This is a genomic window from Rhodococcus sp. H29-C3 (assembly GCF_030063405.1).
Classification (GTDB): domain Bacteria; phylum Actinomycetota; class Actinomycetes; order Mycobacteriales; family Mycobacteriaceae; genus Rhodococcoides.
In genome coordinates this window covers 1-57,671 of the sequence record NZ_JASITC010000003.1, presented here as the reverse complement: position 1 = coordinate 57,671, position 57,671 = coordinate 1, and the positions used below count along the sequence as shown (strand labels likewise).

General features: G+C 63.1%; 46 protein-coding genes (1 of these 46 running past the window's edge). 16 read left to right on the top strand and 30 right to left on the bottom strand.

Annotation, left to right across the window (positions count from 1 at the left end; all coding sequences use genetic code 11):
* Positions 1–71, top strand: the 3' portion of a protein-coding gene (locus QMK32_RS07530) for a hypothetical protein (protein WP_283474108.1). Its footprint begins 580 nt before the window's first position; the window shows 71 of its 651 coding nt (coding positions 581–651); its start codon lies beyond the left edge, outside the window; the stop codon is at positions 69–71.
* Between the two features lie 61 nt (positions 72–132).
* Here the strand turns inward: QMK32_RS07530 and QMK32_RS07525 are convergent, their stop codons facing one another.
* Positions 133–1,881: an ABC transporter ATP-binding protein gene (locus QMK32_RS07525; RefSeq protein WP_283474107.1), complete on the bottom strand. Its 1,749-nt coding sequence runs from the start codon at positions 1,879–1,881 to the stop codon at positions 133–135.
* Positions 1,878–3,599: an ABC transporter transmembrane domain-containing protein gene (locus QMK32_RS07520; protein WP_349307557.1), complete on the bottom strand. Its 1,722-nt coding sequence runs from the start codon at positions 3,597–3,599 to the stop codon at positions 1,878–1,880. Before QMK32_RS07520 ends, QMK32_RS07525 begins: the two co-directional genes overlap by 4 nt.
* A gap of 198 nt (positions 3,600–3,797) precedes the next feature.
* On the opposite strand from QMK32_RS07520, the gene QMK32_RS07515 reads away from it, so the two are divergent.
* Both QMK32_RS07515 and QMK32_RS07510 read left to right on the top strand, forming a co-directional pair.
* Complete coding sequence (locus QMK32_RS07515) at positions 3,798–3,971, top strand: hypothetical protein (protein WP_269301362.1); 174 nt, start codon at positions 3,798–3,800, stop codon at positions 3,969–3,971.
* A 51-nt stretch (positions 3,972–4,022) separates the two neighbouring features.
* Positions 4,023–5,477, top strand: coding sequence for an alpha,alpha-trehalose-phosphate synthase (UDP-forming) (locus QMK32_RS07510; protein ID WP_269301363.1), 1,455 nt, complete (start codon positions 4,023–4,025; stop codon positions 5,475–5,477).
* Positions 5,478–5,526: 49 nt separating this feature from the next.
* On the opposite strand, the gene QMK32_RS07505 is transcribed toward QMK32_RS07510, so the two are convergent.
* Together QMK32_RS07505 and QMK32_RS07500 are read right to left on the bottom strand one after the other, a co-directional pair.
* Complete coding sequence (locus tag QMK32_RS07505) at positions 5,527–6,009, bottom strand: Rv1363c family protein (RefSeq protein ID WP_283474104.1); 483 nt, start codon at positions 6,007–6,009, stop codon at positions 5,527–5,529.
* Complete coding sequence (locus tag QMK32_RS07500) at positions 6,009–6,776, bottom strand: Rv1363c family protein (protein WP_283474103.1); 768 nt, start codon at positions 6,774–6,776, stop codon at positions 6,009–6,011. The genes QMK32_RS07505 and QMK32_RS07500 overlap by 1 nt, the downstream gene beginning before the upstream one ends.
* A gap of 166 nt (positions 6,777–6,942) precedes the next feature.
* Between QMK32_RS07500 and QMK32_RS07495 the strand changes: the two genes are divergently transcribed.
* Entirely contained in the window at positions 6,943–7,884 is a 942-nt protein-coding gene (locus tag QMK32_RS07495) for an alpha/beta hydrolase (RefSeq protein WP_283474102.1), read from the top strand.
* Positions 7,885–7,949: 65 nt separating this feature from the next.
* Here QMK32_RS07495 and QMK32_RS07490 read toward each other — a convergent pair whose 3' ends face one another.
* From QMK32_RS07490 to QMK32_RS07445, 10 genes are all read right to left on the bottom strand, one after another.
* The gene (locus QMK32_RS07490) at positions 7,950–9,353 is read right to left on the bottom strand and encodes an MCE family protein (protein WP_283474101.1); all 1,404 of its coding nucleotides are present in this window, start codon (positions 9,351–9,353) and stop codon (positions 7,950–7,952) included.
* Complete coding sequence (locus QMK32_RS07485; RefSeq protein ID WP_283474094.1) at positions 9,350–10,537, bottom strand: MCE family protein; 1,188 nt, start codon at positions 10,535–10,537, stop codon at positions 9,350–9,352. Before QMK32_RS07485 ends, QMK32_RS07490 begins: the two co-directional genes overlap by 4 nt.
* Positions 10,534–11,775, bottom strand: a complete 1,242-nt coding sequence (locus QMK32_RS07480) for an MCE family protein (RefSeq protein ID WP_269301369.1) — start codon at positions 11,773–11,775, stop codon at positions 10,534–10,536. Before QMK32_RS07480 ends, QMK32_RS07485 begins: the two co-directional genes overlap by 4 nt.
* A gap of 1 nt (position 11,776) precedes the next feature.
* The gene (locus QMK32_RS07475) at positions 11,777–12,847 is read right to left on the bottom strand and encodes an MCE family protein (protein WP_269301370.1); all 1,071 of its coding nucleotides are present in this window, start codon (positions 12,845–12,847) and stop codon (positions 11,777–11,779) included.
* Positions 12,834–13,865: an MCE family protein gene (locus QMK32_RS07470; RefSeq protein WP_283474092.1), complete on the bottom strand. Its 1,032-nt coding sequence runs from the start codon at positions 13,863–13,865 to the stop codon at positions 12,834–12,836. Before QMK32_RS07470 ends, QMK32_RS07475 begins: the two co-directional genes overlap by 14 nt.
* A complete protein-coding gene (locus QMK32_RS07465) occupies positions 13,862–15,025 on the bottom strand; it encodes an MCE family protein (RefSeq protein WP_283474089.1) in 1,164 nt (387 codons plus the stop codon). Before QMK32_RS07465 ends, QMK32_RS07470 begins: the two co-directional genes overlap by 4 nt.
* Before the next feature lie 7 nt (positions 15,026–15,032).
* A complete protein-coding gene (locus QMK32_RS07460; protein WP_283474087.1) occupies positions 15,033–15,884 on the bottom strand; it encodes an MlaE family ABC transporter permease in 852 nt (283 codons plus the stop codon).
* Positions 15,885–15,897: 13 nt separating this feature from the next.
* Positions 15,898–16,662, bottom strand: coding sequence for an MlaE family ABC transporter permease (locus tag QMK32_RS07455; protein ID WP_283474085.1), 765 nt, complete (start codon positions 16,660–16,662; stop codon positions 15,898–15,900).
* 371 nt (positions 16,663–17,033) lie between these two features.
* Positions 17,034–17,963, bottom strand: a complete 930-nt coding sequence (locus QMK32_RS07450; protein WP_283474083.1) for a 3-oxoacyl-ACP reductase — start codon at positions 17,961–17,963, stop codon at positions 17,034–17,036.
* A 42-nt stretch (positions 17,964–18,005) separates the two neighbouring features.
* The gene (locus tag QMK32_RS07445; RefSeq protein WP_136170066.1) at positions 18,006–18,194 is read right to left on the bottom strand and encodes a ferredoxin; all 189 of its coding nucleotides are present in this window, start codon (positions 18,192–18,194) and stop codon (positions 18,006–18,008) included.
* A gap of 227 nt (positions 18,195–18,421) precedes the next feature.
* Here QMK32_RS07445 and QMK32_RS07440 point away from each other — a divergent pair, with 227 nt between their 5' ends.
* Both QMK32_RS07440 and QMK32_RS07435 read left to right on the top strand, forming a co-directional pair.
* A complete protein-coding gene (locus QMK32_RS07440; protein ID WP_283474081.1) occupies positions 18,422–19,600 on the top strand; it encodes an acyl-CoA dehydrogenase family protein in 1,179 nt (392 codons plus the stop codon).
* Between the two features lie 19 nt (positions 19,601–19,619).
* Positions 19,620–20,711, top strand: coding sequence for an acyl-CoA dehydrogenase family protein (locus QMK32_RS07435; RefSeq protein ID WP_283474079.1), 1,092 nt, complete (start codon positions 19,620–19,622; stop codon positions 20,709–20,711).
* Between the two features lie 138 nt (positions 20,712–20,849).
* On the opposite strand, the gene QMK32_RS07430 is transcribed toward QMK32_RS07435, so the two are convergent.
* The 3 genes from QMK32_RS07430 to QMK32_RS07420 form a co-directional block, all read right to left on the bottom strand.
* The gene (locus QMK32_RS07430) at positions 20,850–21,089 is read right to left on the bottom strand and encodes a hypothetical protein (RefSeq protein WP_283474077.1); all 240 of its coding nucleotides are present in this window, start codon (positions 21,087–21,089) and stop codon (positions 20,850–20,852) included.
* Between the two features lie 178 nt (positions 21,090–21,267).
* The gene (locus tag QMK32_RS07425; RefSeq protein WP_283474076.1) at positions 21,268–22,383 is read right to left on the bottom strand and encodes an NAD(P)H-dependent flavin oxidoreductase; all 1,116 of its coding nucleotides are present in this window, start codon (positions 22,381–22,383) and stop codon (positions 21,268–21,270) included.
* 6 nt (positions 22,384–22,389) lie between these two features.
* Positions 22,390–24,024 (bottom strand): acyl-CoA synthetase, encoded by a 1,635-nt coding sequence (locus tag QMK32_RS07420; RefSeq protein WP_283474075.1) that lies wholly within the window; start codon positions 24,022–24,024, stop codon positions 22,390–22,392.
* Positions 24,025–24,101: 77 nt separating this feature from the next.
* On the opposite strand from QMK32_RS07420, the gene QMK32_RS07415 reads away from it, so the two are divergent.
* Positions 24,102–24,917, top strand: a complete 816-nt coding sequence (locus tag QMK32_RS07415; protein WP_283474074.1) for a crotonase/enoyl-CoA hydratase family protein — start codon at positions 24,102–24,104, stop codon at positions 24,915–24,917.
* Between the two features lie 50 nt (positions 24,918–24,967).
* On the opposite strand, the gene QMK32_RS07410 is transcribed toward QMK32_RS07415, so the two are convergent.
* The 6 genes from QMK32_RS07410 to QMK32_RS07385 form a co-directional block, all read right to left on the bottom strand.
* On the bottom strand, positions 24,968–25,714 hold the full coding sequence (locus QMK32_RS07410) for an FAD-binding oxidoreductase (RefSeq protein WP_283474073.1): 747 nt from the start codon (positions 25,712–25,714) through the stop codon (positions 24,968–24,970).
* Positions 25,715–25,784: 70 nt separating this feature from the next.
* Positions 25,785–26,135: a heat shock protein transcriptional repressor HspR gene (locus tag QMK32_RS07405; protein WP_269301773.1), complete on the bottom strand. Its 351-nt coding sequence runs from the start codon at positions 26,133–26,135 to the stop codon at positions 25,785–25,787.
* A 92-nt stretch (positions 26,136–26,227) separates the two neighbouring features.
* Positions 26,228–27,412, bottom strand: coding sequence for a molecular chaperone DnaJ (dnaJ, locus tag QMK32_RS07400; protein WP_283474072.1), 1,185 nt, complete (start codon positions 27,410–27,412; stop codon positions 26,228–26,230).
* Positions 27,413–27,443: 31 nt separating this feature from the next.
* Positions 27,444–28,097: a nucleotide exchange factor GrpE gene (gene grpE, locus QMK32_RS07395; protein ID WP_283474070.1), complete on the bottom strand. Its 654-nt coding sequence runs from the start codon at positions 28,095–28,097 to the stop codon at positions 27,444–27,446.
* On the bottom strand, positions 28,094–29,938 hold the full coding sequence (dnaK, locus tag QMK32_RS07390; protein ID WP_283474069.1) for a molecular chaperone DnaK: 1,845 nt from the start codon (positions 29,936–29,938) through the stop codon (positions 28,094–28,096). Before dnaK ends, grpE begins: the two co-directional genes overlap by 4 nt.
* A 230-nt stretch (positions 29,939–30,168) precedes the next feature.
* Positions 30,169–30,666 (bottom strand): Pro-kumamolisin, activation domain family protein, encoded by a 498-nt coding sequence (locus QMK32_RS07385; RefSeq protein WP_283474068.1) that lies wholly within the window; start codon positions 30,664–30,666, stop codon positions 30,169–30,171.
* A 278-nt stretch (positions 30,667–30,944) separates the two neighbouring features.
* Here QMK32_RS07385 and treS point away from each other — a divergent pair, with 278 nt between their 5' ends.
* Positions 30,945–33,125, top strand: a complete 2,181-nt coding sequence (gene treS, locus QMK32_RS07380) for a maltose alpha-D-glucosyltransferase (protein ID WP_283474066.1) — start codon at positions 30,945–30,947, stop codon at positions 33,123–33,125.
* Between the two features lie 8 nt (positions 33,126–33,133).
* Here treS and QMK32_RS07375 read toward each other — a convergent pair whose 3' ends face one another.
* The 3 genes from QMK32_RS07375 to QMK32_RS07365 all read right to left on the bottom strand — a co-directional run bounded on the left by QMK32_RS07375 (position 33,134) and on the right by QMK32_RS07365 (position 38,505).
* Positions 33,134–34,591 (bottom strand): dynamin family protein, encoded by a 1,458-nt coding sequence (locus QMK32_RS07375; RefSeq protein ID WP_283474064.1) that lies wholly within the window; start codon positions 34,589–34,591, stop codon positions 33,134–33,136.
* The gene (locus tag QMK32_RS07370; RefSeq protein WP_283474062.1) at positions 34,588–36,399 is read right to left on the bottom strand and encodes a dynamin family protein; all 1,812 of its coding nucleotides are present in this window, start codon (positions 36,397–36,399) and stop codon (positions 34,588–34,590) included. Before QMK32_RS07370 ends, QMK32_RS07375 begins: the two co-directional genes overlap by 4 nt.
* A 105-nt stretch (positions 36,400–36,504) precedes the next feature.
* Positions 36,505–38,505 (bottom strand): IniB N-terminal domain-containing protein, encoded by a 2,001-nt coding sequence (locus tag QMK32_RS07365; RefSeq protein ID WP_283474059.1) that lies wholly within the window; start codon positions 38,503–38,505, stop codon positions 36,505–36,507.
* A gap of 249 nt (positions 38,506–38,754) precedes the next feature.
* On the opposite strand from QMK32_RS07365, the gene QMK32_RS07360 reads away from it, so the two are divergent.
* The 5 genes from QMK32_RS07360 to QMK32_RS07340 all read left to right on the top strand — a co-directional run bounded on the left by QMK32_RS07360 (position 38,755) and on the right by QMK32_RS07340 (position 46,281).
* Positions 38,755–40,530 carry an Hsp70 family protein gene (locus tag QMK32_RS07360; protein ID WP_283474057.1) on the top strand — a complete coding sequence of 592 codons (1,776 nt, stop codon included), beginning with the start codon at positions 38,755–38,757 and terminating at the stop codon, positions 40,528–40,530.
* Positions 40,531–40,538: 8 nt separating this feature from the next.
* Entirely contained in the window at positions 40,539–42,614 is a 2,076-nt protein-coding gene (locus QMK32_RS07355; RefSeq protein ID WP_283474055.1) for a helix-turn-helix transcriptional regulator, read from the top strand.
* Positions 42,615–42,711: 97 nt separating this feature from the next.
* Positions 42,712–43,833 carry a hypothetical protein gene (locus QMK32_RS07350; protein ID WP_283474054.1) on the top strand — a complete coding sequence of 374 codons (1,122 nt, stop codon included), beginning with the start codon at positions 42,712–42,714 and terminating at the stop codon, positions 43,831–43,833.
* Entirely contained in the window at positions 43,830–44,888 is a 1,059-nt protein-coding gene (locus tag QMK32_RS07345) for a hypothetical protein (RefSeq protein WP_283474052.1), read from the top strand. Before QMK32_RS07350 ends, QMK32_RS07345 begins: the two co-directional genes overlap by 4 nt.
* Before the next feature lie 76 nt (positions 44,889–44,964).
* Entirely contained in the window at positions 44,965–46,281 is a 1,317-nt protein-coding gene (locus QMK32_RS07340) for a S1 family peptidase (protein ID WP_283474050.1), read from the top strand.
* Positions 46,282–46,309: 28 nt separating this feature from the next.
* On the opposite strand, the gene QMK32_RS07335 is transcribed toward QMK32_RS07340, so the two are convergent.
* Positions 46,310–47,353: a GNAT family N-acetyltransferase gene (locus QMK32_RS07335; RefSeq protein WP_283474048.1), complete on the bottom strand. Its 1,044-nt coding sequence runs from the start codon at positions 47,351–47,353 to the stop codon at positions 46,310–46,312.
* Positions 47,354–47,767: 414 nt separating this feature from the next.
* On the bottom strand, positions 47,768–48,442 hold the full coding sequence (locus QMK32_RS07330) for a DUF8020 domain-containing protein (protein ID WP_283474046.1): 675 nt from the start codon (positions 48,440–48,442) through the stop codon (positions 47,768–47,770).
* Between the two features lie 552 nt (positions 48,443–48,994).
* On the opposite strand from QMK32_RS07330, the gene QMK32_RS07325 reads away from it, so the two are divergent.
* Both QMK32_RS07325 and QMK32_RS07320 read left to right on the top strand, forming a co-directional pair.
* The gene (locus QMK32_RS07325) at positions 48,995–52,162 is read left to right on the top strand and encodes a (Fe-S)-binding protein (RefSeq protein ID WP_283474043.1); all 3,168 of its coding nucleotides are present in this window, start codon (positions 48,995–48,997) and stop codon (positions 52,160–52,162) included.
* Between the two features lie 144 nt (positions 52,163–52,306).
* Entirely contained in the window at positions 52,307–53,245 is a 939-nt protein-coding gene (locus QMK32_RS07320) for a type IV toxin-antitoxin system AbiEi family antitoxin domain-containing protein (RefSeq protein WP_283474041.1), read from the top strand.
* Between the two features lie 237 nt (positions 53,246–53,482).
* Here the strand turns inward: QMK32_RS07320 and QMK32_RS07315 are convergent, their stop codons facing one another.
* Both QMK32_RS07315 and QMK32_RS07310 read right to left on the bottom strand, forming a co-directional pair.
* Positions 53,483–55,393 carry a dipeptidyl-peptidase 5 gene (locus tag QMK32_RS07315; protein WP_283474038.1) on the bottom strand — a complete coding sequence of 637 codons (1,911 nt, stop codon included), beginning with the start codon at positions 55,391–55,393 and terminating at the stop codon, positions 53,483–53,485.
* Positions 55,394–55,457: 64 nt separating this feature from the next.
* Positions 55,458–56,165, bottom strand: a complete 708-nt coding sequence (locus QMK32_RS07310) for an SOS response-associated peptidase (protein WP_283474036.1) — start codon at positions 56,163–56,165, stop codon at positions 55,458–55,460.
* 88 nt (positions 56,166–56,253) lie between these two features.
* Here QMK32_RS07310 and QMK32_RS07305 point away from each other — a divergent pair, with 88 nt between their 5' ends.
* Positions 56,254–57,507 (top strand): pyridoxal phosphate-dependent aminotransferase, encoded by a 1,254-nt coding sequence (locus QMK32_RS07305; RefSeq protein ID WP_283474034.1) that lies wholly within the window; start codon positions 56,254–56,256, stop codon positions 57,505–57,507.
* Positions 57,508–57,671 lie beyond the last annotated feature (164 nt).

Here is a 57,671-nt window from a genome sequence, read left to right as displayed (position 1 = left end):
AAGAGGCCGAGGACAAGAAAGCCGAAGCAGCGCGTATCGAAAAGCTGTTCCTGGCAGAGAAGAACAGCTGAGCAAGCCGATCGAAAGACCGAAAGCGTCCCTCCGGGGGCGCTTTCGGCGTTTCGGAGCTGACTATCGCCCCTGCCAGGCCGACCACAGTTCGGCGTAACGCCCGCCCGCCGCGACGAGTTCGGCGTGTGGCCCCTGCTCCAGGATTTTGCCGTGTTCGAGGACCACGACACGATCGGCGGCGGCGGCCTGGGTAAGCCTGTGTGCCACAACGAGTGTGCTGCGTCCGCGGGTTGCTGCTGCCGCTGCTGCTTCCAGGTCTCGGGCGCCGGCGCTTCCGGCCTCGGCGGTCGCTTCGTCGAGCACGGCGACGGCGGGGTCGGCGAGGACGAGCCGCGCAAGTGCGAGCTGTTGCGACTGGGCGGAGGTCAACTCGTGTCCGCCTTCTCCGACAACGGTATCCACGCCGTCGTCGAGGGTGTCGACCCATCGGGTGGCGCCGACGGTGTCGAGTGCTGCGTGGACGTCCGCTCGGCTCGCGTCCGGTGCCGCGAGTAGTAGATCCTCGATCAGCGGGCCCGCGAACACGTGTACTTCCTGGCTGACGATCGCGATATGCCTGCGCAGCCCTTTCTCGCCCAGTTCAGCGAGCGTCGCGCCGCCGATCCGTACCGTGCCGGAGGTCGAATCGATGGAGCCCGCTGCGATTGCTGCGATCGTCGACTTGCCCGCACCGGTGGATCCGACGAGTGCGACGGTCTCCCCCGCACCGACGGTCAGGTCGATTCCGTGCAGAACTTCGTGGCCGGTGTCGTACGAGTGTCGCAGATCGGTGATCTGCAGCGTTCCGTCGACCGGGACCGCACCTGTCCCAGGGGATCGCTCATCGGGTACGTCGATGACGCCGACCAGTCGCGCGAGGCTGGCGCCCGCCGATTGCACGTCGTCGAAGGAGAACATGAGCATGCCGATCGGGTTGAACAGCCGGTGAAACAGCAGCGCAGCTGCGGTTACTTGGCCGACGGTCACGTGATCATCCTGAACCAGCAGGAATCCGGCGGCCAGAATTACTGACAGTCCGACGCATTCGGCACGGTTGCTGCGCGCACCGAAGCGTGTGAAGAGTCGGAACACGTCGATGCCGATGTCTCGAGCCTTGCCCGACGCCTTGTCGATTTCGGCCAGGTGTGTGTCTTCGAGTCCGTAGGCGCGAACGGTGCGTGCGCCCTGCATGCTGCTGATGAGTGCCTGGGATCGCTCGCCCATGGCGACGCGCTCGGCGGCGTAGAGGGGTGCCGATTTCGGTAGGTACCAGCGCAGGGCCAGCACGTACATCGGGATGGCGACCATGCCTGCGAGCCCGAGACGCCAGTCCAGGCTCAGCATCGCGACCACGCTCAGCGATACGAGGAGAATCGCGGAGACGATGTTGGGGATGACCTCACCGATCGACTTCGCCATGACTGCGACGTCGTCGCCGACGCGGGAAAGCAAGTCTCCCTTGCCGACTCGTTCGAGTGTGCCGATCGGCAGATGCAGTGCGCGCCGAAGTACCCGTTCGCGCAGCGTCGCGAGAGTCCGCTCGCCGAGTGTGCTGATCATGTAGGTGCTCAGCGCAGTGAAGATACCTCCGATCACAGCGGCCGTGGTGATGACGACCACCACGCTCACGATCGTCGACGTCGGGGCACCTTCGGTTACGCGGTCGACGAGGACGCCGAAGACGTAGACGGGGATGAGTGACATGGCCGCCGAGACGGCACTGATCGCGAGGGTGAGGAGAGCAAGTCCCCGTTGGGCGCGTATTTCGCCCGACAGGTAGGCCCACGACCGCTTACCCGTCGCGATGGGGAGAAGTTCCGGTGTGGTCATCGCAGGACCGCCCCCTTGTAGCGTTCGTCGGCGGTTGCGAGGTGGTGATGCGTTCCCTCGGCGACGACGCGTCCGTCGTCGACGAGTACGACTCGATCCGTCACTGCGAGGAGGGCGGGACTGGTGGTGATGAGGATGGTGGTCTGGGCACGATCGCCGCAATGGCGCAGTTCCTTGATCCCGGCGGCAATGGAGTGTTCGGTGACGGCGTCCACCGCCGTTGTCGGGTCGTGCAGGACGAGCACCGGAGCCGACACCGACAATGCCCGGGCCAAGGCGACGCGTTGACGCTGACCGCCCGACAAGCTGGCCCCGCGATCGGTGACTGCGTGGTCGAGGCCACGCTCGTGCATCGCGACGACGTCGGTAGCGGCAGACGCGGCGAGTATTCGGTCGAGTTCGTGATCCTCGCGGGCGCGCCCGGCGGAGACGTTCGTTCGCACAGTGCCCGCGAACAGGTCGGTGTTGTGCGGTTCCACCAGAACTGTTCGACGCGCGTCGGCCAGCCCGAGTTCACCGAATCCGAGGCCACCGATGGTCACTGTGCCGAGATAGTCGTCCTCGCAGATCTGCCCGGACATCACCGCGGCCAATGCCTCGCCGTCCTGAGGCCGCAATGCCACCACACCGAGGAGTTCCCCAGGAGCGGCCGTAAGGTCGAAGCCGTCGAGAGACCGGTATGCGATGCCCGTGGCGGCGATATCGGTGGCCGGCGTTGCCACCGAACCACCTTCTGCCAGAACGTGATCCGCGCCGAGCACCAAGGCCAGGCGATCGGCCGAACCTCGCACGACTGCAGCGACACCCGGTAGGCGCGACATCGTGGTCAGCGGTTCGATGATGAACTGCGACAGTCCGACCACCGTGATGAGCTCACCTACCGAGATTCGCCCCTGTAGGGCGAACAGTCCTGCTGCACCGGCAATTCCGACCGACAGCAGCGCACTGACCGTCGTCGAGAATCCGAGGTAGATACTGTTGGCTTTGGCCATCTTCATCGTCGCGCTCAATGCGGTGCGGCTCGAGGCGAAGAATCGGGCCGACGCTGCGTCCTCGGCACCGATACCGCGTAGTGGACGCACCCCACCGACCAGGTCGGTCGCCATGCCGGACACTCGCGCAATCTCTGCTTGTTGCGCCTTCGCGGCCTTGGTCAGCAGCGGAGCCGCACGCTGCAGCCCGAACATGATGACCGGGGTGGCGATGACGACCGCCAACCCCAACGGAATGTCGATGATCAGCAACGCAACTGCGCTGACGAGGGTGGCTGTGATCGCCGCGGCCGTACGCGCGATGACATCGAGAATCCACGACGTCTTCTCGGCGTCGGAGGTGGAAACGGACAGCAGTTCGCCAGATACGAGGTCGGTGCGCACGCCTCGGGGATGGAGCACCCGGCCTGCGATCTCGACGCGCATCATGTGCGCCTCACGTTCGATCGCCACCACGATGATGCGCGCGCCGAAACGAAACGCATACGACAGAACCACGAACAGCCCAGCGAGAGCCAGCAGCGAGATGATCATCGCGGTTCCGTCACCGGTGTCGATGGCTCGGCCGACGATCAGACCGATCGCGACCGGAACCATCGTCTCGCAAAATTGATGCAAGCAGAGGAACACGGTGGAGATGATCATCCGGGTGCGCTGGCGTCGCACACTCCGGCGAAGAATCGCTGTACCGGTCAAAGGGGGGGTCGTGGTCGTCGACGCAGCCATCACGTCACCGAGGAACAAAAGTGCATTGATCGACCCTAATCCATGCCCCGATAGGGCCCAGGTCACTTCGGCGAGCATTGCGCTCGTTCAGGGGAAGTGGCGAGAGGGCGACCAGTTCTCATAGAGTTGGTGCCGACGCGAAAGAAACTCTCGCGAGCACCACCTATCGAGTACGCCAGCAACCAAACGGAGACGATCATGGCCGCCAATACGACCACGGACAAAGACATCGCCGACGACGAGATCGTCGCATTGGCCGACGAGACCGCCAGCCAGGCGCAGCGCGTCGTCGCTGCATACGCGATCGACGCAGAAGAGTGCCGCATGCTGTTTGCGATGCTGGGCATCGAACCGGCGGCACGACCAGAGTGACCCCACGCACCAGCAATTGCACTTTCTGAACGATGAGCCGATAGGACAGTAGTGGCTGACGCCTCGCAGGGTTCCAATTTCGTCGTCGTGGCCAACAGGTTGCCCGTGGACTTGGAGACGCTTCCCGACGGGAGTACGCGATGGAAGCGAAGCCCCGGCGGGCTGGTGACGGCACTCGAACCGATCCTTCGAGCCAACAACGGCGCCTGGGTGGGCTGGCCAGGGGTCCCCGATGTAGAGGTCGAGCCGTTCGTCGAGGACGAGCTCGAACTGTGTCCCGTCACGTTGAGCGAGCGTGAGGTAGCGGACTACTACGAGGGCTTCTCCAACGGCACCCTGTGGCCGCTCTATCACGACGTCATCGTCAAACCGATCTACGACCGTTCCTGGTGGAATGCCTACGTAGAGGTCAACCGTCGGTTCGCCGAGACGACCTCTGCTGCGGCAGCCCAGGGCGCGACGGTGTGGATTCAGGACTACCAGCTCCAGCTGGTCCCGAAGATGCTGCGGATGCTGCGCCCGGATCTGACCATCGGGTTCTTTCTGCACATACCTTTCCCGCCGGTCGAGTTGTTCATGCAGATGCCGTGGCGGACCGAAATCGTCGAAGGCCTACTCGGCGCCGACCTCATCGGATTCCATCTCGCGGGCGGCGCCCAGAACTTCCTGTACCTCGCCCGCAGACTCGCCGGTCAGGTCACCTCCCGCGGATCCGTCGGGGTGCGGTCCAAGCTCGGATCCGTCCAGGTCGGCTTCCGGACGGTACGCGTCGGCGCGTTCCCGATCTCCATCGATTCGGGGGATCTCGACGAGAAGTCACGCCGCAAGGCGGTCCGCGATCGCGCCAAGCAGATCCGTAAGGATTTGGGTAACCCGAAGCGCATCATGCTCGGGGTCGACCGTCTGGACTACACCAAAGGAATAGACGTCCGGCTCAACGCATTCCGCGAGCTTCTCGAAGAGGACCGTGTCGATCCGGCCGAGAACATCATCGTCCAGCTCGCCACACCGAGTCGCGAACGCGTCGAAAGTTACAAGGCGATGCGCGGTGAGATCGAACAGCAGGTCGGCCGCATCAACGGCGAGTACGGCCAGGTCGGCCACCCCGTCGTGCACTATCTGCATCGGCCGATCCCGCGCGACGATCTCATCGCTTACTTCGTCGCAGCAGACGTCATGCTGGTCACTCCCCTGCGCGACGGGATGAATCTCGTCGCCAAGGAGTACGTCGCGTGCCGCAGCGATCTCGGTGGTTCGCTCGTGTTGAGCGAGTTCACCGGTGCCGCTGCCGAACTCCGTCAGGCATACCTGTGCAACCCGCACGATCTCGACAGCGTCAAGGACGCCATCATCCACGCGCTCGAGCAGTCGCCCGAGGACGGCCGACGGCATATGCGCGCCATGCGTAGGCAGGTTCTCGCACACGACGTCGACCGATGGGCAAGGTCATTTCTCGACGCGCTGTCGAATCCGCCGCAGGACGGCCCAGCGATAACTCAGCGCTGATTCGACTCCGATGGCCCACTGGAGGCACCTGGCCTCCAGTGGACTGTGCTCAGATCGGAGCCAACTCGCTTGCGAGCCAACGCCCGTCGACTTTTTCCATCTGCATCCGTACCCGACTTCCGCTACTGGCAGCGTCAGGAGCCTCGGTGCTGGTGGTGATCTGATTGAGGAACAGCAATATCGTTGCATCGTCCGGATCGGCCGAAACGACGGCGGTGCCCTGCACGGTGACCTGAACGGTGAGCGACTTTTCCTTGGCACTGGGAGCGATCACATCGGTCACCAACTTGGTGTATTCGTCTTTGAAGTCTCCGGTCAGACCGTCTGCAGCAGAGCCCAATTGCTGATCCACATTGTCGAAGTCGTAGGCCAGCATCGAGGTAGCCTGCGTCGAAGCTGCTGCTACGGCGTCGGTACGTGCCTGCTCGGTCTGCTCGTTCTGCCGATACTGATAGAACAGCACCCCGACACCGGCGGCAAGCGCCAACACGATGACGACAGCCAAGCTGCGCACAAGAATTCCAGATTTCATCACGGCACGAACTCCACTCTCGACGCGGTCATCACGTCACCGTCGTCAGCGACTGTTACGCGCAACCGGAAGTCGCGCGGCTGGGGTTCTTCGGCATCGGAGTTCTTCACCATTGCACGTGCAGCCACCAGGACATCCGCTGCATCGTCGCTGATGTTCTCGATTCCAGCTTCGATGATCTCACCGTTCGAGTCGACACGAGCCTGCTTGACGACGTCGACGAACGGCCCTTCACGGCCCTCGAACTCGGCCTTGAAATCACCACTGGCGCCGGCCAGCAACCGATCCACGTCCTCTTGCGCCGAATCGGGATGAATCGTCGTCAGATTCAACACGGTCTGTCGGGCGGTCTGTACGAATCGCTCGGCTTGCGCGTCTTCGGCGTTCGTCGCTCGATTGGCCAGGAAAAGGTAGACGCCTCCAGCGAGCAACGCGAGAACCACGACGACGAACAACGACGTCAGCACTACGCCGCGCCGGTTCGTTGTCGACTGCGGGGCATTCTCGTCCTGCTCGGGCTTTTCTTCTTCCAGCCGAGCATCTTCCGTCGTCGGCGTCGGCGTTGTCGGCTTCTTCTCGGCGTCAGCCTCGGCGAGGGAGGATTTCGGTTCCTCTTTCTTCAGGTCCGGAGTGTCGACGGGGGGGTCCTGTGCGGTCGCCGGTGCCTCGAAAGTGTTCTTCGAAGCCGATTCGCCCGCGATAGGCCCTGCCGGTCGTACTGCCCGACGGCGTGGGCGCCTCGGCGCCGTGCCCTCGTCGTCTGCCATAAAAACCTTCCTCGTTGCGTCCAGTGGTCGTGCCGACTAGAACCGGTGTCGACCTACATCTCATTCACATTGTGCACGCTGTGGGTAACAGAACGGTCGATAACTAGAACTGGTTCACCAGGCTGATACTCTCACTCGTCGGGTCGACTCGAGAGGACCACTCCCTATGGCTCACACGCTCACATGGCACGACGACATCAGCCACCAGGCACGAGTACTGTCCTACGCCATGCGGATGACGCTGAAACCGGCGTTCAGTCTCTGGCCACTCACCGACAACGGTATCCGAGCGATCGGTCACCTCGACCGTGCCGTCGACCGACTCCCGAAACCCAAGCGCGTCACGATCGAGCAGGTTTCCCTCGGCGGGGTGCCATGCGAGAAGACGACACACCCGCGGGTCGCGACGGGATCTCTTGCCGATGCAACCATCCTCTACTTCCACGGCGGAGGTTTCGTATTCTGCGGTTTGGCCACCCACCGGAGCGCCTGCGCCACAATGTCCGCTCGCGCAGGTGTGCCCGTGTACTCCGTCGAGTACCGACAGATCCCCGACGGCGGAATCGGTACGTCCATCGCCGACGCGATGCGCTCCTACCGCGCTGCGTTGCACACCGTTGCCGATCCGTCCAAGATCATCGTCGCGGGTGATTCTGCCGGTGGATATCTCGCGATGAAGGTCGCCGAACTTGCTGTGCTGGAGGGACTCACTCCGCCCGCCGCGGTGTTGGGGTTCTCCCCTTTGCTCAATCTGGATTTGAAGAGTCATCCGCGGAAGTTCATGAAGAAGGATGCGTACCTTCCGATGAAGCAGGTTCTTGCACTCGAAGATCGCTGGCTCGCCGGACCAGACACCATTCCCGGTGCTTCTTCGCCCGTCAATGCCGACCCGTCGATCTTTCCACCGGTATTCCTCTCGACTGCGGAGAACGAAATCATGCGACCCGACGTCGAATCGATGACCAGGAAGCTCGGCGTCGCAGGCCGAACCGTCGAAACGCATGTGTGGAGAGGGCAGGTGCACGCGTTCCCCGTGATGGCCACCGCACTGCCGGAAGGCAAGGCGGTCCTGGACCTCGCTGTGGCCTTCGCTGCCCGCAACCTCTGAAGCCGACTCCCTACAGAGTCCACTCCACCGCATCTGCGGTGGAGTGGACTCTGTAGGGAAATCTGTTAACCAGTGCCCTGCTGGACCGACATGAGGCCCTGCAGATCGTTGACGCCGCCATTGAGTCCGGGTTGGGCGTAGGCGACGCCACCGGGTGCGACATACATTCCGGTCTGCGGATCGTACGGGCGTGCTGCAACTGCCGGAGTGAGACTGCTTTCGCCACTGGGAATCTCGGTGTACGACGGCTCGCCCTGCTCGACGGGGCCCCACGGCGGGTTGTTTCCCAGCGGCACATAGCCCGCCTCGCTGCGACAAACTTCCGGAGTAGGTCCGCGCCGACCAGGAAACTCCATGCACGGCAGGTTCCGCGAGCCACGGACTGCTGCGCTGTCGGACTGATCGGTCTTGCAGAACAGGTCGGCAGGTGTGTCCGGAACGGACATTTCGCTGGGGTCACGTCGCTGATCGGCAGGAAGGAATCCCGTAGTACACGCAGGCGGGTCGTTGACTTCGAGTTGAAAGTCGACGATGGCACCTTCGTCGGCCGGCCCGGAGCCTGCCGCAGTCATCAAGGCTGCTGTGATCGGCGGGTACAACACCAGGATCTGCTCGATGCCTGCGTTGTAGATGACACCGACTTCACCGATGCTGACCAGATTGGCGAGCAGAATCGGCAGCGTCGGTTGCAGATCCTGGAACAGCTTGTTTGCTGTTGCTGCCGCGTTCGGGCCCTTCTCGAGGATGGCACGAAGATCCGGATCGCTGGTACGAAGCTGATCGGTAAAGGTCGCTAAATTGCTTGTCCAGGAACGAATCGCATCGCTACTGACGACCTGCCCATCCAGCAGTGGCCCGAGCTGATCCAACAATTGGATGGTTTCCCCGGAGTTGTCACTCGCTTCCTGCACGAAAAGTCGAGTCGAGTCGATGAGCTTCTGCAAGTCCGGTCCGGCACCGTTGAACGCCTTGAAGGACTCGTCGACCACGGTCCGCAGCCGAGTATCGGAAATACTCCTCAGGAGCGTGTCCGCCTGGTCCAACATCGGTCCGACATCCTGCGGCACCGACGAGCGGTCCACCGGAATGACATCGCCGTTCGACAGGGCGGGGCCGTCCGAGCTGCGCGGGATCAGATCGACGTACTGCTCTCCGACGGCAGATACACTTTTCACCTCGGCATCGACATCCTCGGGAATCGAATAGTCGCTGTCGATCGACATCTTGGCGTCCACGCCATCCGGTGTGAGTTCGACAGTCTGTACCTCACCGACCGTGGTGCCCCGATACGTCACGTTCGCGTAGGGGTACAGGCCTCCGGTCGTCGGCAGTTGAACCGTGACGGTGTAGCGACCGATCCCGACAAGCGCTGGCGCCCCGACGTATTGAGTCGCCATGGCAACGAGTCCGATGACGGTGAGGATCGAGAAGATGATCAGCTGCACGCGGACGAATCTGGTGAGCATCATGGCGCAGGCACCCCGAGTCCAGGAATGGTGGGCAATGGAATTGCAGGCAGCCCTGGAATTTGCAGGGTCGGTGCGCTGATGGGTCCACGCAGCGGGTCGCCCGCCGATGCTGCCGTCGGTGCAGCCTGCTGCCCGAGAGCGCCTTCGAGGCCAGCGATGCGGCCTGCGAGAGGAGTGCCGGTAAGGAAGTTGGCGTCGAGCCGTGGAAGTGACAGGTCGATCGTCATCCCCAGGTTTGCGTAGTCTCCGCGGATCACGTTGTCGATGCCCTCCTGTGGGAACGGGTAGGTCAGCAGGACCGACAACACTTCGGTCAACGCGCTTCCGGAATCAGCCAACGCGTTGAGAACTGGCGTGATGCTCTCGATATTGGTCTGCAGGTCTGCGCCACTGGTTTCGACCAACTGCGACACGACGTTGCTGAGCTTGCCCAGCGACACGAAGGCTCCGGTGATGTTCGGCCGTTGCTGGATCAATACGTCGAGCGCCGGTGGCAGTTGGTTCAATGCCTTTGTCAGCGTGGCGCTCTGATTCTCGACGTTGACGGCGAGACGATCGACCCCATCCAATGCCGCAATGATGTCACCCCGCTGATTGTCGAGACTGCCGACCAATTCGTCCAGCCGCGGCAACAGGTCTCGGACCGAATCTTCGCGGCCACCGATGGCATTGTTCAGTTCGGTGGTGATGTCCTGAATTTGAGCCAGGCCACCACCGTTGAGCACGACGGACAGCGAAGACAGGGTCTGCTCGGTCGTCGGGTATGCCCCGGCTCGATCCTTAGGGATAAGGTCGCCGTTCTGCAGCCTTCCCTCGGGGTCGGGCGGTGGCACCAACGCGAGGTGCTGTGACCCGAGGAGCGAAGTCTGACCGATCTTGGCCGTCACGTTCTCCGGCAGCTCGACGCCCTCGTTCAGGGACACGGTGACCAGGGCGTGCCAGTTCTGAACCTCGATACCCTCGACGGCGCCGATAGTGACGTCGTCGACGGTCACCGGTGAGTTCTGCGACAGCGTAGTCACGTTGGGCATTTCGATCTGCACCTGATAGGCCCCGTCGCCTCGCCCCTGAGTGCCGGGCAATGGCAGGGAGTTCAAACCGCCCCATTCACAGCCGGCCAGCGTCACCGACATGGCGCAGGCGAGAATGCCCACCTTTACAACGGAACGTGTGCGAGTTTTCATCGTCCGCCTCCCAGCAGGTCACCGAGGCTCGGAATCTGGACGGTCGGCATGCCGGCAAGCGGCTCGGATACAGGGGCAGGCGTCGGTGCCTGTTCGAGGCCAGGCTCGGTATAGATGATCTGATCCGGATTCGCCGCCGCCCCCTTGATCGGATTGGTAAGAAATGCAGGGTAATTGAAGACCAGCGAACTGAGAACGGGACCGAGGTATTGCTTGCACAGATCGGCGCTGCGTTCGGACGTGGAGTTCCCCACACCCGCCACCGCACCGCAAATGAAGTTGATCGGGTTGCCGAAGTTGTTCAGCGCGATGGCACCGGTCAGCGAACCCTGCGCCGGTTGGTAGATGTTGTTGAAGTTGGCGAGTGCATTCGGTCCGGAATGCAGGATGCGCTCGATTTCGGGGCGCTTGTCGGTCAGGACGCGGGTTGCATCAGCCAACCGGCCGACTCCCTCGACCAATCCGGCCTGATTATCGGCGATGAACCGCTGGACTTCACCGAGAGCGACATTGAGATCGGTCATGGCAGTACCGAATTCGTCTGAACTCTGTGCGAGCATCTCCGACACCGACGCCAGTCGGCCGCCGAACTGCACGATTTGATCGTTGCTGTTGGACAGTGCGCCGACGAACACCTGCAGATTGCGGATGGTCGAAAAGAGATCAGTTCGACCATCGGATAGAACTCGCATTGTGTCGGACAGTTCACGCAGGGTCGAGCGCAACGCGTCACCGTTCCCGTCGAGATTGTCGGCGGCGGTGTCGATGAACCGGCCTACCGGTCCTTGCTCGTCGACTCCCTCCGGCCCCAAAGACGTCGACAGTTTGGTCAGTTCGGTCTTGATCTGGTCCCACTCGACTGGTACCGCGGTGCGGTCGAGGGGAATTGTTTCCCCGTCGGCCAATTCGGGTCCGCCGGCGAACACGGGAGTGAGTTGCACGAACCGCGCGGACACCAGGCTCTGCGCGATGATGACGGCCTTGGCATCAGCAGGGATAGCGACGTTCGATGAAACCTGCATGCTTACGCGGGCGTCGTCACCTTGGGGTTCGATCTTCTTGACCTTGCCCACGGTCACGCCGAGTACCCGCACATCGTCGCCTTCGTACAGCCCTGTCGTAGAGGAGAACTGAGCGACCACGGATTTTTGGGTGAGGCCGATGATCACCTTGTAACCGACCACGACCAACACGATCGCCAGCACGGCGGCACCGAGATACAGCAGTTTCTTCTTCATGTCATTGCCCCGGAGGTTTCAGGATGGGTGGCGAATTCTTTGGGAGCAGATCCTGCAAAGTGCCAGGCAACTGTTCCGGAGCGACGACGCTGTCCACGACCGTCTTCCACCACGAGCTCGGGAGGATGTTCTGGATGTAGGCGTTGAAGAACGGCCCGCTCGCCACCGCTTCACCGAGGGCGCTGATATACGGCCCGAGGCCATCGAGCGCGCCGGCAATGTTGTCGTTGTTCTTCTGTAGTACCGCCACCACCGAATTGAGCTTCTCGAGTGTTGGACCCATCTGAGCCGAATTCTCCTGGACCAAACCAGTGAGCTGGCGAGACACCGAGGAAATATTGGTGATCAACTGGCTGATCGCGGTGCGCCTGCGATCGAGTTCGCCGAACAGGTCGTTGCCGTCGAGAATCAACTGGTTGATCTGATCGCTGCGGGTAGCGAGGATTCCGGTCACGCTCTCGGCACGCTCGAGCAACTGCTGCAAGCTCTCGTCACGGGAGTTGATGCTCTCCGAAAGCCTGGTGACGCCGTCGAGCGCGGTCCGCAATTCCGGCGGCGTATTCGAAAACGTATCCGAGAAGACGTTCATGGCATCGCCGAGTTGCTGGGTGTCTAGGTCGGAGACGGTCGTGCTCAGGTCTCCCAATGCATCGGTCAACGAGTACGGGGAGTTGGTGCGAGAGGACGGAATGGTGTCGTGGACATCGATGGAACCGGGCCCATCGGGTGAGACCTTCAAGGACTTGCGGCCCAGGATGGTGTTGGTCTTGATGGCCGCAGCAGTGGCCTCGCCGAGTTCGATGTTCTCGCGCACCGTGAACTCGACGCGAACTTCCTGGTCGGAGAGGGCGATCTGCTCCACTCTGCCGACGTTGACTCCGGAGACCGTGACGTCGTCGCCGACCATCAGGCCGCCCGCATCGGTGAAGTTGGCCGAATAGTTGATGCCGCCGTTCAGGAACGGCAGGCGGTCGTACTGCAACGAAGCAACCACGATGCAGACGGACAATACGACGCCGATGACCCCGACGTGAATGAAGTTGGGTGATTTATCCGCTTTAGTTGACGTCATTGATGTTTGCGCACCTCCCCGTATCCTGAACCGCCGTCGGGACGAGCAGCGTCGGAGACCCCTCGGGGCCTGAGATCTTGAACGTGTTGGAGCAGAGGTAGAACTGGAAGAAGCTACCGTACGATCCGGTTCTGATCAGCTTCTTGTAGTCGCTCGGCAGCCGAGTGAGCACCTGATCGATGTTGTCTTTTCCAAGGTCCAGCTGGGTTGCGGTCCGGTTCGCGGCAGCGATCATCGACTGCAGATCGGGACGCGTCGCCTCGAGAAGCCCGGCCAGATCACCTGTCGCCCCGGCGATGCGCGGGATGGCGTCACCGATCGGGTCTCGATCCTGAGCAAGGCCACTGACGAGTTGCTGCAATGAGTCGATGGTGGTCTCGAACTGAGTCCCCTGACGGTCGATCGTGCCGAGAGTAGCGTTGAGGTTGGTGATGACATCGCCTATCAACTGGTCGCGGTCCGCGAGAGTGTTGGTGAACGAGCTCGTGTTGCCGAGAAGCGAGACGAGAGTTCCACCCTGACCTTGCAAGACCGCGAGCAACGCCGCGGACAAATCGTTGGTCTGTTGAGGATCCAAGCCTCGCAGCAACGGCTTGAAGCCACCGAGCAGCAGGTCGAGATCGAGCGCGGGTGAAGACTGATTCACCGGGATCGTGCCGCCACTGTCGAGTTCCTCGATCCCTCCGGGACCTTCGAGGAGCTCCAGGTACCGGTCGCCGACGAGGTTCTCGTATCGGACGGTGGCTGCGGTGCTCGTCAGTAGGCGGTGCTTCGAGTCGACGTCGAACTCGACCTCGGCGAGGTTCCCATCGCCGACGTCCACACCCTTGACCGCTCCGACGGGAACTCCTGCGATACGAACCTTGTCACCCGACTGGAGTCCTGAGGCATCGCTGAACACGACATGGTAGGAGTCGGTGCTACCGAACCGATATTGGCTGAACACCAAAGCCAAAGCACCGAAGATCACCACCATGACCAGCGCGAAGATCGAAAGCTTTATCGTATTACTTCTCATGGCCACGCCCCCGCAAACAGGAATTGGAAGATGGTGGGCACGTTGACGGAAGGCTGAGTCTCGGGCACATAGGGCACGTCGGCGGTGTCCGCGACGACGAACGGTGCATGGGCCTTCTTCGGGTCGAAGTCGGGCAACCCGTAACAGTTGGGGCCACCACTGGCCGCGATCTTGGGTAGATCCTTCTCGACCGTGTACGCCGGATCACCTAGCACGAAGCTCGCGCTGAGCATGAGCGAGGCGCTGTCTCCTGCACCGGCCAGAGGCCCGAATTGCTTCCGTCCCTTGTTGAGCCCGACCAGGAAGCAAGAGATTGCGGGTGAGTATTCATCGAGAAGCGTCGTGGTGTCGGTCAGTGTCGACAGCGCGGTCTCGAGTGGCTGCTGGTTCTCGCTCAGTACCTGAGTTGCCGTATCGGCAAGGCCGGTCACGTTCATCAGGAGTAGATCGAGGTTCGCTTGTTCCTCGACGATGGTTTTGCCCGTGTCACTTGCGTTGTCGAGTACCCGCATGAGGTCCGGGGTCGCGTCGGCGTAGACGTTGGTGACGATCGCTGCCGCGGATAGATCTCGTTGCAATGCCGGAAGACTCGGATTCACTGTCTTCAGATAGGAATCGGTGTCCTCGAGTAGCGACCCGAGTTGTTCACCGCGGCCGCGCAGCGCCGAGGACACCGCGCCGAGGGTGGCGTTGAGCTTCTCGGGTTCGAGCTTCTGAAGGACCTCTGACAGGTGCTGGAACAGCGTGTTGAACTCGACGGTGACGCTGTCCGCGGGTATGACGGCGCCGGCCTCGATGCTCTGGCTCGACGGGTCGGCCGGGACGACGAAATTGACGTACTTGGCGCCGAACACCGTCGTGGACTTGATCTCGACCGCAGCGTTCGACGGGATCAGCGACAGCATCGACGGATTGAGATCCAGGTCGAGGCGAGCCATCCCGTCTTCTTGCGAGATCGACCCGACCCGGCCGACCTCGACGCCGCGAAGCTTGACCTTGGCCTGCGGATCCATCACCAGTCCAGCGCGCGCCGAGGTGACGGTGACCGGAACCGTGCTGGTGAATCCGCCGGCGAACGTGATCAGCGCGAACGCCGTGATGGCAACCAAACCGAGCACAAGTCCGGCAGCCGCAAGTTTCTTGGTAATCGAATTGTCCATGTTCCCGTTATCCCGACAGGTTGAAGTTGCCGGAGCTGCCGTAAATGGCCAGCGAGATCAACAAGGTCACCGTCACGACCGCGATGAGCGAGGCGCGGACCGCGTTTCCGACGGCCACCCCGACGCCGACCGGACCGCCGCTGGCAGTGAAGCCGTAGTAGGTGTGAATCAGCATCACCGCGAGAGCCATGACTATGGCCTGGGCAAAGGACCACAAAATGTCCGTCGGTATCAAAAACGTGTCGAAGTAGTGGTCGTAGACGCCCGCAGACTGGCCGAAGAGCACCACCGTGGCGAAGCGACTCGCGATGAACGAGGCAATGACCGCAAGCGAGTAGAGAGGAACGATGGCAACCATGCCGGCGAGCACTCGCGTACTGACCAGGTACGGGATCGAAGGAATTGCCATCGATTCCAGTGCGTCGATTTCCTCGGCGACCCGCATGGCGCCCAACTGCGCCGTAGAACCGGCGCCGATGGTGGCTGCAAGCCCGATTCCCGCGATGACCGGCGCGGCGATGCGCACGTTGATGAAGGCGGCGAAGAAGCCGGTGAGCGCCTCGACCCCGATGTTACCCAGCGACGAAAAACCCTGCACGGCAATGGTTCCACCAGCGAACAGCGTCAAAAAACCGACGATGACCACTGTTCCACCGATGACGGCCAGCGCCCCGGACCCCATGCTGATCTCGGCGACGAGTCGGAGTGTCTCTTTTTTGTAGCGAACGGCGGCGCGCGGAACATACCCGAGCGCACGGAGATAGAAGATCGCCTGTTCTCCCAGGCGGTCCACCGCCCCTGATGTGCGACCGATGCGCTTACGCACCATCGGAAAACGGCCGGTTGCAACGAGAGCCATCTCTAGATCCCCCTCATCCGGCTGTCAATTTGATACCGACGGCGGTGACTACGACATTGACGACGAACAGCGCCATGAACGCGAAGACGACGGTCTGATTCACTGCATCGCCCACGCTCTTGGCTCCACCGCGTACGTTCAACCCGAGATAGCACGCTACGAGGCCGGCGATCATACCGAACAGACCAGCCTTGACCTGTGAGGTGATGAGTTCACCGAAGCCCGTCAGCAGCGTGATGCCGTTGACGAAAGCCCCCGGGTTGACACCTTGCAGGAAGACAGAGAACACGAAGCCACCAAGAATGCCGATGGTGCTCACCAAGCCGTTGAGCAGCAGAGCGATGACCGTCGAAGCAAGTACTCGCGGGACGACGAGGCGGTGGATCGGGTTGATGCCGAGCACCCGCATCGCGTCGATCTCTTCGCGGATGGTGCGTGCGGCGAGGTCCGCGCAGATTGCCGTCGCGCCTGCTCCAGCGACGATGAGCACCGTGACGATGGGCCCGACCTGCGTGACAGCGCCAAGAGCAGCGCCCGCCCCACTGAGGTCGGCTGCACCGATCTCGCGGAGAAGGATGTTGATGGTGAAGCTGACCAACACGGTGAACGGCACTGCCACCAGGACGGTGGGGACCATCGACACGCGGGCGATGAACCACGCCTGGTCGATGAACTCCTGACGCTGGAACGGCCGGCGGAACACCGAACGCAGGGTGTACCACGACATGTCGAAGAAAGCGCCCACCGCACGAAGTGGCACGAGTAGAACGTCGTTCATGGAACCTCCCTCGATGCATGCGGCACTGTGATCCAGGTCATGGCCGTCCAGCTCATGTTAACTAGAACACGTTCAGTAGTCAAAGAATCGACCGATCTCGATAGTGGGCGGTTCGAATCACGCGTGAGTGTCGCACACATCGCGTACGGCCCTTCTGTTCACTTACATTGCAAGAAAGTCGTTTTCGCTTCCAGGTGTCCAGAATTCGGTACATCCAAGGGGCCCTCTCAGCCACTAGAAGCGGAAGCTTCACCGCGACGAAGCGGGTGTAAAACTAGATCAAGTTCTAGTTCTACACCCGCCACATCGAAACCTACGTGCCCGCATCATCTTCGCCCGACATGGTCGGTGATGTGGCCGAAATCGAAAAGCTATGAACCGACCGTGACCTCGGAAGCGTCGAGATCGAGAGCCGCGCCGGCCGAGAAGGTCTTGGAAGGATCACGGCCGTCGAAGTACGTACTCAGCTCGGTCCCGAGAGACAGCGGCGTCCAAGCATCCGAAGTTGCATCGAACCGCTGCTCGACGACGGGGGCAGCCATCAGAGCCACCATCGGCCCGTAGACGATGAAGACCTGGCCGTTGACGGCGTCCGAGGCGGGCGAGGACAGGTAGGTCACCAACGTCGAAACATGCTCCGGCGCCAACGGATCGACCCCGGCGGTTGGGGCGTCCCCGAAGACAGCCTCGGTCATCGTCGTACGGGCCCGTGGGCAGATCGCATTGGCGCGAACCCCGTATCGTGACAACGCCCGCGATGCCGACAGCGTCAACGCAGTGATTCCTGCCTTGGCTGCGCCGTAGTTGGCCTGCCCTTCCGGCCCCAGCAGACCTGCTTCGGAAGAGGTGTTGACGATCCGGCCGTAGACCGGTGCACCCGACTTCTTCGACTCGGCCCGCCAGTAAGCGCCCGCGTTGCGCGTGAGCAGGAAGTGTCCGCGCAGATGTACCCGAACGACTGCGTCCCAGTCGTCGTCGGACATGTTGAACAGCATGCGGTCTCGGACGATTCCAGCGTTGTTGACGACGATGTCGACGCGGCCGAACTTGTCCTGCGCGGCCGCGAACATGGCGTCGGCAGTGGAACGTTCGCTCACGTCGCCCGGCACGAAGACCACCCGACGGCCCGTCGCCTCGATCGCCGCGATCGTCTCGTCCGCGGCCGGTCCCGAAGCGATGTCGCCGAGCACTATGTCAGCACCCGCCTGCGCGAGGCCGATGGCCTCCGCGCGGCCGAGTCCGGACGCAGCACCTGTTACGAGCGCTACTCTGCCGTCGATTCGTACCTCTTCGTCGTTCACGTTCCGGACTGTAGAACGTGTTCTATGTTTGTGGCAAGCAAGCTATCCCTTCCACCGCAGCGCGGCTCGCGGACAACCCGCTATTGCCTCGTCCACGTCCGCCTTGTTCTCGGGCAGGTCCGCGGTATCGGACACCACCAGTTGGTCGTCGTCGTCGAGGTCGAACACCTGGGGTGCTACACCTACACAAACGCCGTTCGCTTCACACCGATCGAAATCCACCTCGAGCACCGTCGATACCCACTTTCACTAGTGATGTGGCCGCGTCGGCGCTCGTGTATCGCGGTTTGTCCTCGGTTCGAGGCCGCACACCCGGCCGACGGGCCGCTTATCCCTCAAGACTAGAACCTGTTCCACCCCATGTGCAATGATTCGACTTACCTGAGGGTGACGCACGGATTCCGACGTCGACTCGCCATGAACTTGTTGCAGATTCCGGGCACGAGAGGACCACTGATATGCGGATCATGTATACGGAGGAACAGGCCGAGTTGCGCGCCGAATTACGCGCCTACTTCGCCACCCTGATCACTCCTGAGCGCCGCGAGGCCCTGAGCTCGACGTCCGGTGAGTACGGTGAGGGCACCGTTTACCGCGATGTAGTCAAACAGATGGGTACCGACGGTTGGCTCGCGCTCGGCTGGCCTACCGAGTTCGGTGGCCAGGCACGTTCGGCTATGGACCAGCTCATCTTTACGGACGAAGCCGCCACTGCGGGGGCGCCGGTTCCGTTCCTGACCATCAACAGTGTCGCGCCGACTCTCATGGCGTTCGGCACGCCCGAGCAGAAGGCGTACTTCCTTCCGCGTATTTCGGCAGGCGATCTGCACTTCTCGATCGGCTACTCCGAGCCGGAAGCAGGCACCGACCTGGCAGCTCTGCGCACCACTGCAGTGCACGACGGCGACGACTACGTCATCAACGGCCAGAAGATGTGGACCTCGCTCATCAAGTACGCCGACTACGTGTGGCTCGCGTGCCGTACCGATCCCGAGGCTCGCAAGCACCGCGGAATCAGCATGCTGATAGTTCCCACCGACGCCGACGGTTTCTCCACCACTCCGGTGCACACGATGGCAGGCCCTGACACCAGCGCGACCTATTACCAGGATGTGCGGGTACCCAAGACCGCACTCGTGGGCGAAGAGAACCGCGGCTGGTCGCTGATCACCAACCAGCTCAACCACGAGCGTGTCGCTCTCACCTCGGCCGGCCCTCTGGTCGCCTCTCTCCGTGAGGTCCGTGCGTGGGCGCAGAACACCAAGAAGCCGGACGGCACTCGAATCATCGATCAGGAATGGGTGCAGATCGCACTCGCTCGGGTACACGCGAAGGCGTCCTACCTCGAACTGCTGAACTGGGAAATCACCGCCGCCAGCTCCACCCCCGGCCCGGCCGACGCGTCGGCGAACAAGGTGTACGGCACCGAACTGGCAACCGAGGCATACCGCACGATGATGGAAATCCTCGGACCGTCCGCCACGTTCCGGCGCGGCTCGCCTGGTGCCCAACTGCAGGGTCGACTCGAAAGGCTGCATCGCTCTTCGTTGATCCTCACCTTCGGCGGCGGCACCAACGAGGTGCAACGCGACATCATCGGCATGACCGCGCTCGGCCTGCCCGCATCTGCACGCTGACTTTTCGGGAGAGAATGAAATGGACTTCACCACCACCGAGGCTCAGCGCGATCTCGCCGGGCTCGCCCAAGACATCGTCACCAAATACAGCACGAACAACGTTCAGCGACAGCTCGATTCGAACCCGGACAGCATCGACCGCGCCCTGTGGGATGCGCTGATCTCCGGCGGCCTTCTGTCGGCTACCGCACCCGAGTCCATCGGCGGCGACGGTTACGGCGAGCTGGAAGCATCGTCGATCGCCATCGAACTCGGAAGAGGCATTGCCGCCGTCCCGTTCGTGGCAAGTACTTCGGTCGCCGCGGCGATCGCCCGGTTCGGCTCGGACGAGCAGCGGACCGAGTGGGCAGCCCCAGCCGTTGCCGGGATTTCGATCCTCACGCTGGCAATCGATGAAGAGCACGGCGAACCGCTCGACCCGTTGACTCGAGCAGACCGAACCGACACCGGCTGGACTTTGACCGGCTCCAAGATCGGCGTCGACAGTGCACCCGTCGCCGACGGCTTCCTCGTCACGACCATCGCAGGCGCGTTCCTCGTTCGCGCGGACGACCCCGGCGTCACGGTCCTACCCCAGCAAGGCGTCGACAACCGCAGCATCGGAGTTCTCGAATTGAACTCGGTGCAGGTCGACTCGACACGCTTGCTCGCAGATCCTGACGTCGCGCGCTGGGTTCTGGCACGCGTCACGCTCGGAACCTGCGCATACCAGGTCGGAGTCCTGGAGGAATCGCTTCGGCTTACCGCCGAGTACGCCCGTGAACGCGTTCAGTTCGGTAAGCCCATCGGCAGCTTTCAAGCTGTCGCACAGCGGTTGGCCGACGGATACATCGACGTCAAGGGCGCCCGGTTGACGCTCTGGAAGGCTGCGTGGAGCCTCTCTGCAGGCAACAACGGTGACGAAGATGTTGCGGTCGCGAAATTCTGGGCAGCCGACGCGGGACACCGCGTCGCGCACACGCTGGTGCACATCCACGGTGGTGTCGGGCTCGATCGCGATCATCCGGTGCACCGATACTTCCTCGTCGCCAAGCGGGCGGAGTTCGCCTACGGACATGCCACCGCTCAGCTGCGCCGTCTCGGTTCCGCTCTGGCCGACGTGCCTGCCTGATTCGGACTGTCGCCCGGCCTACTACATGCCAGGTCGGGCGACACCGAAACGGCCCTGGTTCGAGGGCGATCGGACTCCGAGATAGCGTGCCCCGCAACAATTTACGGACCGAGCTCGAACTGTCCCCCTGAGGGCCGGTCAGTCGAAAAGAGTAGGTGACGGCTGCTCGTCGGCCACTGCTGCCGAGGAACCCGTGGACTCCGACTCTCCCACAGGAGAACATTTGCGGACCACCGACAGTGTGGTGGTACGCACCGAGAGTCGATGGCCACCGTGATGTTCCAAAAGTGCGAGACCCTGTCGGATCTCCAGCACTTTCCACGGGCCGGCGTGCCCGTTCGCCTGGACCAGGTCGCCTGCTGCGATCGCGGAAGCCACTACGAGTCTCCATTCGGTTCGTTCATTCGTGTGTGACCCAACACTAGTCGGCTCGGAACCCGTTGTTCGCCTCGAGCGCCCCCACCCGGCGACAACGGAACTTATCGGCCTCGACACACACTCCCCCGCAACACCACTCGGCGGGCCCACCCATGGTTACCCGAGCCCGCCGAGTTGTCTAGCGAATCTTGTCGAGCCTGCTGACCGCTTCCTCGAATCCGCCCACCAAATCGGCGATGATGTCCGCGACCGCCCGAATCTCGTTCATCCTGCCCACGATCTGTCCCACCGGCATGGCCACCACATCGGGATTGTCGGCGTTGTTGATTCGTTGATGGGCTTCACTGACCAAGATGTTCTGCAACGGCATCGGTAGTGGGTCCGGGGCCTCGGCGCTGTTCCACGCCTCGGTCCACTTCGTCTTGAGCAAACGCGCGGGTTTACCCGAGTAGATGCGCGTTCGAACCGTATCGCTCGACGTCGCCGTCAACAACGCTTCCTGCATCGTCGACGGCTTACCCTCCGCGCGTGCACCGAGGCGATACTCGGACGCAGTCAGCCACATCGAGCCCATCCAGACACCTTGGGCGCCGAGCGCCAGCGCGGCCGCTACTTGTCGTCCACTGCCGATTCCGCCTGCCGCAAGGACTGCACCCGAGTCGCCCAACGCATCGACGACCTCGGGCAGCAGCACCATCGAAGCGATCTCACCGGTATGACCCCCAGCTTCATACCCCTGAGCGATGACGATATCGACACCGTTCTCGATGTGCCTGCGCGCGTGTTCCGCCGTACCTGCCAGCGCTGCGACCGGTACGCCATGCTCGTGTGCCTGCACGATCACGTCGTTCGGCGGCGAGCCCAGTGCGTTGGCGATCAACTTGATCGGGTGCTTCAACGCGACGTCGACGTGCGATCGGGCCACCGAGTGCAGCCAGCCGAGCACCCCTTCGTTTCGTGCCGCATCGTCGTCGAGCGGCGGCACACCGAGTTGGTCGAGCGTCCGATCGATGAACGCTCGATGCTCGGCCGGAATCAATTCGTTCAAGTCCACCGAGGCGCCCTCGGTAGGAATCTTCGCAGGCATGACGATGTCGACACCGTACGGCTTACCGTCGGTGTTCTCATCCATCCAGGTCAGCACCGCGTCGAGTTCTTCGGCGTCGTTGAACCGCACACAGCCGAGCACACCGAGTCCGCCGGCTCGGCTGATCGCCGCAGCGACATGTTCGGACGGAGTGAAGCCGAAGATCGGAAATTCTATTCCGAACTTTTCCGAAAGATCGGTATGCATGGTTGCCTAGCTCTCTGCGCCGGCGAGACGCGACGCGGAGGTCTCGTCGGCCGGGCGCTGTTCGGTCTGACTCAATGCCCACCGGTAGTCGGGCTTGCCGGCCGGCGAACGCTTGATCTCGTCGACGAACCACACCGCACGCGGAATCTTGTATCCCGCAATCTCTTTGCGTGCTGCGGTATCGAGGTCTGCGAGTTTAGGACGATGTGCGCCTCGGGTCTGCACGACGGCAGCGACCTTGTGGCCGAGCCGCTCGTCCGGTACACCGACGACGATGGCGTCGAAGACGTCGGGGTGCGATTTGAGCGCACCTTCGACCTCTTCCGGGAACACTTTTTCGCCACCGGTATTGATCGAGACCGAGCCACGACCGAGCATCGTGACGCTGCCGTCGGCTTCGACTCTGGCGTAGTCGCCGGGAATCGAGTATCGGACGCCGTGGATCTCCTTGAACGTCGCGGCCGTCTTGACCTCGTCCTTGTAGTATCCGACCGGAATGTGCCCGCTCCGAGCCAGCAGGCCCTTGACTCCCGAGCCTGCCTCGACGGGATGGCCGTCTTCACCGAGCACGATCGTCGAGGCGTCGATCTTCACCCGCGGTCCACCGGTGTGTTCGGCGCCCTTGGCGACGATGGACAGTCCGCCGAAACCGGTCTCGGAAGATCCGATCGAGTCGGTGATCATCCGGTTGGGAAGCAGTTCGAGAAGCTTTTCCTTGATGCTGGGTGAGAACAATGCTGCGCTGCTGGCTATCAGGAAGAGCGAAGACAAGTCGTAGGGCTTGCCATCCGGGCGTCCCTCGATGAGCGCGTCGAGCATCGGTCGTGCCATCGCATCGCCGGTGATGAAAATGAGGTTGACGCCGTACTTGTCGACCTGCTGCCACATGGCGTGGCCCTCGAAATCGGGGTGCAGCACGGTCTTTCCGCCACCGAAGAGGCTCTGGAACGTGGCCCACTGCGCCCCGCCGTGGATCATCGGTGGGATCGGCATTCTCGTCATCGGCGGATTCTCGGCACCTAATTTGGCCATGTCCCACTCGTCTTCGACGTATTCGCCCGTCATGAAGTTGATGCCACCGCCGAGCACACGCCAGATGTCCTCGTGCCTCCACATGACGCCCTTGGGACTGCCCGTGGTTCCACCGGTGTAGAGCATGTAGATGTCGTCGTTGGTACGTTCCTCGAAGTCGCGTTCGGGGGAAGAACTCTCCAGCGCGTCTTCGTAGGAGACCTGGCCCTTCGCGCCGTCGATCACGACGATCGTCTTCAACAGGGGACACGTCGGCAGGACAGCAGCGACCTTGTCGGAGTAGCGAGCTTCGTGAACGAGTGCGACCATGTCCGAATTCTGGAAGATGTATTGCAACTCGTTCTCGATGTACCGGTAGTTCACGTTGACCACGACTGCGCGAATCTTGAAGATAGCGACCATCGACTCGATCGTCTCGATACCGTTGCGGCTGTACACCCCGACCTTGTCGCCCGGCTTGACGCCTTGTTTCTGCAGGTAGTGCGCTAGCCGGTTGGTTCTGTCTTCCATCTGCGCGTAGGTGATCTCCCGGTCTCCCGACACCAGGGCAATCCGGTCGGGAACAAGGTCGATTGCATGCTCAACGAGGTCTGCGATATTTAGGGCCACGCGTTAAAAGTAGAACGTGTTATCGTTTCTGGCAATAGCCAATCTGAGACTGAAATCACAAGAGCGAGGTAGCCACAGTGACGTCGAGCGCGCCGGAAATCGGAACGGAATCACCGCACGCACTCGTGGAGATACGCGGCCACGTCCTCATCGTGACGATGAACCGACCCGAAGCGCGCAATGCACTGAGCGGCGAGATGATGGCCATCATGCGTGACGCCTGGGATCGCGTCGATGCCGACCCCGATATTCGGGTCGCCATCCTGACCGGCGCCGGCGGCGCATTCTGCGCGGGCGCCGACCTCAAAGCAATGACCAGCTCACACCCAGGTGACCGTTTCAGCGGCGGCGGGTGGGATCTGTCGAAGATCGAGGCACTGTTGAAAGGCCGCAGGCTTACCAAGCCGCTCATCGCAGCCGTCGAGGGCCCCGCCATTGCAGGCGGTACCGAGATTCTTCAGGGCACCGATATTCGCGTTGCAGGTGAAAGCGCCAAGTTCGGTGTCTCCGAAGCAAAATGGGGGCTCTTCCCACTCGGCGGATCCGCAGTGCGGCTCGTCCGGCAGATCCCGTACACGATCGCGGCGGACATCCTTTTGACCGGAAGGCATATTCGCGCTGCCGAGGCCAAGGAGATCGGGCTGATCGGCCACGTGGTCCCCGACGGCCAGGCACTGGAGAAGGCACTCGAACTCGCCGAACTCATCGCCGCGAACGGCCCGCTCGCCGTGCAGGCGATACTCAAGACCATCCGAGACACCGAGGGACTGCACGAGGAAGAGGCGTTCAAGATCGACGCCGAACTCGGAGTAGCGGTATTCAAGAGCCACGACGCCAAGGAAGGGCCCCGGGCTTTCGCCGAGAAGCGGGCCCCGGTGTTCGAAGGGCGGTAGCGCCCCACCCGCAACCACGAGGATCCGAGAGCCGAGTGCTTCCGCTCGAGTCAGCGCTGGACCGCCTCCATCGGGGTTCCGTTGTCGACCAGTGCCGACAGCGTCGCAGCTTCCATGCCAGGCGAACCACACACCAGAACCTGATGACGGTCGAAGGGCTCCTGGACGGCGATGACGTCGGCTAGGCTGCCTTCCCAGCAGTGCTTCGCCCCGAACTTCGCGTCAGGGTCCGCGACGTGGGCATTGATGGCCTCGTGCCACCTGTCCGGCGCCCATGGGTCCGCCAATTGATCCACCACTGGCACGACTTTCAGCCAGGGCAGTTCGGACGCAAGGATCCACAACAGATCCGCGGCATACAGATCACTGGGCGATCGACCACCGAAGTACAACGTCACTCGAGGTGGCGACGGCCGACGCGCTAGGTCCAGGATGAGCGAACGCAGCGGCGCCAGCCCGGTTCCTCCGGCGATCATGACGACATCTCGACCGGAGTCGTCGATGTGAAGATTGCCGCCCGGATTGCGGAGTTGCCATACGTCCCCCGGTCGGGTCTCGTTGACGATCGACCCACTGACCCAGCCCGCCGGCACTGCTCGAACATGAAATTCGAGCTTGCCGTCCAGCGACGGCGGAAGCGCTGAGGAATACCGTCGAGGCAGGGTTGCGTTCTGCGGCACCACGACCTCAACCGACTGTCCGGCTCGAAATGGAACGGCGTCCCCGACGAGACGAACGACGGCCAAGTCGTTGCGTAGTCGGTTGTACTGGACCACTTTTGCGTTCCACGTCTGCATGCCGTCAAGGATAAGCGGTCTCACCGCCTGTGCGCGATCAGCCGATAGCTTCCGTACTTCGACAGGGGGCTCAGCGTTGGTGTCGCGGTTTCCATACGACCAAGGCGCTGCGTTGTACTGGAACGAGATCGCGTCGGTAGCTCGCGTGCACGTTCGCCAACTCATGGGCAAGTTCAGTGACGCGGGTCTGCAGCGCCTCCACCTGATTGGTCAGCTCGATGATCCGCTTGATGCCTGCCAGGTTCACACCCTCGTTCTGCGACAACCTCTGCACCTCACGGAGCAGCGCCACATCCCGCGGCGAGTAACGCCGTCCCCCGCCGGTAGTGCGGTGCGGCGTCACCAACCCCAAACGGTCGTACGTACGCAGGGTCTGCGCGTGCATGCCTGCGAGTTGGGCCGCGACCGAGATGACGAACACCTGGGCGTCGGGGTCAGCGTGGCCGGGGCCGGGGCCCGGACCAGGAGTGGAGCCTGCGGAATGACCCGATCCAGGTATGGGAGGCAGTGTCACTATGCACCTGCCCACCCGGCCCGCGGGTCGAATCCGCTGGCCTTCTCGGCTTCCAGATAAGCGTGCAGTGCCTCGATGGCGGGATCGTCGAGTTTCTGCGGTACCGCGACCTTGACGGTGACCATCAGGTCACCTGCGGTTCCGGTCTTCTTGGGAACTCCTCGCCCACGAACACGCAGCACACGTCCGTCGACCGTGCCCGGTGGCACCTTGACGCCGACTCGGCCGTCGAGGGTCGGGATCGACAGCGTGGCCCCGAGGACCAGTTCGCCGTAGCTGACCGGCACCGTGACGGTGAGATCGTCGCCGCTGCGGCCGAAGACCTTGTCGGGTCGAACCCGGACGGTGACATACAGATCGCCCGAGGGCGCCCCACGCAGACCGGCTTCACCCTGGCCCGCCAGCCTGATCTTCTGGCCGTCGGACACTCCGGGCGGGACACGCACGGTGATGGTGCGAGTGCGATTTTGTACTCCGGTACCGCGGCAATCCTGGCACGGATCGTCGATGATCGAACCACTTCCGCGGCAGTCGTCGCACGGCTCACTGAACCCGAACGCGCCCTGGTTGCGGTTGACCACGCCTGCGCCGTTGCACCTGGGGCACACGCGCGGGCTGGTTCCTGGTTTCGCACCGCTGCCGTGACAGGTGGTGCACGAGGACGGGCTGGTGAGTCGCAGGGGAACAGTGACACCTTGCGTGGCTTCACGGAAACCGAGAGTGGTCTCGGTCTCGACGTCGCTGCCTCGTCGTGGACGGTTGCCTGCGGGGCGCTGCTGCGTCCCACCGCGGTTGAACAGTCCACCGAAGATGTCGCCGATTCCGCCGTCGCCGCCGCCGGCCTGACCGAAGATGTCGCCGACGTCGAAGGTCTGGCCGCCGCCACCCCCGCCGAATCCGCCCGCACCGGGGCTGAATCCGCCTCCGCCCTGGCCGAATCCACCGGAAGCGAAGAGTCGACGTGCTTCGTCGTACTCCTTACGTTTCGCCGGATCGATGAGAACCGACTTGGCCTCACTGACCGCCTTGAAGCGACGCTCGGCCTCGGTGTTTCCTGGATTGGCGTCAGGATGGTTGTCCTTGGCCAGCTTCCGGTACGCCTTGTTTATCTCGTCTGTGGACGCGTTGGAAGAAACGCCCAGTTCCTTGTAGAAGTCCTTCTCGATCCACTCCCGCTGGCTCACCGGGCGTTTCCTCCTCTCGCGCTATTTTTGTTTACTGCCCCTCGGGAGCATCGGCTCCCGAATCTTGTGACGCATCATCGACCACACCGACCATCGCAGTCCGAAGGACGCGATCGCCGAGCTTGTAACCCGCACGCATGAGCGTTCCGATTACCGGATCGTGATCTTCACCCTCATGGGACACAGCTTCGTGAACCGAAGGGTCGAACTTGTCACCGACGGCGCCGAAAGCAGCGAGACCGATGTTTGCGAAGACGCTGGCGAGCTTGTCCGACAGTGCTTTGAGAGGCCCTGTCTCGAGATCCCCGTGTTGGCGTGCCCGCTCGAGATCGTCGAGCACGGGAATCAACTGGGAGACGACGGACGCTTTCGCGTTCTCCGCTCCTACCTGCTTCTCGCGGTCGGTCCGACGACGGTAGTTGGCATACTCTGCCGACACCCGCTGCAGATCGGCGGTGAGTTCCGCGATCTGTGTATCGCGCACGTCCTCAACCACCTCTACCTCGACATCCCCTTCGTCCACCGAGCCGGGCTGGGGCGCAGCCCCGGTGCCCACTAGGGGCTCCGGAACTGCGTCGCCTTCCCGAACTTCACCGGTCTCGGGATCGATCTTTCGCTTGTCCACGAAAGTGACCGGTTCCTGCTCGGAGTTAGGCAGATCGTGATCGCTGTCGCGGGGCGTCACTTCTTGTCCGTGTCGTCGGCGGGCTCGTCCACGACCTCGGCGTCGACGACACCGTCGTCAGCAGCCTGAGCCGCACCCTCAGCGCCGCCTTGCTCGTTGGCCTGAGCCTCGTAGATGGCGGTACCGAGAGCCTGCGACTCCGTGGACAGCTTCTCCACAGCAGACTTGACTGCCGAGATGTCGCTACCGTTCAGAGCCGACTTCGCCTCTTCGATTGCCGATTCGACGCGTCCCTTGAGCTCTGCGTCGACCTTGTCCTCGTTGTCCTTGACGAACTTCTCCGTCTGGTGAACGAGGGACTCGGCCTGGTTGCGTACCTCGGCCTCTTCGCGACGAGCCTTGTCCTCGTCGGCGTGAGCTTCCGCGTCGGCAACCATGCGGTCGATCTCTTCCTTGGACAAGCCGGAGCCGTCCTGGATCTTGATCGTGTTTTCCTTGCCGGTGCCCTTGTCCTTGGCCGTGACGTGCACGATGCCGTTGGCGTCGATGTCGAAGGTGACCTCGATCTGGGGCACACCGCGAGGGGCCGGTGGCAGATCCGTCAGCTCGAAGGAGCCGAGGAGCTTGTTGTGCGAGGCAATCTCGCGCTCACCCTGGAAGACCTGGATCTGTACCGAAGGCTGACTGTCGTCAGCAGTGGTGAAGGTCTCGGACCTCTTGGTCGGGATGGTGGTGTTGCGCTCGATGAGCTTGGTCATCACACCACCCTTGGTTTCGATACCGAGGGACAGCGGTGTGACGTCGAGGAGCAGAACGTCCTTGACCTCACCTTTGAGCACGCCTGCTTGCAGTGCAGCACCGACGGCCACGACCTCGTCCGGGTTGACGCCCTTGTTGGGCTCGCGTCCACCGGACAGTTCCTTGATCAGCTCGGAGACCGCAGGCATACGCGTCGAACCACCGACGAGTACGACATGGTCGATGTCCTTGACGGCGATGCCGGAGTCCTTGACCACTGCCTGGAACGGCGCACGAGTGCGATCGAGCAGGTCGGAGGTGATCTTCTGGAACTCCGAGCGGCTGAGCTGCTCGTCGAGGAACAACGGGTTCTTGTCGGCGTCGACCGTGATGTACGGAAGGTTGATCGACGTGCTCTGCCCGGAGGACAGTTCGATCTTCGCCTTCTCGGCAGCTTCACGCAGACGCTGAAGGGCCATCTTGTCCTTGGTCAGATCGATGCCGTTCTGAGCCTTGAACTTGTCGACGAGCCAGGTGACGATCCGCTCATCCCAGTCGTCGCCACCGAGGTGGTTGTCGCCCGAGGTTGCACGGACCTCGACGACACCGTCGCCGATATCGAGCAGGGAGACGTCGAACGTGCCGCCACCGAGGTCGAACACCAGAATGGTCTGCTCGCTGTCGCCCTTGTCCAGGCCGTATGCGAGTGCAGCCGCGGTGGGCTCGTTGACGATGCGAAGGACGTTGAGGCCGGCGATCTGGCCGGCTTCTTTGGTTGCCTGACGCTGCGCGTCCTCGAAGTAAGCGGGCACGGTGATGACCGCGTCGGTGATTTCCTCGCCCAGGTAGGCCTCGGCGTCGCGCTTCAGCTTTTGCAGCGTGCGCGCGCTGATCTCCTGTGGCGTGTACTTCTTACCGTCGATCTCCACGTTCCAGTCCGTGCCGATGTGACGCTTCACGGAGCGAATGGTGCGGTCGACGTTGGTGACCGCCTGGTTCTTCGCGGGCTGGCCGACGAGCACTTCACCATTTTTGGCGAAGGCGACGACCGACGGTGTGGTGCGTGATCCCTCGGCGTTGGCGACCACAACCGGCTCGCCGCCCTCTAGGACGGACACAACCGAGTTGGTGGTCCCGAGGTCGATACCGACCGCACGAGCCATAATGTTTCCTCCTGTTATTGCTGTGGAAAATGCCTAGCTGAGTGAACTGCACTCAAGTCTGCAAGACAACTTTTATTTCGTCAAGCTGGACTTGAGCCTCATCCACTCAAGGCTGTCGAAAGGGTTAACGGAGGATGCGCAGAATTTGTTCCCGGCGCCTTCCTACACACACGACTGCGCCGTGACGGCAGTGCCGTCACGGCGCAGGATCGAGGTGAAGCCTTCCGCTGTTACTCCTCGGTGTCGGCAGGTTCCGGTGCGCAATCGACGCTGAGCAGGCCGACCGCGACGTTGTTCGAGTAGTTGGCATCGAGCTGCGGCGAGAACACTGCTACGCCGCCCGGGCGCGAGACCCACTCGGCTGCCCCACTCGGCACGATTACCTTTTCCGTTTTACCCGGATCGACCTTTTCCACGGTGGCGGCACCGTTGACATCCGGGAGCACCGCATAGTTGACGGACACTGCGGAGGCGGCACCCTTACCGACGTTCTCGACCGAGATCTCCAGTGCGCCGACCTTCTCGCCCTCGGGCTTCTTCTCGTCTTTCGCCACACATGCCGTTTTCATCGTGACGACGAGGTCGGGCGATTCGGCGACCGAGGAACCGAAGGGGCTTGCGGGTGCTTCGGGTTCCGCAGAGGCGATGGGCGCCAGGACGACCGCACCCATGGCGGCGGCAAGAGCGGCTGTCGAGGCCAGGACGGTGGCGCGGGCGATGTGACGCATGAGAGTCTCCTGTGACAGGTGAGGTTGTTGGTGCAGATGATGTTGTTGTTGCCAGATTGACTATTACCTATGCGAACCAGACTTTCCATACCAGGCGGTCTCGATTGAATGACGCTTTGCTTACCGGTCGATCACGTTCTGCGAGAAGAACATCGATGTAATTCCCGAACCGAGCACAGTGCATCGGGTTTCGCCTGCGCCCCGACCGGGGATGCTCGAGTCTGCGGACCGTCCGTTCCCTACGTAGGGTTTGAGGAAAAGCGAGGCTACGGAGGCACATGGATCCCGAAGTGCAGCACGAACCAAGCGAGATCACCTACGACGAGAAGTTCTATCCGGCCAGACCTCGACCGCTTCGCCCCTCCGTCCGTCGGGCAAACCGGATCGGGAACACATCCCAGGACAGCGATCCTTCCGCCGCCAATCCCGAATACGTCGAATGGCTCACCGAGCAGTCGATGCTGAGGGATGCCAAACTCATCGCCGAACAGCTCTCCGGCAAGGGCAGCATGTGGCAGAACCCCTACGCCGACCCCAACCCACGAGGAGCCGTCGAGCGCGCGCCCGTCTGGTTCACCGCCTACCCGATCTCGGTGATCAACGCTCCACAGACCAGCTTTCTGCACACCCTCGGCGACGAAGAGCTCTGGCAGGCCTTCTCCGATATCGGCATCACCGCCGTCCACACCGGACCGGTCAAGGTCGCCGGCGGTATCCACGGTTGGAAGCCGACGCCCTCGGTAGACGGCCATTTCGATCGGATCGGGATGAAGATCGATCCCGCGTTCGGCTCGGAAGAAGAGTTCCGACGCCTGTGCGTCGTCGCCTCCGCATACGACGGCATAGTCATCGACGACATCGTCCCCGGGCACACCGGCAAGGGGGCGGATTTTCGTCTCGCCGAAATGGCAGTCTCCGACTACCCGGGGATCTACCACATGGTGGAGATCGAGCCGGAGGATTGGCATCTACTACCGCGTGTCCGTGCCGGTGCCGACTCGCAGAACATCGACGCCGAGGCCGAAGCCAATCTCGCGCGCGCCGGCTACATCATCGGTCAGCTCCAACGGGTCATCTTCTACGAGCTCGGCGTGAAGGAAACAAACTGGAGCGCAACAGCTCCCGTCGTCGGCATCGACGGCGTCGAGCGCCGTTGGGTGTACCTGCACTACTTCAAGGCCGGGCAGCCGTCGATCAACTGGCTCGACCCGTCGTTCGCCGGTATGCGCCTGGTCATCGGCGACGCATGCCATTCCATTGCTGACCTCGGTGCCGGTGCATTGCGATTGGACGCCAATGGCTTCCTCGGTGTCGAGCGCCGCGCGGAAGGCCCCGGCTGGTCCGAGGGCCACCCACTGTCGGAGGCCGCCAATCATCTGATCGCCAGTGTGGTGCGCAAGATGGGCGGATTCACGTTCCAAGAGTTGAATCTGACGATCGACGACATCAAGGCGATGAGCGAGAACGGCGCCGACCTGTCGTACGACTTCATAAACCGGCCCGCCTACCATCACGCGCTCGTCATGGGGAATACCGAATTCCTCAGGCTCACCATGACGCTGTGCCGTGACCACGGCGTCGACCCGGCCTCGCTGGTGCACGCGCTGCAGAACCACGATGAGCTGACCTTCGAGCTCATCCACTTCGCAACGCTGCATGCAGAGGACGAGTTCCACTACTGCGGCGACGTCGTGAAGGGTTCGGATCTGGGCGATCTGATTCGGTCCGATCTCACCGATCGACTCACCGGACGTTGGGCGCCGTACAACCGAACCTTCACCACCAACGGAATCGCCTGCACCACAGCCAGTGTCATCACCGCTTCACTCGGTATCCGCGATCTCGATCGGATGGACGAGTCCGATATCGACACTGTCAGAACCGTTCATCTGATGCTCGCGATCTTCAACGCCCTGCAACCGGGCGTATTCGCGTTGTCCGGCTGGGACCTGCTCGGTGTGCTCCCCATCGACGCCGAGGACGTCGCCGAATTGATTCGCGAAGGCGATACCCGCTGGATCAACCGTGGCGCGCACGATCTGATGGACAGTTTCCCCGACGCGGTCCGCTCGGAATCGGGCATACCCCGTGGCCGCAGCCTCTACGGTGCATTGCCTGCACAGCTGAAGGATCCGAACTCGTTCGCCAGCCGGCTCGGTCGAATCATCGAGATTCGCAACAGGTTCGGCATTGCGACCGCGCAGCAACTCGATGTACCGACCGTCTCACACAAGGGTTTGTTGGTGATGGTGCACGAACTGGGCCAGGGCACGATTCAGGCAACGGTCATCAACTTCTCCTCCGACGAGGTAGCGGCCACGATTCAATCCAAGTTCCTGACACCGGGCGCGGGCGTCTTCGACATGTTCGACGACTCGGAGCTCGGCGTGGTCGACGAGCTCAACAGCTTCCCGATGACCCTCGCCCCGTACCAGGGGGTGCCGGTCATCCTGCGCTGACGCACGGATCAACGCGTTACGGCGACAACACCTTCGGCGCTGCGCGCTGCGACGGCGCAGGCCCGCGAGGTGAACTGATCGAGCAGTGGATGCTCGGAGAGTCTGCGCCACTTCGAGATCGCGTCGAGCGCCCGATCGCGGCGCTCGGCCGGTCCGGAGTCCGGATCCAAGCCGAGCCGGACGGCGCTGTCGATGCCATATCCGCCGATGATCCGTTGCAGTTCCGCGAGATCGCCGTCGGGCAGCTTCGGGACGGTCGACCGTAGCCGTCCGAGCAGCCGTAGTTCTTGAAAGCCATGCACGTCGGCCAGCATCCTGCCCGCTTCGGCCCGGAAGACTGTGGACTGTGCAATCGGCCGTGATTCGAGAATGCGCTGCAGCGCGACGAGTGCCGAATGTAGTTTCAGCTGGTCCGCGCGTTGACCGAACTGCACGTCGATCACCGAGCGCAGTTCGCTCAACCCGCTCCGTTCGGTCAGTTCCGCTGCCAGTGTCGGCGAATCACGGACGCCGAGTTTGATCAGAGTGATCGCCATCCTGATTCCGAACATGCCGAAGCGATCGACGATCGACGCCCGCAGATCCGCATCGACCGGAAGCAGTCCGGGTCGGGAGAACCGGTCGGCCGACAGCATCGCCAACGCCAGATCTTTCTCGGGCACACCTGCCAGGGTTTCGAAGGCCGCGAACTCCGACTGCCGCAAGGTTCCAGCGGCCAGCGCGAGCAACCCCGCAACGGGCACGACGGCCTGGCACAGTCCTGTCGATTCCAACTCCGCAGCGAACCGGGCCGCGACCTCGTGCGCGGACATCATTGCGTCCATCCGGCCTGCCCCGACCTCGTCCGCACGTGAGACGACTCCGATCACACCGAGCGGTCCCGACTCACCGCCGACATGAGCACCGATCTGACTGAGAAAGCTCACGTCGGTAGCGTTGAGCGTCCGCATCAGATATACGACGGCGTCGGCCCCGGAGGACGAGTTCTCCGGCGTCAGCATCGACAGCGTGCGAGCCGACACGTCTCGGGAGAGCGAGGAGGTGCCGGGCGTATCGATGATGGTGCTGTGCGTCAGGGCGCGCGCTGGCCATTCGACTTCGAGACGGTCGACATCCGGCGCCGTCAGGTCGCCGAGGTCGAACGCCAAGCGTCCGTCGCGGCGCTGCACCGGCACGTGTGTGGACTTGCCTCCGTCGTACCAGGCAGTGACGTTCGGACTGGCTCCGTTGCGATACCAGGTGACGACCTTGGTGCATTCGGTAGCGTCGGTCGGCGCTATATCCTGCCCGACAAGAGAATTGAGCAGTGTCGACTTACCGGCCTTGAGCGACCCGGCGAGCGCGACGCGTAGCGGCTGACCCAGCCGGTCCAGTACCTCGGTCAGTGCGGCAGCAGCGTAGGTGTCGATCGAATATGCGGCGCGTGCGGCGGCGATCAGCTCACGGGCATCGGCGAGCGGTGTCACTGCGCCCGGCCGCTTCGCACGAGAGCGGAGGCACGCTCGTTGAGCTCCGCGACGGCCTTCATTTGCTGGTCCAAATGCCCTGTACGCGTCGACCTTTCGGCTGTTTCGACATTTGCCGCCTCCTGCGCTGCGCGCAGTGAATCGTTGAGCGATCGCAGCGTCTGCTCGGCAATGGAAGTGAAGTGATCGCGCAGCACCCGCTGAATCAGGCGTAGCCGATCCTTCGATTCCTTGCCGACCTGAAAGCTGACGTCATCGGTGAAGCGACGAATCGCGATCTTGGCTTCCGAACGACGAGCCCTGACCTGATTTTCCTTGTCTTCCTTGTACGCCTTGGTGCCCAGCAGCACACCGGCACCGATGGAAATCGGATTGAGCAAACTGAGCCCGACGAAGGTGGTGATGAGCCCGAACATCAGCACCCCTCCATACGATCCACGCATTCCAACGAGGACTTTCTGGGTGATCCCGGTCTTCCCCGACTCCAGATCGGCAAGCGAGGCAACGGGTTCGAGGATGCCGTCGAGATCACCCAGATCCAGATCGGGCAGTGCGACGGCGCCGGCGGCCGCGAAGTGCTCCGCGACGAGCCCGGACAACCACAACGCACGGTCATGTGCCCACACGAAGTTGTCGCCGACCGATGCCGCGATCTGCTCTTCGAGCCAGTTGCCGAGCTCGAGCCAATCCGAACTCGGGTCCCCCGCGTCCACGGTCTCCTCCGCCTCGCGTGTCACTCGACGCAGTCGATCACGCAGGTCGTGGTCGATATCCGCGGCGAGGTCGGCAATACCGTCGGAGAGGGTGTGCTGCCACTGCGAGGTCTTCTTGTGCAGCTCCTCGGCCGCCGCTTTCGCCCGTTGCAGTCCGGCAACAGCTGCCTCGGCTCGCTGCGGATCACGCAGTGCCGCAAGCTCACTCCCCATTGCCAGCGCGAGGTGCTCGGTGACCGACCTGATGTCGAGCGACACCGCAGCTCGCGTCGTCGCATCGGCGCGCAACAGGACGTTCTCACGAAGGAACGTGTAGAGCTCGGGAAATCCCGACTCACTGTTCAACTCCTCGTCAGTGAGCCGAAGTGCGTGTGATCGCAGCAAAGACGACAGCGCAATGATCGGCACATCGAGGCCTTCACGCGCCAGGTGAGCGAGGTTGGCGTCGACGATCTGCCGCCAGTGTGGATAGAGATCAGTTTTGGTGACCAGCAATGCCGCCGAAGGGCAGAGGCCGAGAACCTGTCGAAGAAAAGACACTTCGGGCTCGGTGAGCTCGCGACTGGCATCGGAGACGACCAGTACCGCGTCTGCGGACGGTATCAAACCGAGTGTGCCTGCGGCATGCGGGTTTCCATGACCACCCACGCCAGGTGTATCGACGAGCACGAGCCCGTCGGCCAATAGCGGACTGGGTACGTTGACCTCGAGCCGAAGGACCTCGCGGGATTGCGCCCGAGGATCCGCAGGGGTGATGGTCTGTAGATCTTCGAGCGGTACTTCGACCCGAACGGCGTCGTTGCCTGGATCGGCGAGCACCAGTTCTGCATACGAACGTTCCGAGTTCTGCACGACGGTGGGGATGGCGGTCGTCTCGTCGTCACCGACCGAACACACGTCGAGGTTCAGCAACGAGTTGACGAATTGGCTTTTTCCCTGTTTCAGGGGCCCGACGACGACGATGCGCCTTCTGGGATCGAGCACTCGCTCCTTCGCGAGCTCCACCCTCGACACGAGATCGGACCGACCGACGCTCTGCGCCACTTCCGCAGTGCGATCGAGCAAATCGGCCAGCTGCTTCGATTGCCCGTCCATAGCCTTCTTTCCGATACACGTTCCTTCTCGAGCGTTCGGGTGAACTCTAACGACAGAGCGGCCCCGGGCGAACCGAACCGCCCGGGGCCGCCTACAACTGCGTGGTTACGGGTCGAGCAGATCGGTGTGGTGATCACCGGTCGACAGGTCGGCAACAGACTGTGCCGAGCTGTCGAGGTCTCCGTGAAGACTGGTGTCCGAGTGCAGGCCGGCGTCGGACTGTGCTTGTCCGAAGATGCTCGAATCCACGCCGGACCAGGCGCTCGAATCGAAGGACGAGGTCGAATCGAACGATCCGGATGCGCCGCTCGTGATGCCCCCGGTGACGGCACCGACAATGTCGGCGCCACCGGCAGCGGCACCGGATAGATCGGCGGACAGATCGGTAGCCGACCCGAGCCCACCACCGAGTGCGCCTGCTACCTCTGCGCCCGTGGAGACAGCCGCGTCGGCACCAGCGGATGCGCCTGCGTCGATGGTTCCGGTTACGCCGCCGCCGATGTCCGCTGCACCCGCTGCTGCGCCGTCGAGCGCGCCGGTCAGCGAGCCACCCAGCTCACCGCCCGCGTGACCGAGCCCTCCGGCAAGTCCGCCACCCAACCCGGCAAGCCCGGACAATCCGCCGGAGACCCCCGCGCCTGCTTCGCCGACGGCGTCGATGCCGCTGTCGATTCCACCGGTGACGCCTGCCCCGCTAAGACCGCTGAGGTCGAGATCGCCGGATCCTGTGACACCTCCTGCCGCGTCGAGAGCTGATCCGAGAGCGCCGTCGAGAGTTGCTCCAAGTTCGGGACCGCCGCCGAGGACTGCGCTCAGATCGAGTGCTCCGTTCGCGTCGAGAACACCGTCGAAGGCGGCTCCGAGACCTGCCCCGGCTTCGCCGCCCACGCTGAATGCACCGCCGAGAACACCTTCGAGCGTGGTCGCAACACTTGCCTCGCCCGACGCATCGATCGCAGTGTTCAGCGCAGCGGTCAGGCTGCCGACGACACTGACGTCCAGATCGAGGGCAGTGCCGAGGGCGCCGCCGACGAGGGCGCCGATGTCGGCGTCCGCGATTCCGGTGAGGTCGAGGTCTGCCAATGCGCCGGCGTCCAGTACAGCGCCGAGCGCTGCGCCCAGGGTGCCGCCGAGGTCACCGTCGACGGCGAGGACGCTCTCCAGGGCTCCGCCGAGTTCGACGCCGATTCCCCCGCCTGCACTGAACGCGGCGTCGAGTGCCGAGCCCAGGCCGACCGCGATGTCGCTTCCAAGTCCGAGGCCGGCGCTCAATGCCACACCGAGATCGCCGGTGAGATCGAGTGCGCCTTCACCGATCACGGCACCGAAGACGTCACCGAGCGCGGCGCCGAGATCGGCTCCGATGGTTCCGCCGACGCCGAAAACAGTGCCGAGTGCAGCGCTCAGGGCGCCGTCCACACCGGCAAGGACATCGAGATCGATGCTGCCGACTGCACCGAGTGCGGCATCGAGCGCTGCCTCGAATGCTCCGGTGACCTCGCCGCCGAGCTCGATTCCGCCGCCGATGAGTCCGGTCAGGGCGCCACCGAGATCTGCCGCGCCACCGAGATCGATCGATCCGCCCGCGCCGATGGCAGCTTCGAGTGCGGCACCGAATGCTGCGCCGAGGTCGGCTCCGACATGTCCGCCTGCGGCGAGAGCTGCACTGAGCGAGGCACCGATCTGGACCGCGATGTCACCGGCCAGATCCACCTCGCCGCCGACTCCGCCATCTACTCCACCGCCGATTCCGCCTCCGATGAGTCCGCCACCTGCCAGTCCTCCGCCTGCGACAGCACCGGCTGTCAGTCCGAGGCCTGTCGATAGTCCACCGCCGAGCCCACCGCCGACTGTGCCGCCACCGGCCAGGCCGCCTTCGATGCTTCCCGATGCACCTGCACCGAGGATGGACGAGAGCTGCGAGCTTGCTCCTGCGAACAGCCCGGACTCGGCTACCAGAGGGGCAACAGCGACGATGTCGGCGTGGCACACATCGCCCAGCCCTGCCGCGGCCAGCGCGATATCCGGGTTGGCGCAGTATGCGGCAGCTGCCTTGTCGTCGCGAAGGAGGCTGAGGATGAAGTCGAGTACTGCGTTGGTGGCCATGTGAAGTGGCTCCATTCTTTTGCTCGGTCTTTCGTGGTTGATCACAAAGCTATGTGCCGCCGGCGCCCGGCAGAACGGGGTCGATCCCCCTAGTCGGACCGACCGGCCCAGGGGTGAGCCGTTAGGGGATTCGGAGCCGTTAGGGGATTTCACCGCCGATACCGATTCACCTGCTGTGAGACGTAACGAAAGGTGCGATGCTTCCGACACAAGATCGATAGGACGTGCGGATCGAACAAGAAGCCGGAGATGAAGATGAGCGCAGGGCTCGGCATACGGATTGGAACAGCTGCCTCGGTGGCTGCCCTCGATACATCCGAAGATCCCCACGCACCCCGCGACTTCGCCACCGATGAAGCAATGCTCACCGTCACTCGCAGGTCCGCCCTGGACCTTCGCCCCGGTGCCGCTCCCAGCCTCTCCGGGCGCCACGATCGCCAGAACCGCTATCTGATCAGCGGATTCGCCGACCGCGTCGGAGATCCCGTTCCTGTCATCGACGAGGACGGACGATCGCATCAGGCCGAGGACCTCTTCGCCACTGCCACGCGGGCCCTCGTTGCCGAAGCGTGTGCGGGCGCCGCCTGTGATCCCACCGTCGTGGTCACCTATCCCGACCGGTGGTCGACCTATACGACCGACGTGCTCCAAGGCGCTTTGGAACGTGCAGGCGTGCCCGATGCGACACTCGTCCCCGACTCCGCGGCGGCCATGCGCTGGCTCGAGGGTTCACGCGGCGCAGCGAACGACGGCCTCGTCGTCATCTACGACCTCGGCGCCTCCACCCTCGACATCACCCTGATGCGCACCGGTGCCGAAGCCGGAACCATCGGAGCCGGAGCCAACTCCACCGACTTCGGCGGAGCACAGTTCGACCACCTGATCACCGAGCACGTGCTCGACACCGCGGCCAGTAGCGCCTCCTTCGAATTCGACCCGTTCGATCCCGATACCGTCGGCGCCCTCGTCGAACTTCGTGCACGCTGCAGTGAGGCGAAGGAAGAACTCTCTTCCGAGACGGCGACGACGCTGACCGTCGACCTTCCCTCGGTGCACACCGAGACACGGCTCGTTCGTGGCGAACTGGAAGACTTGATCCGCCGCCCGGTTCTCGATTCCATCGAGTTGATTCGCGACGTGCTGCACACCTCGGGCCTCGACGTCTCCGATGTGACGCAGGTCCTCCTCATCGGTGGCAGCTCCAGCATTCCCCTTGTCGCCGAACTTGTTTCCTCACACATGCGTGTTCCGGTGGTCACCAGTCCGCATCCGGACCGCATCCCCGCAATCGGCGCAGCTTTGCTCGCCAACGAGATCGCCCGCGCAGCCGTCCTCGACGCTCCGGTGGCCGCTGCCGCCGCCGTCACCCGACCCGCGCCGCGCCCGGCGTTCGCATCCTCTGCTGCTGCGTCCGCGACCGAATCGCCCGGAACATCCGGCCGCAGAAAGGTCGGCATCGTCTTCGCTTCCGTTGCCGCGCTCGTGGTCATCGCCGGTGGCGGATTGTCCGTAGGAACCGCACTGACCACCGACGATGCGCCGGTCGATTCGGTGTCGGAGAGCAGCACCGGAGCCAGTACGTCGGCGGTAACTGCCGCCACCGTTGCCGAAATGGGCACGCCCGCAAACGGTCTACCTGCTCCGACCATCGCTGCCGACGGCAGCCTGATCCCGGCACCGGGAACCGCTATCGCCGCTGACGGCTCGATCGTCTCCGCTCCTGGATCCGCCGTCGTCCCGGCCGTCGAGGTCGGAGCGCCCGGCGCCCCTGCTCCAGCGCCGGGTGTCACAGCGCCGGTCGTGCCCGCACCGGGTGCGCCCGCACCGAATCCGCAGCTCCCGGGATATACCCCGCCCGCCTACACACCACCCGTCTACACACCACCGGCGTATACCGGTCCGGGATTGTCCGACGCCGGAGACGCTGCAGGAAACGTGCTTCAGGGCGTCGGCGGTGTCGTTCAGGGCACCGGTAATGCCCTCGGAGACATCGTCGGAATCGTTCCGTTGCCCGGCAACAAGTAGCAGCTTTCGTGCTGACCAAGTCCGACATCGCCGCCCGGGCAACCGATGCTGGGCGACCGATCTCCCGTGCGCTGGCCGGGACCATCCTGACCGCCACCGGTGGATGTGAGAATGCCGTCGACGTCGCGCTGGAGGCCAGTAGACGCGTCGACGCCGACGTGTCGGTCACCAAGGTCGTCGTCGACGCTGTCCACGCTCATCGAGTGGCGTACCTCGCAGCGTTGCCCCGCGCCGAGCAGAGTGTGGTCGCGCTGGCCCATTTCGGCGCCGAATCCGACACCGAGGTGCTGACCGAACTCACCGAGGGATCCGTCGATCCAGTGGCAGTGCGCGAGAGTGCACTCGCAGCAGGCGTATTGGCACAAGAACCTCCTCCACTGTCCGGCGTCACCGAGGCATTACTAGCCTCACTCGGCACACCTCGACTGTCGGAGATGCTTACCACCTTGCTCGAATATCGAAGCAAGACAGACACTCTCGACGCTGATATGGCGGTGGCCATCGCCGGTGCAGGCGTTCGGCATCCGCAGCTGGCGCACTTCCTCGTCGTCCAAGGTGATGGCGCCGAGCCCGAATTCGCCGCGACGCTGTATTCGTGTGCCGTCGACGCGGGCGCCGAACCACTGACCTTGGCTGCGCGACGGGCCGATGTAGCAGCTGCACTCGGCGATCTCGATGCAGCCGAAAGATTCGGTGATCACATTCTCGAGCACAGCGATTCGGTGAGTGCGGGCGAATTGCGAACAGCGATAAGGACATCAGCGACCGTTGCTGCCGAGCGGGGCATGACCGAGCGGGGACGTCAACTCTACGAGTGGCTCGGCCCCGACCGCGCAGGAACGGACGCCCCACTGGCCGCCGTCGTCGCCTCGGTGGCAGGCGTCGTGCCACCGGTCACGGCCGTGTCTACAGCACCGCCCACGTCGGCGACCGCTGCGCTGACCCTGCTGGCCAGTGGGTTGCAGCAGTCCATCACCGCGGAGTCGACGGCCGAGACCACTGCAGCAACGAACACGCTGATGCGCGCGGTGTCACTGTCCGGCGCCGACGCCAGGCGAACAGCACCCGAGACTGCGTCGGCAACCGCCATTCTGTTCGCGCTGCACTGCGGCGATCTCGGGCGCGCCGAATCGCTGGTGTCGCGGTCCACCGCACCCATGCAGCATCCGAGCGGCACCAGAATTGCATTGCTCCAAACCTGGGCGAGCATGCTGTCCGGTGATGTGGCGGCAGCAGCATCCCGCATCGAGACGATGCGGATCCCGTCTTCGCACAGTCGAAATCGACTCTTCTTCCACGCGATCGGAGTCGGGCTGGCCCGCCGGTCCGGTGACCGAGGGGCACTGATCAATGCGTGGGACGATGCGCAGGACGTCATCGCCGAATACTCGGCCGACTTGTTTTCACTGCTACCGATCGGTGAACTCTGGCTCGGGGCCGTGCGGGTGGGTCAACCCGACCGCATGACGCATCTGCTTGCACAGGTCGATTCCGTACTCGCGGGCCTGGACGAGCCGACTGCCTGGGCGTCGGCATTTCATTGGTACGGAGTTCAGGCCGCCATTGCTGCCGAGAATCCCGCCGAACTGGTTCCGCATGCGCGGGCACTCGCCTCGGCAGCCGAATCGAACCGGTACAGCGCCACCCTTGCCTCCGCCGGTCGCGCCTGGTTGGGCGTACTGCAAGGCCATCCGAACGTCTCCGACGTCGAAGCCGCGGCCCACTCCCTCACCCAGTTCGGATTGTCTTGGGACGGCGCCCGCCTAGCCGGCGAGGCCGCACTGCGCGTCGCCGACACCCGAGCGGCAACCACACTGCTCCAGGTGGCTCGATCACTTCGCCAGCCCGTCGCGGCACCGACCGCAGTAACCGCAGAGCCGAAAGGTGCGCTCAGCGCACGCGAGGCCGAAGTCGCGGAAATGCTCGTCCTCGGCATCACCTACCGCGAAGCAGGCAATCGGCTCTATATCTCTGCCAAGACCGTCGAACACCACGTCGCGCGCATCAAGCGGCGCCTCGGTGCGCGCTCGCGATCGGAGCTTCTATCGATGCTGCGTGGGATGGGCTACGGAACTACTGTGTAGTCGTGCGCGGGCTGTGTAACTTCTGCGGGCCTGCATACGACATCTATCTCAGTACTCCGCCCACAAGGCATATGTAGACGACGAGGTAGCAGTAGCGATGATCAATCGGTCCGCCGAGCCTGCGCAGGCCCATCCGCCCGCGCAGGAATTACCCGACGTCGGCATGTACATCGACGATCAGCGCGCAATCGCAGCGGTATCGAGGGCCGCGCGTTCGAGTCCTTCCCTGCATGTCGCCTCGCTGCACGACACTGTTCTCTACGTCCATTCCGACGGTTCCGCTTCGCTCGGTCGAACCGACGACCCCGATGCAGTCGAGTACACCGGATTCGTCGACGCGATCGGCGAAGAAGCGTCGAGCGATCATGCCCCCGGAGATCTCGTCGCGATGGCACTTCGATGCCTTCTCGCCGACGTCGCCCAGTCCATCGGTACCCCGGTGGACACGCTCGCAGCTGCAGCGACATTCCCGGCACGGTGGACGGCGGAGCAGGTCTCGGCAGTGCGTATGGCCATGAGCCGCGTCGGCCTCGACCACGTCGCACTCGTCTCCGAGTCCGAAGCACGCGCAGCATGGGCGGGCGGACTCGATGTCAGGTGGGCCGGATCGGATTCCGGTATCGCCGCCGCACGCGGCGCTGCGGTGCTCGCCGCCGAGTTCCCGATCGAGGCCGTGACCGAGGAAATACCGCTACGAACTCCGGTGCGCCCCCTGTGGACACGCACCCCCATCCTTGCGGCGGCCGCGTTCGCAGCCCTTCTGACGCTCGGCGCAGGCCTGACGGCACTGTTGATCCAGGACACGTCAGGGCCGTCGATCCCAGAGATCGACAGCGCACAGGTCGCCGAGGCGACCGTGCCGATCGTCCGTCCGAGTTCGCAGATTTCGTTCCCCACGGTCGTACCGTTCGTCGAACCATCGACCGAACAGATCGTCGCCCCGGCCCCTGCGCCCACCACTACGCCCCCGGAACCGCCTCGTACCTCGGACGTCGTCATCACGCCTGCGACGACCCAGCCCGCCCCGGAGACCTCCGTCGAAACCGAACCGGAAACGACCACACCGAAACCCGTCGAGCCGAACGTCGACCAGCCGGAAGTGATCGATCCGAGTCCGGAGGAGCCGACCGATCCGGTCGAACCGGAGCCACCGACAGAGCCCAGCGGAGCCACCCCGGACAGTCAGCAGGACAACACCATGCTGAAGCCGACACCGTGACCGGATATCTGGCGATGACGATCGCCGACGGGGTATCGGTGGCAGTCCATCGACGTAAGCGAAGCGAGCACCCGTCGGTCTTCGTCACCGACACCGCCCTGTTCTACTCCGGCGACGGCACCGCGCGACTCGGTGCCGACCCGTCAGCGGACTCGACGCCCTTCGTCGGATTCCTCGGCCGTGTCGACGAGCCCGAGCACAGCGATCAAGAATTCCGCGCCGAAGATCTCGTCGCGACCGCCGCATTCTGCCTCGTGAACTCGGTGACCGCCGAGCACGGTGGCATCGTGCCCCACGCGGTCCTGACACACCCGAACACCTGGAGTTCTCACGCCATCGACTCGGTGCGGGACGCCCTCGACCGCGTCGACCTCCAGCAGGTCACTCTGATCTCGGACGAGGCTGCTGCACGGGAATTTTTTCGATCGAACTCCGGTGACCTCGATCAGGTCACCGTCACCCGCGGCGCTTTGGGAATAGTCGAAGCCATGTACCCGGTCTCATCGGATTCGGCCGATACCGACGCACTGCCCGTCGTCACTCCCGCGCCCGCCTTGGCATTCTCCGAGGCGATCCCGGTGCAGGTTCCACTCTCGCCCAGTGGTCCACAGTCCACGGATACACCGAACTCCAAGCGCCCCATCGCAATCGTGACAGCGGCTGCGATCGCGCTCGTTCTCGTCTCGATCGGTATCGCCGCGGCTGTGGGCGCCTTCAGCGACGGCGCCGAGGTCGTTCCCCCGACGATCACCGATGCAGGCTCCATACCGGCAACCGAACCGTCGCCGACGCCTGTTCCCGCCGCTGCAGTGCCGATCCCGACTTTCGGCGCCCCGCCCAGCGAATTGCCGAGCCCTGAATCGGTGCCGACCCCAGAGCCGTCGAACACTGAGCCGCCGATCGTCGAGACAATTCCGGCGCAGCCGCTCCCCCCGCCCGCTCCCGAGACGGTCGCGCCCGAGCCCTCTTTACCACTCCCGCCGACGAAAACGCAGCCACCACGGCTTACTTTTCCCGACTTCACGTTTCCCGATCTTTCCCTGCCAGGCCGCTGACCATACCGTTCATAATTTTCTGTGATCTATGGCCTAAGGTGGGGCGCTGACGGTCAGCACCTGATGAAGGGATTTCATGCGTAACACGGGGGCACTGCGCGCAGCGGTGGTTTGTTCGACGGCGTTCTTACTCTTCGGTACCTTCTCTGCACCGGCCTCGGCCGAGCCCGACAGTGGAGTCGACCAGTCCGCCGCAGATCAGTTGCCGCGTGAACTCGCAGAGGCTGTGGTACGCGATCTGAAAATCTCTCCCCAGGAGTACCTCGATCGTGCGGCCCTGGCGCAGGAGTTGTCCACTTACGCAACGGATTTCCGCGCCAACCGACCAGCCGATTTTGCCGGTGCCTGGATAGGTCCCGACGGCAAGGCAGTCGTCGCGGTGACATCTCAGGACGCAGCACAGGCCGTGGCGCAGGACGGCTACGACTCCGCGCAGGCCCCCGTCTCAGCAGACGGGTTGGAAAGGTCGCTCACGGACCTGAACAACTGGATCTCCACCTTGCCCCGCGAGGTCGCCAGTCAGGTAAACGGTACTTCGATAGACGTTTTGGACAATCAGATCGTCATCGACCTCGCGAACAGTCCCATCGGCAGCGCGCTCAACCTTCCGACACTGCTGGCCAACCTGAAGGTCATCCTGTCGCCGGGTGGACCCAAGCCCACCGACCCGACGCCGATGGGTGGAGACACCTACGTCACCACCGCGGGCCCCATCAAGGACACCGCGCCTAACGACATCAGCGTCTGTTCCTTCGGGTTCAACGCCACGTCGGGCTCGGGACAGTCGGTCAATCTCAGTGCGGGGCATTGCAATCCGAATGCCGCCACCGGTGCAGGCGGTGCACCCGTCTACCTACCGAACCCGGCAAACGTGCACGACAGCACGCAGATCGGCACCTTCGTCGAGTCCAGCCTCGGATCGCCCAGCGCACTCGACTGGTCGGTCATCTCGCTGAACGACAACGGCACCTCCTCCGGTCTCGACAAGCCGACCGTCCGCGGAGCCAACGGCAGCACGGTGACCATCACCGGCACTGCTTCCCCCGTCGTCGGAGCGCCCGTCTGCAAGTCCGGTCAGTCGTCTTCGTTCACCTGCGGAGTGGTTGCCGCAGACCGCGTCGAGACTCAACTGTTCATGGAAGACGGCACCAGCCGCACCGTGCGCGGGTTCGCAAGTACCGCATGCACTCTCGCGGGCGACAGTGGTGGCGCCATCGTGACCGGAACCCTCGCTCTGGGAATCACCAGCGGCTCCAACAGTGGCGGCGCACCCGATTGCACCGAGGCCAACCTCGCACTCGCGCAGTTCGGCGGCACGGCAAGCTTGGGAATCCCGATCGATCAGGTTGCGGCAGAAACAGGCACGACCGTCAGGACTGCCTCGATCGGCTGAAGATAGTCGGCCCCGACAAGGGCTTGGGTCAGGGACAGCGCTGGACGTATCGTCGAATGCGCGAGAGGGCCGGGGGAAGCTGGCGAAGAAGTCGGACCAGCACCCCGGACATGGCCCAGGTCTTCGGTACCGCCGACACTCGAACGAGCTCGTAATCCGATGTGGCCCAGACCGATTTGATCTCGTTGACGCCCACTCCCTGATCGAGTGCGTCGACACCCAGTTCGTCGTGATTGTTCGCGAACCACTCGATCAGCTGATGGCCGGGTTGGCACCGCCCGACTGTCGGGTCGTAGTGAGTGAGCCACCCTTCCATCCGCGAGCCTGTTCGCAGCCCGATCTCGTGGGCGGACCACTGCCCGTCGATCACCAGACCTGCAATGCAGAGCCTGCCTGCTCGCGCCTCGCTCCGAAGGAAATCGCGAGCGAACTCGCCATGCGGCGCAGTCAGATAGTTGATCTTCGTGGTGCCGGCGATCCCGCGGACCGCTACCTCCAGGATGTCGTTCCACCGAACGTCCAGATGCGAGATGTCGGTGATCTCCTCGACCCGAAACGACGACCGACGCTGCACCTCGCTGCGGTATTGGCGAAGCCTCTTCAGTGATTTCGCACTTCGAAGATCCGAGGCTGTCTGTCCGACAGCGAGATCGATGACCGGGACACGTTCACGCACCATCATGTTCACTGTCCATGACGGATGCTGCGCGAGCCTACGCACAGTGGGATCGTTCGTGATCATGGAATCGGCATCCACCATGTAACCCAGGGACGCAATGGCATCGAGCAACGCGTCGGAGGCTTCGGTGTCCTCGCTGAGAAACTCGATCGGCACTCCCAAACCGGTGCCGATCACCTTCGCGAGAGTGAACGGCCCGCGGCGCACCAGAGACAATGCAGCCGACGCAACCAACTGTCCGTCTCGACGAATCGCCACCAATTCGAAGTCGAGACTCGACGCACGCACAACATTGGCCACGAAGCTCGGCCTCGACGAGAACACCGTCCCGACACGGTCAGCGAGCGCAGACCACTCGGATTCGATGGACGAGGGCTCGGAATGGACATGCATCGTAACTGCAGTGACGCCTGTTTCCACTCCAACAAAGTACCAAGGGCTTGCAAAGAAAACCAAAACGTTCATCCGAACAACCGACACGTGAGTCGAGCGTGTCCACACGCACCGAAGGGCCGACTCCTGCTGCGGCAGAGTTTAATTCGATGCGCGGCACGTCGTACTGAGATGCAAATACGTCGTATGATCATCGCGAGACCATTAGGTACACCCGTGCCGCATCACTCGAACGGAAGGCATCCCGCATGCTCGGACTTATCGGAGTCGGACTCGACCTGATCGGCTACCTGGTGACGATCGTGATCAACGGAATCGCACTGGCGGACCCAGGCATTCGATTCGGCTGAACTCGAACACACATCAGCCCGCCACCTCCATTGAGGTGACGGGCTGATGTTATGTCGAGAGCGTTCAGTTGACGCTGTCTGCGAACTTCGAGGTTCCCGGAGCAGCGTTCAGCGTGTTGATCAGGTCGATGCCTGCGACAACCAGAGTCGGCCCACCGGCGATGATCGTGCCGACAATTCCGCCGACAGTAGCGCCCAGCGGAACAGAGGCAAATCCAACCGGACCACCAAGGAATCCGAGGCCACCGGCGAGAGCACCGATAATAGTTCCCGTAAATCCACCGATGGCAGTAGCAATTCCGAGCTGCGTCGCGAAGGTCTGCTGCGCAATGAGGTTTTCCTCGGTCGAAGCAACCTGCGTTGCGCCGAGAGTGCGCGAGTTGGCCGAGGCCTTGGTCAGATCGAGCTGAGGAACGAGACGGAGCGTCTTGCCGTCGTCGTCGACGTTCTGCTCGTACGGGAAGCTCAAGCCGCCGAGATTGAAGCTGAGCGGCAAGGTGACGACGACGTTGTCGGCCTGATCGAGCACATCGACCGTCTTGCCGTCGTCGGCGACCTTGAAGACGCCCGCATCGATCGTGGTGACGATGGTGCGATCTTCGAGGTTCGACTCGTAGCCGATGTCCTGTGCGGGTGCCTCGGGCGCCGCCGGAGTCGGATCTGCATAGGCTGTTCCGCTGGCGAGCCCCATCGCCGCGGCAACGAACACCGATGTGACGACCATTTTGCTGAGTTTCATCTGGAGATTGTTTCCGTTTCTATGCAAATCGAGCCCGGCTGTTGTCGAACAAAGCTGCCCCGCAGACGCAGAAACACCCCAAGACCGAATCCGCGAGTTAGTCGGTGCGGCAGCAGCATAACCTACAACTCGACCGATCGTTATCCTCTCGCGTTCTTTCCGAGTCCCAATAGTGCCCATTTGTCACATCCGGACCATCAGGCGCAGACAAGGACACGATTTCGTACCGAACTGTGACCGTGACCGAGTGCCGATGACACCCGGTCCTAACGCTCGGAGAGGATGCGATGCCGGCTACTTAGGACTGCCTTCTCGAACACCGATGTTCGCCCTACGCATAACGTGACCGTCAGGACGGACTCTACCGACCGGTTCAGCCCACCGGAAAGTGGAACGATCCGGAGATCCACCAGCGCAGAGCGATCTCCGCGTTGCTAAGTTACCCGTCAGTAGAACAACACTATTACTGGCGAGTAACCTTGAAAGTCGTACGCTTGTCGGGCTGGACCCGAGGCAGCTCCCCCGCTGCCTACATAACGAAAGGCCGCTTACATGAACGCCGTGACGATCTCGTTGGGCACGTTCGGTGCGCTGCTCAGTCTCGTGTGTTGGTACTACTTCATCCGCGGTGGGTTGAGGATGTTCAACATCGTGCGTCTCGGTCAGCCTGCCCCAGACCGCTGGCGCCCGATCATTCCTCGCTTCAAGCAAATGATGGTCGAGTTTGCTTTGCACACCAAGATGGTGAAGTTCCGCACCGTTGGCTGGGCGCACTGGCTTGTCATGGTCGGCTTCTTGATCGGGTTCCCCCTCTGGTTCGAGGCTTACGGGCAGACGTTCAATCCCGAGTTCCACTGGCCGATCGTCGGCAATTGGGCGATCTACCACCTGGCGGACGAGCTCCTCGGTATCGGAACCGTCCTCGGCATCCTCACGCTGATCGTCATCCGACAGCTCAATCACCCGCGCAAAGCCGAGCGTCAGGCACGCTTCGCTGGCTCTAGATTCGGCGCCGCCTACTTCGTCGAGGCCGTCGTTCTCGTCGAGGGTCTCGGCATGATTTTCGTCAAGGCCGGCAAGATCGCCACGTACGGCCACGCGAATCCGTGGACCGACTTCTTCACCATGAACATCGCCAAGATCCTGCCCGCAAGCGTCGTGATGGTGTCGGTCTTCGCGTTCATCAAGCTGATGTCCGGCATGATCTGGCTCTACTACGTCGGCAAGAACATCGACTGGGGCGTCGCCTGGCACCGCTTCACCGCCTTCCCCAACATCTACTTCAAGCGTGAAGACGACGGCACCGCCGCACTCGGCGCAGCCAAGCCGATGATGTCCGGCGGCAAGGTCCTCGTGATGGAAGAGGCCGACCCCGACGTCGACGCATTCGGCGCCGGCAAGATCGAGGACTTCAGCTGGAAGGGCTGGCTCGACTTCACCACCTGCACCGAGTGCGGTCGCTGCCAGTCGCAGTGCCCCGCTTGGAACACCGGCAAGCCACTCTCACCCAAGCTGCTCATCATGTCGCTGCGCGATCACAGCCAGGTCAAAGCTCCGTACCTTCTCGCCGGCGGCAAGAAGGACATGGCAGGCGACGAGATTGGTCTCGTCGACGCCGACGGCAAACCCGACCAGGCCAAGCTCGATGCAATCCCGCAGTCAGCCCGTGACGAAGCCGATCGCAAGCTCGTCGCCGAAGCCATCGACGGCGGCATCATCGACCCCGAGACACTGTGGGCCTGCACCCAGTGCGGCGCGTGCGTCGAACAGTGCCCCGTGGACATCGAGCACGTCGACCACATCCTCGACATGCGTCGCTACCAGGTGCTCATCGAATCGGAGTTTCCGTCCGAGCTCGCAGGCCTGTTCAAGAACTTGGAGAACAAGGGCAATCCCTGGGGCCAGAACTCCAAAGATCGCCTCAACTGGATCAAAGAGATGGACTTCGACATCCCCGTCTTCGGGCAGGATGCCGACTCCTTCCAGGACTACGAGTATCTGTTCTGGGTCGGCTGCGCCGGTGCCTACGAGGACCGCGCCAAGAAGACCACCAAGGCCGTCGCCGAGCTTCTCGCCACCGCCGGAGTCAAGTTTCTGGTCCTCGGCGCCGACGAGACCTGCACCGGTGACTCCGCACGCCGCGCAGGTAACGAATTCCTCTTCCAGCAGCTCGCGATGCAGAACATCGAGACGCTGAACAACCTGTTCGACGGCGTCGAGCAGAAGCAGCGAAAGATCGTCGTCACCTGTGCGCACTGCTTCAACGCGCTCGGTAACGAGTACCCGCAGGTCGGTGGCGACTACGAGGTCGTGCACCACACTCAGCTCCTGAACCGTCTGGTGCGGCAGAAGAAACTGATCCCGGTGGCTACCGTCGGCCAGGACATCACCTATCACGACCCGTGCTTCCTCGGACGTCACAACAAGGTCTACGACGCTCCCCGGGAGCTCATGGCTGCCGCGGGCTCCAACCTGAAGGAAATGCCGCGACACGGCGAACGGTCCATGTGCTGCGGTGCCGGTGGCGCTCGCATGTGGATGGAAGAGAACATCGGCAAGCGCATCAACATCGACCGGGTCGACGAAGCGCTCAGCATGAACCCGAAGAAGATCGCGACCGGCTGCCCGTTCTGCCGCGTCATGCTCACCGACGGCGTCACCGCACGCCAAGAGGGTGGCGAACACGAAGGCGTCGAGGTCGTCGACGTCGCGCAGCTGATGCTCGAGTCGATCACCCGCGTCGAATCTTCGGTTCTGGGCGAGAACATCAAGGTGATTCCACGAGAGAAGCCGGCACAGGCGGACATCGTCACCGAGGAAGCCGCTGAGGTCGAAGAAGCCGAGCGCGTCCAGCCCGTCGAAGAGCCCGCAGAGTCGGCATCCGCACCGGCAGCTCCTGCACCCAAGGCCGGTGGCCTGAAGATGAAGGGCCTCGCGAAAGCACCGGGAGCGAAAGCCCCGGGAGCTGCAGCGACACCTGCCGCGCCCGAGGCAGAAGCCGCGCCGCCAGCTGCCAAGCCCAAGGGCCTCGGTATGGCCGGTGGCGCGAAAGCACCAGGTGGCAAGGGTCTTCAGGTGAAGGGCAAGGCGCCTGGCGCCAAGGCTGCTGCGCCGGCAGCCGAAGCTCCGACTACGGAAGCTGCAGCACCCACGGCAAGTGAGTCGGCAGCAGAATCCTCGGCAGAAGCGACCGAGACCAAGCCGACCGTCAAGCCGAAGGGTCTTGCCATGAAGTCCGGCTTCAAGAAGCCGGGCGCCAAGGCACCGGGCAAGCCTGCTGAGGCACCGGCAGTAGAGGCTGAGGCGCCGTCCGCTGAGGCTCCAGCAGCAGTCGAGTCCGAGCCCGCAGCACCGACCGAAGCTTCGGCAGCCGTCGAATCGAAGCCGACCGTCAAAGCCAAGGGCCTGGCAGTCAAGTCAGGCTACAAGAAGCCGGGCGCCAAGGCACCGGGCAAGCCGGTGGCAGAGGTTCCGGCAGTAGAGGCTGAGGCGCCGTCCGCTGAGGCTCCAGCTGCAGTCGAGTCCGAGCCTGCAGCGGATTCAGCCGCCGAGCCTGCAGTGTCGAGCGAAGCTGAGTCGGCTACTGCGGCTGAGCCTGCAGCCTCGGCAGGCGAGAGTGCACAGCCGTCGAACGGTGACGCACCTGTTGCTCCCCCAGCCGCCAAGCCGGGCGGTCTCGGATTCCGGGCGGGCGCGAAGGCTCCGGGCCGAAAGAAGTAACCGAACACCCTTTTTCGCAAGTGCACCCCCTTTCTCACCTCAGAGAAAGGGGGTTTACTTGTGAAAAGAGGTGCGCGCTCTGGTTATCCACAGGTCCATCCACAGGCCATTGCCCATAGCTGCATCGCTGACGACTATGAGCACGTGACCCGAATCGTTCGCCGGCAGGACGCCCTCGCCCGCGGAATTACCGACTCCGAACTACAGCGTTATTGCCGAACCGAGTCGTGGAAACGTCTGCGCCCAGGGGCGTTCGTGAGCCGAGACGAGTTCGACGCGCTCGGTGCCGTCGACAAGCACCGCGTGATCGCCGAGGCAGTCTTGGGCGCGGCTCGCACCCCCGACGCCGTGCTCAGTCACGTCTCGGCGGCCGTCGTCCATGGCCTGTCGGTGTGGGGTCTGCCTTTGAGGAAAGTGCATGTCACGCGTAATCGCAGAAGTGGAGCGCGCACGAGTTCGGTTCGCGTCCTTCACTGTTCGCCGTACCACCCACACGAGGTAGTGGACGTCGACGGTATTCGAGTGACGAGTCTCGAACGGACCATCGCCGATATCGCGCGCTCCGAAAAGTTCGAGCCTGCGGTGTGCGCGGCCGACGAAGCTGCTCGGCTACACAATCTGACCTCGGCCGAGGTGGTGAATGCGCTGGATCTCCGCCCGACGCATTCCGGGAACGCTGCCGGGTTGCGCGTGGCCAACTTCATGAACGGTCGCGCGGAAAGCGTCGGGGAATCTCGAACTCGAGTGACGCTGGCCGAACTCGGCTACCTTCCCGAGTTGCAGACTTCGATTGTGGTGCAGGGTAAATCGATCGCACGCGTCGACTTCTACCTTCGAGCCATCACGACGGCGTGCGAGTTCGACGGCAAGATCAAATACGGACGACTAGTCCCTGAAGGCTCGACTGCACACGAAGTGGTGTGGCGCGAAAAGCTTCGAGAGGACGCGATCCGAGACGCCGGCATTCAAGTGGTCCGCCTGACGTGGGCGGATCTGTCTGCACCGGTCGAGGTTCGTCGACGAATCGAAGCCGCAGCGCTACGAGCGGCCAAGTCGCCGCCACCGACAGCGATAGCCCGCTGAGCGCACACCCTTTTTCCAAAGCACACCCCCACGCTCGGACGCGAACAACCGGCCCCGGTTTCCAGAAAGGGTGCACACTTAGACCGCGCACACCCCGACCGCGCACCTTCTCGACCGCGCACACCCCGACCGTACACCCCAACCGCGCACCCTTTTTCCAAAGCGCACCCCCACGCTCGGACGCGAACAAAGGGTTCCGGTTACCAAAAAGGGTGCGCGCTCCAACCCGAACGACGCTCAGGGCCTCCACAGTTCGAGCTGAGGGATACCGGGCGGGGTGAAGCCGAGCACTTGACCGTAGAAGGATAGTTCGGATTCCCGCGCGTGAACCTGCGTCTCCAATTTGCGGAAGCCGTGCGATTCACCCTCGTATGCCAGGTATGCGTGCGGAATACCCTTGCGTACGAGGGCATCCCGGAATCGTTCGGCCTGCGACGGCGGCACGATCGGGTCGGAGAGGCCTTGCAGCAACAGTACTGGACAGGACAATCCGTCGACGTTGTTGATCGGTGCGCGGCTTCGGTAGAGGTCGATCGCGTCGGGGAGCGGTCCGATCAGGCTGTCGATATACCGTGATTCGAAGTCATGAGTCTCGGCGACGAACATTTCCAGTTCGGCAACGCCGTAGTACGACGCACCGCAAGCGAATACATCCGAGGACGTGAGCGCCGCCAGGACGGTCCAGCCGCCTGCCGATCCGCCTTCGATGGCGAGTCGGGCTGGATCTGCGAGACCGGCGTCGGCGAGCCCTTGCATTGCCGCGATCGTGTCCTCGACGTCGACGACTCCCCATTGCCCGCGGAGGCGATTGCGGTATTCCCGCCCGTATCCGCTCGATCCGCCGTAGTTGACGTCGATGACTCCGATTCCGCGGCTGGTGAAGTAGGCGAACACCGGGTTGAGCCCGGGCGCGACGTGGGCCGTCGGACCTCCGTGCACGAATGCCACGTAGGGCGGCAGCTCTCCTTCGAGTCCGCGGTATTCGGGGTTGCGGGGCGCATAGGCGATCGCATGAACTTCGCGCTGTGGGCCTTGGAAGGTCATCAGCTCACCCTGCGGGAGGTAGGCGGCGTCGGGAATCGTCTCTCGCCCCGAGCGGATTTCCACCAGCGAGCGCGTGTCGAGATCCAACAGTCGCAGCCCGCTGGCACTGTGCGCACCGCCCGCGCGCAACAGCACGGACGACCCGCGGCGGCCACCGAGGGAAATGGAGGTGAGCCCATCGAGGTCGATGTCGTCGAGCGGTCCGGTGACGGGATCGAGGATGCCGAGCGTGTCGGTACCGAAGGTCCTGACCGTCAGGAGCTTTCCGTCGTCGAGCACCGAGTACCACTGTGCGCCGAGTTGCCACAACGGAGCGCCGAAGTCCGCATCCGCTGGGTGCAATGCCACTACCTCTGCATCGACGGATGTCCGGTAGATGTTCCACCATCCGGTTCGGTCGCTGATGACGTACAGCGACTCGTCGTCGATCCACTCCGGTTGCAAGACGGATTCCTCGGTACCGCCGAGGACGGTCCGAGACACCCCTGTAGCCAGATCGACGATTCTGAGTTCGGTTCCATCCCAGGGCATCTGCGGGTGGTTCCAGGCGACGAACGCCAGCATGTTCCCATTCGGCGAGAGCGTCGGGTATGCCAGGAAGTCCGATCCCGAGGCCAGCGATCGAACGCCGGAACCGTCGAGTGCGATCGCGCAGATGTCGCGGGAAACCTTCGCCCCGTCGTGAGTTTCACGAACCGCAAGCACTTCGCTGCCGACGATCGACAGCTCGCCGTATCGAACCGCTGCCGCCACTGCAGGCGCCGGGGTCAGGGGCACCGGTTTCTCACCTGGCGCACAGATATGGACGCGTTGATCGGAGAACTCAGAGAACACGATCCGACCGTCCTCGGTCGCCGTCCACGCCCCACCCCCGTATTCGTGAATACGGGTGCGCGCGTTGAACGGTTCGGGCAATAGTGAAGTCACCACACCGTTTTCGATGCGGCAAATTGTGGTGCGCCCACCCTCGGTCGGGCGCATCTCCGACCACCACACCTCATCGCCGACGAACCGGCCCCCTTCGACGGGGTGTCCGCTCGCGGAGAGATCGACGGCGGAAATCGGGGATGGCCAGGATCCGAAGGGCAGCGCTGCAGGGGTCACACCGACCAGGGTAGGTGAGTCGCTGCCCCGACTCCGTGCTCGCCTTCGCGTCGGGGCGACGGAACTAGCCGACCGGTTGAAGCAGTTCGGGGTTGTCGTTCTTGACGCTGTTGACCGCGGAGCTGACCTCGTAGGGAAACAAGCTGGGCTCGGGGATAGCGGCCAGCATCTCCTGGACCGAACCGAGATCGGTCATCGCCGGATCCAGCCACTCGGCCCGAAGGGACTCCGGCACGATCACCGGAGAGCGATCGTGAATGTGACCGAGTGCGTCCGCTGCGGGAGCCGTCAACACCGTGACCGACCAGACCCATCGATCCGGGTCCTCCTCGGACTTCGACGGGTCACGCCACAGCTCGTACAGGCCGGCCATCTCCAGGAGTCGTTCGGAGTGCAGGAAGTAGGGTACTTTTTTGCCTTCGCGCTTCTCCCACTCGTAGTAACCGTCGGCTGGGACGATGCACCGTCTACGGGCTGCGGCCTTCTTGAATGCCGGTTTCTCGGTGATAGTCTCGGATCTCGCGTTGATGAGCCTGCTGCCGATCTTGATGTCCTTGGACCACGACGGGATCAGACCCCAGCGGACCGAACGCAACTGCCGTACGACGTCGGCCTCGGGTTCATCTTTGGGTGCGCGCTCGAGAATGGTCCGCACTGTCTGCGTGGGCGCCACGTTGTACGCCGGGGGCAGCTCGTCACCGATGGTCTCGGCAATGTCGAAGACTGCCCGTAGGTCACTGTCGCTCTGGGTACTGGCATACCGTCCGCACATAAGGAAAATTGTCGCATCCCGCACCGACAAGAAATGCCTGGTCCACTATGCCTGGATGCGCTGGGCACCGACCTGGCACGATAGGGGGGTGAACCAACCGCAGGCGAACCATCAAACGCGTCAACATCGCACGTTGCAGCAGTCGACGAAGCTGCAGAACGTGCTGTACGAGATCCGCGGCCCGGTACACGCCCATGCGGCGCGACTGGAAGCCGAAGGCCATCGGATTCTCAAGCTCAACATCGGCAACCCTGCGCCGTTCGGGTTCGAGGCGCCCGATGTCATCGTCCGTGACATGATCGCTGCGTTGCCGTATGCGCAGGGTTACTCGGAGTCGAAGGGCATTCTGTCCGCCCGGCGTGCGATCGTCACGCGCTACGAGCTCGAACCTGGCTTCCCCGAACTCGACGTCGACGATATCTACCTGGGTAACGGCGTGTCCGAGCTCATCACGATGACGATGCAGGCCTTGCTCGACGACGGTGACGAGGTCCTGATCCCCGCGCCCGATTACCCACTGTGGACGGCGATGACGACGCTCGCAGGCGGTAAGGCCGTGCACTACGTATGCGACGAGGAAAACAGTTGGAATCCCGACCTCGCGGACATCGAATCGAAGATCACCCCGAAGACGGTGGCGCTGCTGGTGATCAACCCGAACAATCCGACCGGTGCGGTGTATTCGAAGGAGATCCTGCGGGGCATCGTCGAGCTGGCTCGTAAGCATCAGCTTTTGCTGTTGGCCGATGAGATCTACGACCGAATACTCTACGACGACGCCGAACACACGTCGTTGGCAAGCCTTGCTCCCGACCTTCTGTGCTTGACGTACAACGGGCTGTCCAAGGCGTACCGAGTGGCTGGATACCGGGCAGGGTGGCTCGCGATCACCGGGCCCAAGGCACATGCGGCCGGATTCCTCGAAGGTATCGACCTGTTGGCGTCGACCAGGCTGTGCCCGAATGTGCCCGCTCAACATGCGATTCAGGTGGCGCTGGGCGGACATCAGAGCATCGGCGATCTCATTCTTCCCGGCGGCCGACTGCTCGAGCAGCGTGACGTCGCATGGACGAAGCTGAATGAGATCCACGGTGTCTCGTGTGTGAAGCCGCGCGGTGCGCTGTACGCATTTCCGCGCCTCGACCCGGAAGTGCACGAGATTTACGACGACGAGAAGCTTGTCCAGGACCTGCTGTTGCAGGAGAAGATCCTGGTGGTGCAGGGAACCGGATTCAACTGGCCTGGGCACGACCATGTGCGCATCGTCACGCTTCCTTGGGCGCGTGACCTGTCGGAGGCGATCGAACGGTTCGGCAATTTTCTTGCTTCGTACAAGCAATAGGTTCTTTGGCTCGCTGTTCATGGGCACCGGTTCCGTAGCTGACCGTGAAGTAGGGAAATTAATTGAAAAGTGACATATAAAACAGTTCCATGCTGGTGCCAAGTCGGCTGTAGATCTGTACATTGGCGTACGGCACCTCGCGTGCCCGAGCACTGGTCGTACCC

Excerpts from the sequence above, each read along its gene's own strand:
- QMK32_RS07360 (WP_283474057.1), top strand. The coding sequence starts at position 38,755 with ATGAAGATGAGCGCAGGGCTCGGCATACGGATTGGAACAGCTGCCTCG.
- QMK32_RS07455 (WP_283474085.1), bottom strand. The coding sequence starts at position 16,662 with ATGAACGACGTTCTACTCGTGCCACTTCGTGCGGTGGGCGCTTTCTTC.
- QMK32_RS07370 (WP_283474062.1), bottom strand. The coding sequence starts at position 36,399 with ATGGACGGGCAATCGAAGCAGCTGGCCGATTTGCTCGATCGCACTGCG.
- QMK32_RS07505 (WP_283474104.1), bottom strand. The coding sequence starts at position 6,009 with ATGAAATCTGGAATTCTTGTGCGCAGCTTGGCTGTCGTCATCGTGTTG.
- QMK32_RS07350 (WP_283474054.1), top strand. The coding sequence starts at position 42,712 with ATGATCAATCGGTCCGCCGAGCCTGCGCAGGCCCATCCGCCCGCGCAG.
- QMK32_RS07460 (WP_283474087.1), bottom strand. The coding sequence starts at position 15,884 with ATGGCTCTCGTTGCAACCGGCCGTTTTCCGATGGTGCGTAAGCGCATC.
- QMK32_RS07495 (WP_283474102.1), top strand. The coding sequence starts at position 6,943 with ATGGCTCACACGCTCACATGGCACGACGACATCAGCCACCAGGCACGA.
- QMK32_RS07310 (WP_283474036.1), bottom strand. The coding sequence starts at position 56,165 with ATGTGCGGACGGTATGCCAGTACCCAGAGCGACAGTGACCTACGGGCA.
- QMK32_RS07525 (WP_283474107.1), bottom strand. The coding sequence starts at position 1,881 with ATGACCACACCGGAACTTCTCCCCATCGCGACGGGTAAGCGGTCGTGG.
- QMK32_RS07425 (WP_283474076.1), bottom strand. The coding sequence starts at position 22,383 with ATGCATACCGATCTTTCGGAAAAGTTCGGAATAGAATTTCCGATCTTC.
- QMK32_RS07440 (WP_283474081.1), top strand. The coding sequence starts at position 18,422 with ATGCGGATCATGTATACGGAGGAACAGGCCGAGTTGCGCGCCGAATTA.
- QMK32_RS07410 (WP_283474073.1), bottom strand. The coding sequence starts at position 25,714 with ATGCAGACGTGGAACGCAAAAGTGGTCCAGTACAACCGACTACGCAAC.
- QMK32_RS07365 (WP_283474059.1), bottom strand. The coding sequence starts at position 38,505 with ATGGCCACCAACGCAGTACTCGACTTCATCCTCAGCCTCCTTCGCGAC.
- treS (WP_283474066.1), top strand. The coding sequence starts at position 30,945 with ATGGATCCCGAAGTGCAGCACGAACCAAGCGAGATCACCTACGACGAG.
- QMK32_RS07465 (WP_283474089.1), bottom strand. The coding sequence starts at position 15,025 with ATGGACAATTCGATTACCAAGAAACTTGCGGCTGCCGGACTTGTGCTC.
- dnaK (WP_283474069.1), bottom strand. The coding sequence starts at position 29,938 with ATGGCTCGTGCGGTCGGTATCGACCTCGGGACCACCAACTCGGTTGTG.
- QMK32_RS07520 (WP_349307557.1), bottom strand. The coding sequence starts at position 3,599 with ATGGCTGCGTCGACGACCACGACCCCCCCTTTGACCGGTACAGCGATT.
- QMK32_RS07435 (WP_283474079.1), top strand. The coding sequence starts at position 19,620 with ATGGACTTCACCACCACCGAGGCTCAGCGCGATCTCGCCGGGCTCGCC.
- QMK32_RS07500 (WP_283474103.1), bottom strand. The coding sequence starts at position 6,776 with ATGGCAGACGACGAGGGCACGGCGCCGAGGCGCCCACGCCGTCGGGCA.
- QMK32_RS07490 (WP_283474101.1), bottom strand. The coding sequence starts at position 9,353 with ATGATGCTCACCAGATTCGTCCGCGTGCAGCTGATCATCTTCTCGATC.
- QMK32_RS07325 (WP_283474043.1), top strand. The coding sequence starts at position 48,995 with ATGAACGCCGTGACGATCTCGTTGGGCACGTTCGGTGCGCTGCTCAGT.
- QMK32_RS07480 (WP_269301369.1), bottom strand. The coding sequence starts at position 11,775 with ATGAAGAAGAAACTGCTGTATCTCGGTGCCGCCGTGCTGGCGATCGTG.
- QMK32_RS07485 (WP_283474094.1), bottom strand. The coding sequence starts at position 10,537 with ATGAAAACTCGCACACGTTCCGTTGTAAAGGTGGGCATTCTCGCCTGC.
- QMK32_RS07330 (WP_283474046.1), bottom strand. The coding sequence starts at position 48,442 with ATGAAACTCAGCAAAATGGTCGTCACATCGGTGTTCGTTGCCGCGGCG.
- QMK32_RS07340 (WP_283474050.1), top strand. The coding sequence starts at position 44,965 with ATGCGTAACACGGGGGCACTGCGCGCAGCGGTGGTTTGTTCGACGGCG.
- QMK32_RS07335 (WP_283474048.1), bottom strand. The coding sequence starts at position 47,353 with ATGCATGTCCATTCCGAGCCCTCGTCCATCGAATCCGAGTGGTCTGCG.
- QMK32_RS07470 (WP_283474092.1), bottom strand. The coding sequence starts at position 13,865 with ATGAGAAGTAATACGATAAAGCTTTCGATCTTCGCGCTGGTCATGGTG.
- QMK32_RS07515 (WP_269301362.1), top strand. The coding sequence starts at position 3,798 with ATGGCCGCCAATACGACCACGGACAAAGACATCGCCGACGACGAGATC.
- QMK32_RS07475 (WP_269301370.1), bottom strand. The coding sequence starts at position 12,847 with ATGACGTCAACTAAAGCGGATAAATCACCCAACTTCATTCACGTCGGG.
- QMK32_RS07385 (WP_283474068.1), bottom strand. The coding sequence starts at position 30,666 with ATGCGTCACATCGCCCGCGCCACCGTCCTGGCCTCGACAGCCGCTCTT.